Here is a 53857-nt window from a genome sequence, read left to right as displayed (position 1 = left end):
ACCCGCACCGCACGGCGTGCTCGCAGGCTGGGACGCTCCGGGGCGGCACGCCGCGCAGGTGCGACAGTGCGGTCACCCGGACGAGAGAGGCGGCACCATGCCCAAGACGGTGGTCCACGTGTTCCACGACGACGACGACTCCGTGGTCACCGGCACCCGGGTGGCGCAACGGATGCTCGAGGTCGCGGCCGACCGGGGTGTCGAGGTCGAGGTGTTCTGCTTCGGTCCCGCGCAGCGCCGGATCGGCCGGGGTGCCGACGAGGCCGGCGCGACGTTCGACCGCCAGCTGGACGAGCTGATCGCCGCGGGGGTCGTCGTCGGGGCGTGCGTGAACTCGGCGCGGGCGGACGGCACCGAGGCCGACCTGGCCGCCCGCGGGTTCCGGCTGCGGGTGGCCCGCGACGAGCTGCTGCGCTTCGCGTTGGAGGGCGCGACCGTGGTGACGTTCTGAGGCGCCGTCCCTTCCCGGGCCGTCCTGGCGGAGCGCCGATAATGCACGTTATGTCATCTGAGGGCCGATCGGCTCCGACCGCACACCCCCAGTGGGAACCCGGGTCTACTCCAGCGTGACCGCGTACGGACCACCGACCGCGATCCTCGGGGCGGGCGATGTCCCTGGCCCGTCACCGGCCAGGATGACGCTGTAGACGTACATGCTGTACGAGCCGGCTGGAACGGTCTCGTACCTGCCATTGTCCGGGCATGACGCGAACCACTGGTAGACCTCGGCCGAGAACGACTCTCCCGGGCCGACGTCGAAGGTCGCGCCGGAGTCGTAGTCCTGCCGCGTCGGGTCGTACACCTGGCTGACGACGGTCCCGTCGTCGTCGACGAGCACCGCGTGCAGCGACTGCGGCACGGTGCCGACGAGCCTGCCTTCCGGGGTCGCCGCGGTCACCGTCGCGCGAACGCTCACGCCCCCACGGAGATCGTCGAGACCGGCGCTCGACTCGAGGGCGACGTCGAAGTCCGCGGCGGCGCGCCCGGCGATCAGGTCGTCGGGCGCGGCACGTCCGCACGTCGGTACCAGGCTGGGCCACTGGCCGGCCTGCTGACCGGCTCCGAGCTCGAAGCTGACGGGAGCGAGCTGGATGACGTCGCTGCGGCCCGTGCTCCGATCTGTGGCGACGGCGTAGGCGCGGTACGTGCCGTCGAGAGGTGCGCCCGTGCGGCAGTCCGCCGCGTCGTAGAGCCCGTCGAGCGCGGTCGCCCCGCTGCCGTCGGTCGCCTCGAGCTCCAGCTGCTGCGCGGGATCGCTCCGGAACGCGACGGTCCCGCGGGGATCCACCAGGACAGTCGTCACCGCGGAGCGGTCGGGTGAGTCGAGCGGACCGGACGGGCCGTCGGGCTCGACGAACACGTCGACGTACAGCGAGTCCCCGGCCGACGTCCCCTGGAACGACCCGTCGCGCTCGTCGACAACCCCCACCGCGACCGCGCCGTGCACGGTGACGTCCGCGTCGTGCGCCTCGCGCAGCACGAACTCCGCTCCGCACGTCGGGACGCGTGGAGCGGGTGTGCTGGGCGTGGCCGGTCGGCGATCCTCGAGGAGACCGCTCGTGAGCAGTCCGACCCCCGTGCCCACCGCCCCGATCACGGCCACTCCCCCGACGCACTGGAGGGCGACACGGCGTGCGCGGCGCCGGTGTATGCGGGTCTGGATGCGCCCCACGTCCACGGGGTGCGTGAGTCGCTCTGCCTCGGTGGTGACGTCGCGCAGCGCCCTGCCGAAGTCCATGTTCATCGCCCGTCTCCCTCGTTCACCAGGACGGTCCGCGCCGCCGCCGGGGTGGCGAGCGGCCCCAGCAGCGTCTCGAGACGCCCGACCGCGATGCTCAGGTAGCGCTTGACGGTGCCGTCGGCGAGGCCCATCCGATCGGCGATCTCGCCCACGGTGAGGTCGTCGTAGTACCGCAGCACCACGCACGCCCGCTGCTGCGGAGGCAGACGGCCGAGCGCGGTCCGCACGTCCGCACGAGCCTCCACCTCGTCGGCGCGGCTCTCCTGGCGCTCGTCGCGGACCAGCAGGTGACGGACCCGCTCCCACTGCCGGCGCCGACGGTACGAGTAGATCCAGGTGGTGAGGATCGCGGTGCGCACGTAACCCTCGGCCGAGGCGAGTTCGACGTGCCGACCGCGGACGAACGTCTTGACCAGCGCATCCTGGACCAGGTCCTCGGCGTCGCGGAGGTTTCCGGTGAGCAGGGAGGCGTAGGCGTGCAGCGCCGGTCCACGGTCACGTGCCAGGGCCATCAGCACGTCGTCGCTGCGTCGACGGCGGTCGTCCATCGCGGCCCCCTTGCCTGTGGTGCGCATCTTCTACCACCGAGGACGGGGAGCATGCGCGAAACGTTGCACGGGGCGAGCGACCGTCGGTCGTGCACGGTCGACGAGGATCCCGCGCCCGGCCTGCGGCTTCGCCGAACCGCGGGTGTGCGACGCTGGCCGCATGAGTGACATCGCCCTGCGCCCGGTCGGCTACGTCACCAGCACGCGCAGCGAGGTCGAGGACGACGACTGGGACAGCGAGCGGGCCGCGATCGAGCTGGACCCCGCGGCGTTCGACGAGAGCGCCCTGCTGGAGCTCACGACCTTCAGCCACGTCGAGGTGATCTTCGCGTTCGACCGGGTCGCGCCCGATGCCGTCGAGTACGGGGCGAGACGTCCCCGTGGCAACCCCGACTGGCCCGCCGTCGGGATCTTCGCCCAGCGCGGCAAGAACAGGCCCAACCGGCTCGGGCTCACGACGTGCCGGCTCCTGGGCGTGCACGGGTTGCGGATCGACCTCGAGGGGCTGGACGCCGTCGACGGGACGCCCGTCCTGGACATCAAGCCGTACCTGGCGGAGTTCGCCCCGCGCGGGGTCGTGCGGCAGCCGGCCTGGGCGTCCGAGCTGATGCGCGGGTACTGGGAGGCCTGACGCGTCAGCCGCTCTCCCGTCCCGTCGGCCGACCGACCGGCGTCGCGGTCGCGGCGTCGGCAGCGACCTCGTAGACGATCTCCAGGCCGTCCTCGTCGTCCCACTGCTCCCCCACGGCGGTGAACCCGTACTGCAGGGCCAGGTCACGGGACGCGGTGTTCCCGGGAGCGATGGTGACCCGTACCGTCCGCACCGTCGGCTCGTCCCAGGCTCGCCGGAGCAGCGACTCGAGTGCCGCACGCGCGTAGCCACGGCGACGGTGCGCGGGATCGACCGCGTACCCGATCTCCACCATGCCGTCGGCATCCGGTGGTCCGTGGAAGCCGGCGCGGCCGGCGGGCAGGGACTGGTCCTCGTCCCAGATGACGCCGGTGATCCAGCCCGTGCTACCGGGGTCCCGACGAGCCTGCTCGCTGCGCCTCGCCCACGTGCTGCGCCAGTCCGGTCCGGCGAAGTACGCGGTCAACCGGACCGGGCTGCGGGAGTCGGCACGGGCGAGGTCGCCGGCGGCCAGCGCGTCGAACACCGCGCCGGTCAGGTGGACGATGCGGACCCGGGGCCCGGGTCGGCCGCGCGTGGTCCCGGGAGCGGTGTCCTCGGTCGGCACAGGAACGATCCCCAGACGTCGGCGGCAGGACCTGCGGGTACGGGATGCACGATACCGCTCGGCGCCCTGACCTGCGCTTCTGCGCGTCAGACAACGCCAGTGTCGTCGCAACTCCGGCGCGGTCCGAACCAGCACCTGAGAGAGGTGCTCCCGCGCGCGGGACGTCGAGCAGGGCCGGTGCTCCCCCACCACGAAGGACCACGCCGTCCAGCCGTCGACGACCGACTCGCCGGCCGTGATCGCACCGGAGCGGTCCAGCGGACGTCGCCGGGTCGCCGAGAGCCCGCTCTGCCCACTCGACCGCGTCGCGGTCACCGTCGCGCGGCTTGAGCACGAGGTCCCCGCAGCGCCACGCCGTCCCGCGCTCGCCCTCCCGCAGGACCGGCTCGCCGGTGCAGCCGAACGCGGCGCGGGCGCGACCGCCGGGTGACCGCACGCTCATCCCGGCAGGTGACGGACTCCTCGCGTCGGACGGACGCGACACGCGGTGCCGGCCCCGGCGCGGCCGCGCCAGGCACGATGGGGGCATGATGACCGGCGACGTCCACCTGACGATGACCGAGCGCCGAGCGGTCGTCCGGTTCGCCGTCGACTGCGCGCAGGGCGTGCTCCCCGAATTCGAGGCCGTGGCGCCCGAGGACGCGCGGCCGCGCGAGGCGATCGCCGCGGCCCTGGCGTTCGCCGACGGCGCGGACCGGTCGAACCTCCAGCGGACGGCTGCCTTCGCCGCGCACCGTGCGGCCCGCGACGTGGCCACGGAGCCCGCGCAGCTCGCCGCCCTGGCCTGCGGCGACGCATCGGCGGCGGCCTACCTGCACCCGATCGCGCGGGCGACACAGGTCGGGCACATCCTGCGGGCGGCCGCCTGCGCCGCGCGGGTGGCCGAGGTGCGGACGAGCGCCGCGGGCGACGAGGTCGTCCGTGCGCTCGCCGAGCGCGCCGCTCCCCCGGTGCCAGAGGTCCTCGCGCGGTACCCGGCGGCGCCCCGAGGGCGCACCCGGCTCTCCGAGCTCGTGTGCGCGCTCGACGCGGCGATCCGCGACGGGCGGTAGCAACGCCGGGGCGGTCCTCCCCGACGTCCCGCCGGTCGTGTCCCGGCGCCGTGCGCGGCGCGGGGCGCTTCACCACACGACGCCGAGCACGTCCTCGCCGCGCTCCGCGACCTCGTGACCGGCCTCGACGACCTCCCGGGAGAACGCCGGGTCGGTCACCGCACGCGCGGCCGCCCGGTCGAGCGAGGCGACCCGGTGCGCCAGCTCGGCGTCGCCGGACAGTGCCGGGTGCGCGGCCAGCCGACGGGCCGCCGCGGCGAGACCGTCCGCCAGGTCGCGGAGCAGGAGCCCGGAGCGGGGGGCGTCGTCGCCGACGGACGCGTCCCAGCTCACGAACACCGCGAGCCGCCGGCAGTACTCCTGGAGCAGGGCTCGCGGAGCGTCGCGGTCGACGGGGAGGTGCGGCACAGCGACATGGTGGCACCGGCCGCGCCCGTGCCGCGGGGCCGTTCGGCCCACCGGCACGGGTGGTCGGGGGCTCATACCCGGACCTCGACCCCGGCGAGCGCCTCGAGCCGCTCCCACACCCGGCGCGCGACGCCCGCGCCGGGCTCGGCGGTCCGCGCGGGGACGGGGAGGCGCACGGGCTCACCCCGCATCCCCTCCCGCGGCGCGAGGTAGTCGCCCCCGCGCACCCCGGGGTCGGTCACGGCGCGCACGCCCGGCCACGCCGCGGCGTCCTTCCCCTGTGCCCACGGCGTGTACGGGTTGCGCCGGTAGGGCGTCGTCGCGTCGCGGATCCCCGGTCGGTGCGGCGTCCGGGCATCCACCCCGACGCCCGGGTGCGTGACGACCGACGCCACCGGTCGCCCGGCCGCGCGCAGGCGCCGGTCGAGCTCGTACGCGAACACCTCCGTGACGGCCTTCGCCCGGGCGTACGCGACGATCCCGAGCCGCGGCACCCGGGTCACGTCGTCGACGACGGGCCGGAACCGCGCGACGAACCCCGTCGAGGTGTGCACCACGCGGCCCTCGCCCCCGTCTCCCCCGGCGGTGGCGGCGAGGGCGGGCAGGATCCCCGCGAGCAGGCGGACGTGCCCGAGGACGTGGGTGCCGAGCAGGAGCGGGTGCCCGTCGGCCGTGCGGTCCCGGCTGCTCATCGCCATCGCGCCCCCGTTGAGGAAGACCGCGTCGACGCGGGGCAGCGCCGCGAGCTGGGCCGCCGCGTCGTCCACCGCGCGCAGCGAGCCGAGCTCCAGGGCGACGGTCCGGACGTGCGCGTCCGGGGTCCGGGCGAGGATCGACTCCCGGGCGGCCGCGAGCCGGGCCGCGGAGCGCGAGGCGAGCACGACGTCGGCGCCCGCCGCCGCGAGCTGCTCGGCGGCGAAGTACCCGATCCCGGCGGTGGCGCCGGTCACCACGACGGTGCGGCCCTCCTGGCGGGGTGGGTGCGCGGGATCCCAGGTGGTGTGGTCAGGTCGGGCGTCCGTGGTGGTCGTGTGCGGGGACATGGCGGCCTCGTCTCGAGATGGATAGATGATCCGTTAGCCGCACCGTACCGGATGGTCCATCCGATTCGGGTAGCATCGTCGCCATGCCGCCGCTCCGCTCCGACGCCGTGCGCAGTCGGGAGCGCATCCTCGCCGCCGCCGCCGGCCGGGACCGCGGCTCGCTCCGGCTCAACGAGGTGGCGCGTGCGGCGGGGGTCGGGGTCGGGACGGTGTACCGGCACTTCCCGACCGTCGAGGCGCTGGTCGAGGAGCTCACGGCAGGCTCCGTCCGCCGCGCGCTCGGCGCCGCCCGGGCGGCCGCGGACGACGAGGACCCCGGCCGCGCTTTCCAGGGGTTCCTGTCGGCCGTGCTCGACCTGCTGCTCGCCGACGACGGCCTCCAGCAGGTGCTGCTCGCCGCGGACGGCGCGTCGCCCGAGGTGCAGGAGGCCAAGGCCGAGCTGACCCGGACCGCCGCCACGCTGCTCGACCGCGCGCAGCGCGCCGGGGCCGTGCGGCCGGACCTGACGCTCGAGCAGCTGATGCACCTGGTGTGCGGGTTCGAGCACGCCGTCCGGCTCGGCGGCCCGGGCGACCACGGGACCGTCGCCGCCGTGCTCCGGGCCGGCCTGCGGCCGGACTAGGCCGCCCCCGCCCCCGCGCAGGGTGGCGCGGCCGTCACCGGCGGCGTCCCGCGTCGCGCCCCCCGCGCGACGCCGCGTCCCGGTCCGGCTCGTCCTCCGCCGAGCCGCGGCGCACGGTCGACCAGGTCGACACGACGAACGTCACGGTGCCCGCGAACGCCAGCACCGCGCCCACCCAGGTACCGAGCGTCTCGTCGACCGTGGTGCTGAGCAGCGCCTTGGCGGCGAGGCCCGACAGCACCAGGACGGCCGGCCAGTCCCACGCACGCCGGCGCCCTCCGGCCCCGCGGTGTGCCGGACCGGGCCCGCCGCCCCGCGCGCTCACCGGTCCAGCACCGCGGCCACGAGCATGCCGACTCCGATGGCGATCACGGCGGTCCCGACCCACCACGCCGGGACGTCGAACCGGACGCCCCGGGCGTCGGGGAACGCCGCCACCGCGACGACGCCGAACAGCACCAGGAACGACCCGGTGCCGGCGAGCAGCACCCGCCCACCCGTGCGCTCACGCATCGTCTCCCGCGTCCTCCGTCGGTGTCGGCACGTCATCGCGGCTGCCCTGCGCCGCGGACGCCACCCGCCGATCGTGGCAGCGCGCCGGGACGCCCGCGCGGCGGGGATGCACCCGGGCCGCCCTCGGCCAGCGCTGGAGGCGGCGGGGACGGTCAGCCGTCCACGCGCGCGGTGAACGCCAGCACCGCCGCGGCGAGGGCGTCCGGCGCCTCCAGCGCGACGTGGTGCCCGACGCCGCCCAGCACGACCGACTCGACCTCGCCGCGGGCGACCTGGGCCAGGGTCGCGGCGGTGAACTCGCCCCCGGACCCGCCGACCGCGAGCACCGGGACCGTGATCGGCCGGGTCGCCCCGATCCGCCGGTTCTCCTCCCCCTCCGTGAGGATCGAGCGGTAGATCGCCGCGGCGCCCCGCCACCCGCCGGGGCGGGCGTACGTGCGGGCGAGCTCGTCGACGTCCGCCGCGGTGACCGCGCCGGGGACGACGGTCATCGACGGGAACGCCCAGTCGGCGAGCAGCGCGCGCTCCCGCCCCGTGAACAGCAGCTCGGCGATGCCCGGCGCGGCCAGCGTGCCGAGGTGCCAGGATCCGCCGTGCGTCACGTCGGCGAACGCCTCGAGCCCGAAGCCGGCCAGTCCGAGCTCGACCGCCGTCACGCTCGCGAGGTCCTCCGGGTGCGCCGCCGCGAGCCGCAGGAGCGTGCCGCCGGCGACGTCCTGGGCCAGCAGGTGCACGGGCCCGAGCCCGAGGGCGTCGATCAGCCGGTGCAGGTCCTCGGCCGCGACGGCGCTGGTGAACGTGTCGTCGGCGACCGCCGAGTCGCCGAACCCGCGCAGGTCGACGGCGACGACCCGGTGGCGGTCGGCCAGCAGCGGGATGAGGCGGTGGAAGGCCCACCACGACTCGGGGAAGCCGTGGACGAGGAGGACGGGCGTGCCCCCGGTCCCGGCGGTGACGTAGTGCAGGGTCGTGCCGTCGATCTCGGCGACGTGGTGGCGGACGGCGGCGATGGTGGCGCCGGCGGGCTGGACGGGCATGAGGACCTCCGTGGTTGACAACGTGGTTGTCAGACTCGCCAATGCGCAACCAGGTTGTCAAGAGCCCCCCGGTCCCCTAGGTTCGGTGCATGGCCAGGACGAGCGAGGGGGTGCGCCTCGCCCTGCTGCTGCTCGGGGCGTTCGACGCGATGGTGGACGAGGTGGTCGCGGAGCTGGACCGGGGCGGCCACCCGGGCGTGACCGCGAACCTCGAGTTCGCGCTCGGCGCGATCGGCGGAGGCGCGGACAGCGCCGCGGCGCTCGGGCGCAGCCTGGGGATCAGCCGCCAGGCGGCCGCGAAGACCGTCGCCGCGCTCGAGGACCTCGGCTACGTGGCGCGCGTGGACGACCCGGCGGACGCCCGGCGCAAGCGGCTGCGGGTCACCCCGCGCGGCGAGGAGATGACCGCGCTCGGGGCCGCGGTGTTCGACCGCCTCCGGGCGCGGTGGGTCGGCGAGCTGGGGCCGGGCCGGGCCGACGCGGTCGAGGACGCCCTCGTCCTCCTGGCGGGGGTGGACCCAGCGCGGCGCGAGCCGTGACCCCGGGGGTCCGGCGGCGTGGGTGCGCACCCGGCCGGGCTCATCGCAGGACGGCCGCGGCCCCGGCCACCCGCTCCCCCGGTCACCCGAGGCTGCGCACCGGCCACCGCGCCTGGTCCGCCGCGAGCAGCGCCGGGTCGCGCGGCGGCGCGACCTCCGGGAGCACGTCCAGCCGGGTGATCCGCTCGATCCGGAAGCCGCGGATCGCGTCGCGCAGCCGGCACCACCCCACGAGCAGCCAGGCGTCGCCGCCGCGCAGCAGCCCCATGGTCTCCACGTCGCGGGTCGTGCTCGTCGCGGGGTCCGGGTCGCCGTCCGGGCCCTCGCCGAGGTAGGTGAGCCGGACGACCCGCCGGGCGGCGATCACGTCGGCGAGCATCCCGAGCGGCACGCCGCCGTCCGCCGGCGGCGCGGGGTCGATGACCTGCATCCGCCCGAGGAGGTCCTCGACCGGGGCCCGGTGCTCCTCGCCCACCACCGCGGCGATCTTGGCGCGGGCGCGACGCGCCGCCGCCCGGTACGGCGAGGAGTCGAGCAGGGCGAGCCCGGCCAGCACCGCGAGCGACTCCGGGCCGGAGAGGTTCAGCGGCGGCAGCGAGTACTCCCGCAGGATCGCGTAGCCGCCCGCCGCCCCGTGCTCGGCGTAGATCGGGACGCCGGCGAGCTGGAGCGACCGGAGGTCCCGCTCGATGGTCCGCGACGACACGCCGAGCTCGGCGGCGAGCCGGGCGGCGGACCACGGGCGTCGTGCGCCGCGCAGCAGGTCGACGAGGGCGTACTGCCGCTCGGCTCGCTTCATCCGCCCAGCCTGCCAGGCCGCGCCGGCGCCGTCTCAGCCCCGCAGGCTCCGCTGCCCGCCGACGGACCAGACGCGCCGGACCCGGCCGTCCGCGTCGAAGTCGAACACGTCGACACCGCCCACGAGCAGGTCGCCCGCCGCCATGTCCCAGAGCAGGCGGCCGTGCGCGCCGTCGACCGCGTCGGCGACCCGGGTGAAGACGACGCCCGGGTGGGCGCCGTGCCACCAGCCGAGGTAGCGCGCGAACTCGTCGGCGGTGCGGATCTCGTCCGCAGGAGTCGACCCGTCGGCCTCGGTCACGGCGAACCGGATGCGGAAGTCGTCGGCGCAGATCCGCCGCGCGAGGGCGGCGTCGCCGTTCCACATCGTCAGCCACAGGTCCAGCGAGCGGCGGGCGGCGGTGGGGGTGGTCGCGGCAGCGAGAGCGGTCGGGTCGGTGGTGGCGGGGTGCGTGGTCTCGGTCATGCGTCCACCCTCGGGCGTCGGCGCGACAACGGTGTGTCGGTGTTCGGCGCCCGGCCGGCGCGCTCCCCCGGAACCCGGCGCCCCGGCGCGGCACCCGCCGGGTGATCCTCCCTGCACCGCCTGGCCCCGGCGCGCGCCCGCGTCCTAGACTCCGGACAAACCCGGACGAATCACCACGTCCGGGCCCGGAGGAGATCGACGATGATCGCATCCACGGCGGCGCTCGCCCGGCACGGCCGCGAGCACGGGTACGCGGTGCCCGCGGTGAACGTCCTGGACGACCTCAGCCTGCGCGCGGTCGTGGCCGCGGCGGTGAGCGCGCAGGCGCCGCTCATCATCCAGCTCTCGGTGAAGACCGTCCGGTCGACGGGCACCGAGCTGCTGACCACGATGTTCCGGCTCGCGACCCGCGACCTGGCGGTCCCCGTGGCGCTGCACCTGGACCACTGCCCGGACCGCGCCGTGATCGACGAGGTGGTCGCCGCGGGCTGGTCGTCCGTGCTGTTCGACGCCTCGGACCGGGACCTCGCGACGGCGGAGCGGGAGACCGCGGAGGTCGTGGCGCAGGCGCACGCGGCCGGGGTGGACGTCGAGTCGGAGATCGAGAACATCGTCGGCGTCGAGGACGGGGTCGGGTCCGACGTGGCGCTGCACGCCTACTCGGTCGAGCAGCTGGCCGACGTCGCCGCGCGCACCGGCGTGGACCTGATCGCCCCGCAGCTCGGCACCGCGCACGGCGAGTACCGCGCCCGGCCGGTGCTGCTGCCCGAGCGGGTGCGCGAGCTCGCCGCTCTGACGGACCGGTCCATCGTGCTGCACGGCGGCACCGGGCTGTCGGCGGAGGACTTCGCCGCGTTCGTCGCCGCCGGCGTCTCGAAGATCAACATCTCGACCGCGGTGAAGGTCGCCTACATGCGCGCGGCCGCCGCGCACCTCGACGGGGCCCGGGAGCGCGACCGGTGGGACCCGCCGAGCATGTTCCGCGACGTCGCGGCCGCGGTGGAGGCGGCGATCGTCCCGCTCGTCGAGCAGTTCGGCGCCGCCGGGCACGCGCGCGGCGTCGCGAGGGCCGTGCGGTGAGCCCGGGCCTGTTCTTCGACTGCGACGGCGTGCTCGCCGACACCGAGCGGGACGGCCACCTCCCCGCCTTCAACGCCACCTTCGAGGAGTTCGACCTGCCGGTGCGCTGGTCGGAGGAGGAGTACGGCCGGCTGCTCGGGATCGGCGGCGGCAAGGAGCGGCTGCGGACGCTGCTGGAGCCCGACCTCGTCGCGCGCGCCGGGCTGCCGACCGACCCCGACGAGCAGGCCGACCTGGTCGCGCGGTGGCACCGGGCCAAGACCGCGCGCTACACGGCGCTGGTCCGCTCGGGCGCGCTGCCCGGCCGGCCCGGGATCGCCCGGCTCGTCGCCGAGGCCGACGCGGCGGGCTGGCGGCTCGCCGTGGCGTCGACGTCGGCCGAGGAGTCCGTCCGGGCGGTGCTGGAGCACGCGGTCGGGCCCGGCCTCGCCGCGCGGTTCGACGTGTTCGCCGGCGACGTCGTGCCGCGCAAGAAGCCCGCGCCCGACATCTACCTGCTCGCGCTGCGCGAGACCCGGCTCGACCCGCGCGAGGTGGTGGTCGTGGAGGACAGCGCGAACGGGCTGCGGGCGGCGCTCGCCGCCGGCCTCACCACCGTCGTCACCGTCAGCAGCTACACGAAGGACGAGGACTTCACCGGCGCCGCCCTCGTCGTGACCTCGCTCGGCGACCCGCCGGCCGACCCGGCGACCACCCTGGCGGACCCGCGCGGGCTGGAGGTCGACGGCGCCGTCGGGCTCGGGCACCTGCAGCGCCTCCTCGGACCCGAGCAAGGAGCGACACCGTGAGCCAGCAGCGCGTCGAGCAGGTCGTCCGCACCGTCGCCGAGACCTGCGTCGAGAACGAGCAGTACTTCGGCGAGCTCGACTCCGTGGTCGGCGACGGCGACTTCGGGTTCTCCCTCGCGCGCGGGTTCGAGAACGTGCTCGCGGGCTGGGACGACTACGACCGCGCCGATGCCGGGACCTTCCTGCAGAGGGTGGCGGTGACGATGAGCGGGCGGATCGGCGGCACCTCGGGGCCGATCTGGGGCACCGCGTTCCTGCGGGCCGCCGGCGCCGTGAAGGGCAAGCAGGACGTCACCGGCGGCGACGTCGTCGCGATGCTGCGGGCGGCGGTCGAGGGCATCAAGGCCCGCGGCGGCGCCGACCTGGGCGAGAAGACGCTGCTCGACGCGCTCGTGCCGCTGACCGACACCGTCGAGCAGCAGCTCGCGGCCGGCGCCGCGCCGGGCGAGGTCGCGACGGCCGCCGCCGCGACCGCGCGCGCCGCGGCGGAGGCCACGCGGCCGATGCAGGCCCGGCGCGGCCGGGCGTCCTACACCGGCGAGCGCAGCATCGGGTCGCTCGACCCCGGTGCCGTCGCCGTGGCGGTGCTGGCGGAGCGGGTCGCCGCCACCTGGTGAGCGACCGAGGACCGGACGACAGGGAAGGCGACCGCGATGAAGAGGTTCGTCAACGACCCGAAGACCTTCGTGCCCGACATGCTCACCGGCCTGGCGCTGGCGAACCCGGACACGCTGCGCTACGTCCCCGAGTACAACCTCATCATGCGGGCCGACGCCCCGCGGCACGACAAGGTCTCGATCCTGCAAGGCTCCGGGTCGGGCCACGAGCCCGCGCACGTCATGGTCGTCGGCAGGGGGATGCTCGACGGGGCGTGTCCCGGTGACGTGTTCGCCGCCCCGCCGATGGAGTACGTGCTCGAGTCCGCCAAGCTGCTCGCGTCCGACAAGGGCGTCCTGCTCCTGGTCAACAACTACACGGGCGACAAGATGGCGTTCGAGATGGCGTCGGAGCTCGCCGACGCCGAGGGGCTCGCCGTGCGCACGCTGTTCATCGACGACGACGTCGCCGTGCAGGACTCGACGTGGACCGTCGGGCGCCGCGGCGTCGCCGGCAACTTCTTCGTGATGAAGGCGGTCGGCGCCGCCGCCGAGGCCGGGGCCGACCTTGACGAGCTGGTCCGGATCGGCGAGAAGGTCAACTCCGTCACCCGCACCATGGGCATCGCCCTCACCCCGTGCACGCCGCCCGCCAAGGGCTCGCCGCTGTTCGAGCTCGGCGACGACGAGATGGAGGTCGGCGTCGGCATCCACGGCGAGCCGGGCCGCCGCCGCGCGCCGCTGGTGAGCGCGGACGGGATCGTCGACGAGCTGCTCGGCGCCGTGCTGCCGGACCTGCCGTACTCCCCCGGCGACGAGGTCGCGCTGATGATCAACGGGCTGGGCGGCACCCCGGTCAGCGAGCTCTACCTGCTGTACGGGATCGCGCACCAGCGGCTCGCCGCGCAGGGGATCATCGTCGGCCGCTCCTACGTCGGCGAGTACTGCACGTCGCTCGACATGGCCGGCGCGTCCCTCACGCTCGTGCGGCTGGACGACGAGATCCGCGGCCTGCTCGCCGCGCCCGCCGAGGTGGCGGTGCGGGTGTTCTGACGCGGCGCCCCGGGGCGGTGGGCGGGCGGTCCGCCGCCGCCCCGGGTGCGACCGCGGGGTCAGGCGGTGAGGAACCGGGCGTAGAACGCGCGGGGGTCGTCGGCCAGCGACGCCTTCACCATCGCGCTCCAGTCGTCGACGACCACCTCGAGGTCGCCTGCCTCGACCGCGTCGAGCGTCTGCCGGACGACGGCCGCCGGGTCGCCCTTCGGTCCGTCGATCCCGGCGGCCATGTCGGTGTCCGCCAGGCCGAGGTGCACCGAGGTCACCTGCGTGCCCTGCGTCGCCAGCTCCAGCCTCAGCGCGTTGCTCATGTTCCAGTTCGCGGCCTTCGACACGGCGTAGGCGCCGGAGCCCGGGAAGGCGAACCAGGACAGCGCGGACGCGACGTTGACGACCCGCCCGCCGCCGTTGGCCGCCAGCACGGGCGCGAACGCGCGGACCATCGACAGCGTGCCCCAGAAGTTGACGTCCATCTCGGCGCGCACTCCCGCCAGGTCGCCGAGCAGCGTCGCGCCCGTCGAGATGCCGGCGTTGTTGATGAGCAGGTCCACGTCCGTGGCCAGCGCGGCCGCCGCGGCGACGGCGTCGGGGTCGGTGATGTCGAGCGCGACCGGGCGCGCGCCGGGCAGATCGATCGCGGCCGGCTCGCGCGCGGCGGCGTAGACGGTGGCGCCCCGGGCGAGCAGCTCGGCGGCGAAGTAGCGACCGAGGCCACGGCTGGCCCCGGTGATCAGTGCGGTTGTCATGTCTGGCACGCTAGGACCTGACGTTGACGTCAGAGGCAAGTCCGGGTCCGGCAGTCGGGAGAGCACGTGCGCATCGGAGAGGTCGCCGCGCAGGCGGGCGTGAGCGTGCGGGCGCTGCGCTACTACGAGGAGCAGGGGCTGCTCGACGCCGAACGCACGGCGAGCGGCCAGCGCCGGTACCCGCCGGGGGCGGTCGACCGGGTGCGGTTCATCCAGAGCCTCTACGCGGCCGGGCTCGGCAGCAGGGCCGTGCTGCGGATCCTGCCGTGCATGGACCGCGGGGTGCTCACCGACGAGATGCACGACCGGCTGCTCGCCGAGCGCGCGCGGGTGCAGGCCCAGCTCGACCAGCTCACCGCGACGCGCGACAAGCTCGACGACGTCATCCGGGTGGGGCAGGCGCACCGCCCGGGCGGTACGGGCCCCGCGGGGACCGGCGGGTGCGTGGCTGCGTCCGCCGCGTCGTGACGGCGCCGCGGTAGGACCACCTACGCGGGCGCGACCGTCGTCCGCATCACCGTCTTGCTCGTCCCGATGCGCCGCTCGAACACGAACCCGGCCTCCTCGAACATGCTGCGCGTGACGTTGTGCAGGAACGACGACGAGGTCCGCTTCCCCGGCGGCAGCTCGTTCGGGAACGACACCACCTCGCCGCCGCCCGCCTCGGCGATCAGGCCCAGCGCGCCGCGCAGCGCCTCCAGCGCCACGCCCTGGCGGCGGTGGTCCCGGTCGACGAAGAAGCAGGTGATCCGCCACGGCGCCGGTCGGGTCTCCCCCGCGTCGTACTGCTTGCGGTGGTAGATCCGCGGCAGCTCCTCGGGGCTGCCGTACTGGCACCACGCGATCGCCTGCTCGCCGTCGAAGACCAGCGCGGCGTGCGCGACGCCCTCGTCCACCAGGCGGCGCTTGAAGTCGGGTCCCCCGTGGTCCGCCCTGGTGGTCGAGGGCGTGTCGCCGTGGAAGTAGCTGCACCAGCAGCCGCCCCAGACCCCGTTGTGCTTCTCGGCGAGCGCGCGCCAGGCGGGGAACGTCTCCGGCGTGAGCGGCTTGACGACGTGTGCGGCCATGGGGCGATCCTGCTCCCGCGGCGCCCGGGGCGGAAGACGCGCGGGAGGTGCGCGCGGGTGGTGCGCGCGCGTGGCTCGCACGGGTGGTGCGCACGCGTGGCTCGCACGGGTGGTGCGCACGGGTGGTTCGACGGGTGGAGCCGCAGCCGAGCCCGGGCCAGCCGCCGGTCCTGGCGCCTGCCGGCGGTGCCGCGTCACACCCGGGCGACCGCGTCCCTCAGAACGGGGGCGGCTCGTCGTGGGGGTCGGCGGTGGCGTCGTGGTTCTGCCCGGTGCCGGGTCGGGTGAGGTACCGGTGCCCGGTGGGGGTGATCCACTCGAACAGGCCGGGTGCGGTCTGGCGCAGCCGGAACCCGCCGTCGGTCTTCAGGCGGTGGTGCCGGTGGCACAGCGGGCCGAGGTTGTCCGCGTCGGTGCGCCCCAGGGGCGCGTCGGGGTCGGCGCCGGGCTGGGGGTGGAACTCCTCGGTGTGGTCCAGATCGCAGCCGCAGGCCGGGCGGATGCAGCCGGGTGCGACGCAGGTCCCGTCGCGGGTGCGCACGAACTCGTCGAGGGCGGCAGGGGGTCGGTAGCGCTCCCGCCCGACGTCCAGCAGCCGGTGGGTGACCGGGTCGGTGACCAGCCGCCGCCAGACCCCGCCGACCGCCAGCGCGCGGGCTCTGACCGCGTCGATGGGGCCGTGCCCCTCGAGGTCCGCGGGCTGGTCGTCGAGGCCGATCAGGGTCGAGGCGTTGATGGTGACGCGGACCTCGGCACCGGGGCGCCCGGAGCAGCCGGGGCAGCCGCGCCGTGCGGTGGTCGGCGCCGGGGCGAGCGCGGTGGGCGCGAGCGGCGGCTCGGCCGGTGCGGGAGCAGACGTCGGCGAGGCCGCCGGGGTGGCGGCGACGTCCGGTGCGGTGTCCGGTGCGGTGCCCGGGTCGACCTCGCCGAGCGGGACGATGGTGGCGGTCGGGATCGGGTCGACCGGCGGGCGGGGCGTCAGGCTGAACGTGGTCGTGGTCAGGTCTTCCGCCGAGCGGCGCGGCTTCGGCACCATCGGCGCGGGCGGGTCCAGGCGGACCTCGAACGCAGGACCGTCCGAGGCCGGGACGTGCCCGACCACCAGGTCCCGCAAACCGTCCGCCCGCAGCTGATCGAGGGTTCGGCCGTCACCGACCGCCTTCGCCGCGCGCGCCGCGTGATCCAGCACCCCGTCGACCCTCGTGGCGTCCTCGGCGGCCAGCACCAACCACATCGACGCCATCCCGTCGGGCTGCGGGCGCGGGCGGGTGACGCGCCGGGTGCACCGGGCCCGCTCGTGCCGGTCGGCCGCACCGTCGGGGTCGGCGAGCCGGATCTCGCGCTGGACCCGCTGGCGGAGCTCGGCCACGGAGCACTGGTCGGCGTCGGGCAGGACGGCGTCCTCGACCGCGTGCGCGACCTGGAACGACTGGTCGGTCAGCGCCGCGGCCAGCACCTCGGCCTTGGCGGCGTCGACGTGCCCGGCCTCCAGCGCCTCCCGCGTGGCGCCGAGCAGCCCGTCCAGCACGACCGCCCGGCGCACCACCCGGGAGGCGGTCATCCGCGCCCACCCGAGCCGCATCGCCAGCTCGTCCCCGGCCACGCTCGTCTGCGTCGGCGGCGCCCCCGCGAGCGGCGACCAGTCCGGGCGCATCTCCTCCCGGCTGGCGAGCTCGGCGACCGCGGCCAGCTTGCGGGCGTGCAGGTGCGACTCCATCCGGTCGATCGCCGCGACGACCTCCACCAGCACCGTCGGAGACACCACCCGCTGATCCAGCCCCTGCGTCCAGGCGTCCAGCATCGGCCCGGGCGGGCAGGACGCGATCGCTTCGACCTGCCGCTGCTCACTGGTCCGTGGCGCCCGACCGGCCGCCACGACGGGGTCCGGGCCGAAGTCCGTCAGGCACGTCCCGTCGGGCGCGTAGACCGGCAGCACCGGGGCGGCGACCACGTCGCCGTCCGGGTGTTCCTGCAGGTCAGATGCCATGAAGGAACACTATCGACCGGCACCCACACGACCCCGGCCACGGGCCGGCGCCCTGGGGACGGAGCACCACCACCTCTCCTGTGGAGGGCTCGGCGGCCGCACGGCGAGCCACCCCCGCCCCCGCGCGCCGCCGCCCCCACGGGGCCGGCGCGCCCGTCAGTTGATGATCTCGCCCCGCTCGTCGGCCGCCAGCGCCGCGATCCGCTCGCGCCAGGACGCCAGGTCCTCGGGGCTGAGCCGCGGCCAGTCGGCGACCTCGCGCACCACGCGGAGCGGGGCGCTGCTCCGGAACGAGCGCGTGGGGTTGCCGGGGAACTTCTTGTCCGTGACGTTGGGGTCGTCCTCGTACGGGCCGGTCGGCTCGACCTCGTACACCCGGGGTTCGGCGTCCCCGGCGGCGAGCTCGGCGGCCAATCCGGCGCCGCGGACGAGGGCCGTGAAGTACACGTGGTTCATCGTGACCTCGGGCCGGTAGTTCGACCGGAAGCCCGCGGTGAGCAGGTCCCCCGCGCGGAGGTCGGCCTTCGTGCCGTGGAAGAACGGTCCGGAGTCGAGCGCCTGGTTCACCCGACCCAGGCTAGGCCCGTCCCGGACCCTCCGGACCCCCGACGCGTCCCACACCCCGATCAGACCGGCTCCGCCGCCCCCGCCCGTGCCACGGCGGGCTCCAGGCGCCCGTCCGTCATCCGGACCGTGGCGTCGACCGACCCGAGGGTGGCCGGGTCGTGGGACACGAGGACCGCGGCGGCGCCGACCTCCCGCGCGAGGCGCGTGATGAGCTCGACGACGCGGGTGCCCCGCTCCTGGTCGAGGGCCGACGTCGGCTCGTCGACGAGGAGGACGTCGGGGCGCCCGACGAGCGCGCGGGCGATGGCGACGCGCTGCCGCTGGCCACCGGACAGGTGCGCCGGCCGGCGGTGCGCCTGGTCGGCCAGACCCACGGCGTCGAGCAGGGCGAGCGCCTCGTCCCTGATGCTCGCGGGGCGCCGGCGCCGGAGGTGGGCGTGCAGCTCGAGCTGCTCCAGGGCGGTCAGGGAGGCGATCAGCTGCGGCGACTGGAAGACGAGGCCGATCCGGTCGAGCCGCAGCCGGGTCGCCGCGGCGGGGGTGGTGCGCGCGGTCAGGACGGTCTCGTCGCCGAGCGCCACGCGGCCCGACGTCGGGGGTGTCAGGCCCGCGGCGACGGCCAGGAGGCTCGACTTGCCGGCACCGGACGGGCCCAGGACGGCGGTGGTCGTGCCGGCGGGGACGGTGAGGTCGACGTCGTCGACGGCGGTGAGGGTGGCGTCGCCGTCGGGGTAGACGAGGGTGAGGTGCGCCAGGTGCAGGTCCACGAGGGGTCTCCGTTCAGCGGGCGGCGAGGGCCGCGTGCGGGTCGGTGCGGGTGAGCCGGGCGATCGCGGCGGCGGCCCCGGCCAGGCCGAGGGCGACGAGCAGCGCCGCGGGGACGAGGACGGTGGCCGGCGAGACGACCACCGGCAGCACGCCGGCCAGGGCGGCGCCGACCGCAGCCGCGAGCCCCGCCCCGACCGCGACGGCGCCGACGAGCACGACCGCGGCCTGGCCCAGCGCGTCGCGCAGCAGATAGCGGGTGGACGCCCCGAGGGCCTTGAGCACCGCGACGTCGCCCTGGCGGCTGATGGTCCACACCGTGAAGAACGCGCCGACGACGAGGGCCGAGATGGCGACCAGGAACGCCTGCATGGTGGTGAGCGACAGGTTCTCCGCGGTGTAGGAGCTCACGGCGCTGCGGGCGTCGGCGGTGGTGGCGGTCGTCGTGCCGAGGTCCGCGTCGGCGGCAGCCACGTCGACCCGCGCGTCGGTGCTGAGCGCCACGACGGTCGCCACGGGCCCGGAGCCGCTGCCCCCGCGGGCGCCCAGCACCTGCCAGTCGTCGAGCGACACCCAGACCACCGGGGTGTGGGACAGCTGCGCGTCGTCGGGCACGACCCGGCTCACCGCGAGCTCCTCGCCGTCGAGCGTGATCGTGTCCCCGGCCCCGAGTCCGAGCGCTCCGGCGCCGCGCTCGGTCACGACGACCTGGCCGGCCCCGGGGCCGCCGCCCGGGGCGAGGGCGGAGCCGGCGGTGACGCCGAACGCGGTCACGGCGACGGTGGTGGCCGACGAGGTCGCTCGCGTCGTGACGATCCCGAGCGGCTCCGCGGACCGCACCCCGGCGACGCCGGCCCAGCCCCGCCACTGGTCCTGGGTGACGCGGGAAGACGTCAGGTCGGGCGCGTCGTCGGGCGCGGCAAGGCCGAACGCCAGGTGGTCGGCAGGGAGGTCGGTCAGGGCCGACACCGAGGCGCGGGCCAGGCCGGCCGTGAGGGACGACAGGAACGTGACGAGCAGGGCGACGAGCACGACGACCGTGCTGATGAGGGCGAAGCGGCCGCGGGCGTGCCGCAGGTCGCGCAGGGCGACGAACACAGGACCTCCTGAGTCTCGGGTGAGGTGTCCACGCTCCCCCGTGCCCTCCCGGGCGGGATCGCCGGGACGGCCCCGCGTCCGCGGCCGGAGGGTCGAGCTCCGCCTCATCCCTTCGGTCGATGCGCGGCGTCGTCGCGCGGCTAGCGTGGCCGTGTGGGACGACTGGAGGACGCGCCGAGCGCGCTGCTGCGCGGGCTGGACCTGCTGCTCGCGGCCCTGCTCGTCGTCGCCGTCCTCCAGGCGCCCGCCGGGGCGCGGTGGCTGGCCGCGGCCGCCGCGGCCGCGGTGGTGGGGGTGCACGTGCTGGGCCGCCGTCGCGTCCGGGTGCACGAGCGCCCGCCGGACGCCCGGCGTGCCGTCAGCCGGGGGGCGGTCGCGTGGCTCGCCGCCGACGCCGTGCTCTGGTGCGTCCTCCTCGTCGCGTCGCCCGCGGCGCTCTGGCTCGCGTTCCCCCTGGTCCTGCTCCAGATGCACCTGCTGGGTCCGGCACGCGGCATCCCGGTGGCGGTGGGGACGACGGCGGTGGCCGTGGTCGCCGGGCTCGCGCGTCGTGCCCCCGGAGACCCGGCGGTCGGGTACGTGCTCGGGCCGGTGGTGGGCTCCGCCGTGGCGGTCGGCGTCGTGCTCGGGCTGGAGGCCGTCGTCCGGGAGTCGCAGGCGCGCCAGCGCGCGCTCGACGAGCTGACGGCTGCCCGCGAGCACCTGGCGGCGGCCGAGCGGGACCGGGTCGTGGCCGCGGAGCGCGAGCGGCTGGCGCGCGAGGTGCACGACACCCTGGCCCAGGGCCTCACGGCCGTGGAGCTGCTGCTCCGGTCGGCGAGCCAGGCGATCGGGACCGACGACGCGCGGGCGCGCGGGCTGGTCGAGGACGCCCGGGCGACCGCGCGGGACAACCTGGCCGAGGCGCGCCGGTTCGTGCGGGCGCTGGCCCCCGCGGACCTCGCGACGGCGTCGCTCCCGGACGCGCTGCGGCGCGTCGCGGAGCGCGCCGAGGGGCCCGACCTGCGGGTGGTCGCGCGCGTGGAGGGGGCGGCCCGGCCGCTCGCCGTGACCTCCGAGGCCACACTCCTGCGCCTCGCCCAGTCGGCGCTGGCGAACGTCCGCCACCACGCGCACGCGGGCCGCGCGGACGTCACCCTGACCTACCTGGAGGACGGCGTGCTCCTCGACGTCGTCGACGACGGGGTCGGGTTCGACCCCGGGGCGCCGGCGACCGGGGGCGGCTTCGGGCTCACCGCGATGCGGTCCCGCGTCGGCGAGCTGGGCGGCAGCCTGACGCTGGAGACCGCGCCCGGTGACGGCACCGCGGTCGCGGTGCGGCTGCCCCTCGCGGAGCGCGGCGCGGACGAGGAGGCCGGCCGGTGATCGACGTGGTCCTGGCGGACGACCACCCGGTGGTCCGCGCGGGCCTGCGCTCGGTGCTCGACGGAGAGCCCGACCTGCGCGTCGTGGCCGAGACCGGCACCGCCGAGGAGCTCGTGGCCTGGACCGCGGCCCACCGGGCGGACGTCGTCCTGCTCGACCTCCGGTTCGGTCCCGGCCGGATGAGCGGCGCGGAGGCGACGGCCGTCCTGACCCGCCGCGGCGGCCCGGCGGTCCTGGTCGTGACGACGTACGGCTCGGATGCCGACATCCTCGCGGCGGTCGAGGCCGGCGCGACCGGCTACCTGCTCAAGGACGCGCCCACGGACGACCTCGTGCGGGCGGTCCGGGCGGCGGCCGCCGGGCGGGTCACGCTCGGCCCGGCGGTGCAGGAGCGGCTGCTCGGCCGGGTCCGGTCGCCGCAGCTCGCGCTGACCTCGCGCGAGCTGGACGTGCTGCGTCTGGTCGCCGCGGGCAGGTCGAACGACGAGATCGCCCGCGAGCTGTACGTCTCGCGCGCCACCGTCAAGACCCATCTCGCGCACCTATACGACAAGCTCGGCGTCACGTCCCGCACCCGGGCCGTCGCCGTGGCGCGCGAGCGCGGGGTCCTCGCGGTGTGACGCGCGCGACCGCGGACCGGTGACGTGCCCCGCGACCGACCCCTCACCCCGGCCCGTCGCTCGTCGCGGCGAGCAGCGGCACGAGGACGTCGCTGATCGGCGTGGGGATGCCGTGGGCCCGGCCTAGCCGTCGCACGACGCCGTTGCGGACGTCCCACTCGAGCGGGCGGCCCGCCTCGCGGTCGGCGAGGATCGACGTCCCGCGGTCGACGGGCGCCACCCGGAACGCGTCCAGGAGCCGCCGGGGCTCGTCGTCGGGCAGGTGCGCGCCCTCGGCCCGCGCGACCGCCAGGCACTCGGTGAGGTACGCGAGCGCGAGCGCCCCCAGGTCGTCGCGCCGGAACACGCCGGACCGCCGGCCGGTCAGCGCCATGAGCCCGGCCGCCGCGTTCTGCAGCAGCTTGCGCCAGGCCTCCGTCGCGAAGTCCGCGGAGACGTCGACCACGCACCGGGTCCCGCGCAACGCCCCGACGACCTCGGCAGACCCGGGCGCGTCCGGGAGCGTCAGGCGCGGGTCGCCCAGGAGCCGGACGGAGCCGTCGTCCTGGTGGACCGCGGGGAACCACACCACCGCCGGCACGACCGCGGCGCCCGGCACGAGCGGTTCGACGTCCTCCCGCTGCTGGACCCCGTTCTGGAGCACGCAGACGACGGTGCGGGGCCCGCACAGCGCGGCCAGCCACGGCGCGGCCGCCGCGGTCTGGGTGGCCTTCACCGCGAGCAGGACGACGTCCGCCGGCTCGCCGACCGCGCCGGGATCGGTCAGGACCGGCCCGGGGACGTCGACCGGGCCGCGGTCCGACTCCAGCCGGAGCCCGGCGCGCGCCCGGCGGCCGGCGACCAGGGGGGTCCTGCGGGCCTCGTGGAGCAGGGCGGCGACGGTCGTCCCGATCGCGCCCGGTCCGACCACGGCGGTCCGGGGCTGCGGCGTGGGGATCATGGGGTCCTTCCTGACGGGACGACGCCGCTAGCGGTGCGCCAGCAGCCCGAGCGCGAGGACGAGCAGGGAGACCAGCAGCTCGGCCCCGAGGACCGCGAGCCGGCGGCCGCGGGACAGGTCGAGCCGCAGCGCTGCCGCCACGCCGATCGCGGCGAGCGTCACGCTGGTGACGACGACCGCCGCGAGCAGGCCGGTGGCGGCGTCGTACCACCCGAGCGCCGCGAGCCCGAGGCAGGCCACCGAGGGCAGCGCCACCGCGCCCGCGCCCAGGCTGCTCGCGACCACCCGGCCGTGCTCCCCGGCCGAGGGGAGGTGCCCGTGGACCACCATGTGGCTCAGCAGGTCCGCGGCGTACACGGCGCACGTCGTGGCGGCGACGGTCACGGCCAGGGTGCCGAGGGCGGCACCGGCCGCCGGCTCCGCGCCGTGCGCGCGCAGCGTCACGACCACGGCGAGGGTCGTGAACGCGACGTAGATGCGTTCCTTGAGGACGGCCGCGCGGTGCACCCGCGCGGCGACGCCCGCGGCGGGGACGGGGCCGGCGGTGGCGGCGCTCACCCGCGTCCGCCCGGACGCGGGGCGTAGGCGCGCAGGAACACGCGCGCCCCGTCCGTCATGATCCCCCGCACGTGCTCGGCCTGGGCCCGCCGGGCGGCCGGCTCGTTGAGGACGCGCAGCGTCGTGAGCGCCTGGAAGTGCGCGGCGGCGAGCAGCGGGTCGTCGACCTCGAGGAGGCCGGTCCGCGCGATGCCCGCGATTCGTGCGGCGAGGACCTGGGCGTGCGCCTCGTCGAGCGGGTGGTCGTCCAGCTCGGGCAGCAGGGGCTCGTTCTCGCGGATGAGCCTGACGGCCGCGAGATAGTCCGAGGAGAGCAGCAGCGCGGAGCCGAGCTCGGCGGCGAACCCCGCGAACGCCCGGTCGAGCGCGTCCGCGTCGGCGGCGGCGTCCGCCGCGCCCAGGTGCCGGTCGGCGAGGTCGCGGAGCGTGGCCAGCGCGCCCTCCCCCGCGGCCTCCACAACCCCCAGGAGGAGCCCGTGCTTGTCGCCGTAGTAGTCGTAGACGGTGCGCTTCGACACGCCGGCCGCACCCGCGACGGCGTCCATGCTCGTGCGCTCCACGCCCGTCCGGACGAACAGGTCCCGGGCCGCGGCGAGGATCGCGGCGCGCTTGTGCGCCTGGCCCTGCCGGACGGGCGGGCGGGTTGTCGGGGTCACGGTGCCTCCTGGGTCTCGGGCGTCACGCTACACCGTCGGGTGTAGATCTACACGACACGGTGTAGTGTCGCCGCCGTGCAACCGACTCCGATCCTGCAGGCGCACGCGCTCGTCAAGCGCTACGGCCGGCTCACCGCCGTCGACCACCTGTCCTTCGCGGTACGACCGGGCGTCGTGACCGGCTTCCTGGGCCCGAACGGCGCCGGGAAGTCGACGACGCTCCGGATGTTCCTCGGGCTCGACCGGCCCACCGGCGGCGCGGCCACCGTCGGCGGCCTGCCGCTGGCGGAGACGCCGCACCCGATGCGGGTCGTCGGCGCGATGCTCGACGCCCGCGCCGTCCACCCGCGCCGCACCGCGCGGGACCACCTCGCCGCGGTGGCGCGCGCCGGCCGCGTCCGGCGGGACCGGGTGGACGAGGTGCTGGAGCTGGTCGGCCTCGGTCCGGCCGCGCGCCGACGGGCCGGCGACTTCTCCCTCGGGATGAAGCAGCGCCTCGGCATCGCCACCGCCCTGGTCGGTGATCCCGGCATCGTCATCTTCGACGAACCGCTCAACGGCCTGGACCCGGAGGGCATCCGGTGGGCGCGCGGGCTCATGCGCGACCTCGCGGCCGAGGGCCGCACCGTCCTGTTCTCGAGCCACCTGATGGGCGAGATGGAGCTCACCGCCGACCACCTCGTGGTGGTGCACCGCGGCCGGCTGCTCGCGGACCAGCCCCTGACCGACTTCATCGCCGAGCACACCAGCGCGCACGTGCGCGCCCGCACGCCCGACCGGGACGACCTGCTGACCGCGCTCCGCCGGGCCGGCCTGGACGCCGCCCCCGACGCGGCCGGACCCGGGGTCACGGTGACGGGCGGGACGACGGACGACGTCGGCCGTGTCGCGGCCGCCGCCGGCGTCGAGCTCGCGGAGCTCACGGCCGTGCGCGACTCGCTCGAGGACGCGTTCCTCACCATGACCGCGACCCGGAAGGACGCAGCCTGACATGGACCTCCTCGCCTCCGAGTGGATCAAGGCGCGCAGCGTCGGGAGCACGTGGCTCGCGGCGGGTGCCGCCGTCGTCGTCACCGCGCTGGTCGGCCTGCTCGGCATCAGCGGATCGGTCGCGGGCTGGCGCGCCGACGTCCCCGCGGACTTCGACCCGGCCGGCGTCGCCTTCAAGGGCATCCTGGTGGGGCAGATCCTCGTCGCCGTCCTGGGCGCGCAGACGATCACGAGCGAGTACGCCAGCGGGCAGATCGCCACCAGCCTGGCCGTGGCTCCCCGGCGCGCCGCCCTGCTCGCCGCCAAGGCGGGCGTCACGGTGCTCCTCGCGCTCCCGACGGCGGTCCTGGCGGTGGCCGGCAGCCTCGGCGTCAGCCAGGCGGCCCTCGCCGCCGCGGGGCTGCCGACGGCGGATCTCGCCGACCCGGCCACCCGGCGCGCGGTCGCGTGCGCGATCGGCTACCTCGTGCTCGTCGCGGTGCTCGGCCTGGCGTTCGGGATCCTCACCCGCAGCGCGTCGGGGACCCTGGCCGTCGTCGTCACCGTGGCCCTCCTCGTGCCCGCGCTCGCGCCGGGGCTGCCGGGGGCGCTCGGGCAGCTCGCGGGCACGTACTGGCCCACGACGGCCGGGCAGGGCTCCTACACGGCCGCGGGTTCCGGTCCCCTGCCGGGCGCCGCCGGGCTCGGCGTCCTGGCGGTGTTCACGCTGTGGACGACGCTGGCCGCGCACCTGGCCCTGAGGACGCGCGACGCGTGAGGCGCGTCCGGGTCCGCCGACGTCAGCGCGCGCCGACCGGCTCCCGGGGCGCCCGGGCCCGGCCGAGGCGGCGCAACCACCAGGCCGCCGCCGCCACGAGCCCGGCCAGGGCGAACGCCGCGCCGCCGTCCTTGGCGGCCGCGGAGAGCACGCCCTCGACACCCGACCCCGCCGCGCCCATCGCACCCACGGCGGCGCCCGCGACGCCGGCCAGGGCGACGGCGCCGACCGCGGCCGTGCGGCCGCGCCCGAGGACCAGCCGGCCCCCGGCGCGCCGCCACGCCGCGACCCGCCGGCCCGCCCACAGCGCGAGCACCAGCAGCCCCGCCGCCGTGCTGACGTGCTGCAGGACCCGCGCGGCGGGCACCTCCCCGACGAGCGGCTCGCGCAGCCACGCGACGCGCTGCACGAGGGCGCCGTCGCCGTGGGTGACCGCGTCCCACGCGACGTGCGTCAGCACCCCGAGGACCAGGGAGGCCGCCACCCAGGGGACGGAGTGCCCGGGCACGGAACGCCCGGGCCTGGAGCGCCCGGGCACGGAGGGTCCGGCGGGCCGCGGCGCGGCGGTCCCCGGGGTCTCCCCCGCGACCAGCGTCCGCAGCGGCGCGCGGACCAGCCACCACAGCGTCGCCAGGACCGCGGCCGTCGGGACGGCCACGGTGAGGGCACCCGGCCAGGCGTGCGTCGTCGTGGCGTTCACGAGCGGCTCGTACCAGGACCCCGCCGACCGCGGCAGGGGCAGGAAGTACGGCACGTCGGGCGCGAGCGCGCCGGCGACGAGGGCGGCCGGGACGAGCGGCCGCCGCGCGAACGGCAGCACGGCGACGGGGTGGGCGAGCGTGAAGGGCACCGGAGCAGCCTGCCCGCCCCGGCGGAGGCCGTCGTCCACCCGGGGTCGGACCCGCGATCGTGCTGGTCACGCGCCGGTCCGACCCCGGGTGGACGACCGCAGCCCGGCCGCCGTGCCACCGTGTCCAGGGCCCCTTCCACCGATCCGGGCCGCCCCCGAGCAGGAAGAGCAGCGCCCGTGTTCCGCCAGGTCCCCGTCCTCCCCGTCGTCCTCCCGCTGGCGGCCGCCGCGCTCGCGGCGCTGCTCTGGTCGCTGCACCGCCGTGGCCGGCTCACCGGGCCGCGCGCGCTGGTGGCGCTGGCGCTGAGCGTCTACCTCGCCGGCGTCGTGGCGAACACGGTCTTCCCGATCTTCCTGGACAAGCCGGTCAGCAGAGGGGCGTGGCTCAGCCAGGTCGTCCTGGTCCCGTTCGCCGACTACGAGGTCGCCGACGCGATCACGAACGTGGCGGTGTTCGTGCCGCTCGGCGTCCTGCTGGCGCTCGTCCTCGGCCGCTCCGCGTGGTGGCGGCCCGTCGCCGCGGCCGCGGGCGTCAGCCTGGGGATCGAGGTCGTCCAGCTGCTCACGACCCACTTCCTGGCCAGCGGCCACGTCGCCGACGTGAACGACCTGCTCTGGAACGTCGTCGGCGGGTCCGTGGGCGTCGCCCTCCTCGCCGGCACCGCGCGCGTCCCGGCGACCCAGGGCCTGGTCGACCGGTTCCGCTGGGACGCCCGCGCGGCCGGGGTGACGGGCGCCGCGCCGGCCCGCGTGGGTGCCGCCCGCTGATCCCGTCCCGGTCCCGCCGCGCGGTCCTCGAGACGTCGCGGGTCGGCCCGCGCTACCGTCGTCGCAGGTCAGGCCCCACCCACGGGTCCGGCCGCCGCACCGCGACACCAGGAGCGCTCCATGGCCGCCGTCCCGCTCGTCCTCGCCGCCGTCGCCCTGGTGGCCGGCACCTGGGCGGCTCACCGCCTCGCCCCGCGCATCCCCGCCGCCCCCGCGGCCGGCTGGTTCGCCGACCCGTCCGCCAAGGAGGCGCGCCGGCGGTACTGGGACGGGCGCGCCTGGACCGGCGCCGTCGCAGACGGCCACCTGCTCGCGGAGCCGGGCCACCGGTTCCGGGGCCGGTTCTGGGGTCCGTGGGCCGGGTGGCTCGCCGGGGCGGTCGTGGTGGTGGCGGTGGGGACGGCGGTGTACCGGTCGACCGGCGAGGTCCCCGTCATCGTCGCGACCAGCCTGCTCGGCATGGCCGGCGTCTGCGCCGCGTTCTACGGGTTCGTGGACCGCCAGCTCGGGCTGTCCGACGCGATCCGGCCGCTGCAGGTCGTCCTCGTGACCGTCGCGTCGTCGGGCGCGGTGCTCCTGGTCGCGGCGAACGTCAACACCTGGGTGATCGAGACCTGGGGCATCGGGACCGCCACCGCGACGGTGGGGTTCGTCGAGGAGACCACCAAGCTGCTCGTCCCGCTCGCGCTCTTCCTGCTCGGCGCCTACCGCGACCCGCGCGCGGGCATCGGCCTGGGCCTGGCCTCCGGGTTCGGGTTCGCGATCACCGAGACCACGCAGTACGCGGTCCAGCTCCCCCAGGCGTCCGGACCCTCGTTCTGCGCCGGCGTCACCGTGACCACCGACCCCGCCGCGGTCGCGACGGCGCAGGTCCTCCGGATCTTCCTGGTCTCGCCGCTGCACTGGCTGTGGACGGGCATCGCGGTCGCGATCGCCTGGCGGCTGTGGCACCTGTACGGGCGGCGCGGGACCCCCGGAGCCGTCGGCGGCTTCCTGCTGGTCATGGTGGTCCACTCGCTGAACGACAGCAGCGCGACCGCGACCTGCGGCGCCGACCTCACCGCCGCCACCCTGCTCGGCGTCGCGAAGTACGCCCTGCTCGCGGTGACGTACCTCGTGTTCCGCGCGTGGGCCCGCAAGTCGACGCCGCCGACGCTGATCGGCCGGGTCACCCGGGCGTGGGCACCGAAGCACCTGCCGCGCCCCGCGGCCGCGGTCGAGCCCGACGCCGAGGCGCCCGCGACCGCGGCGCGGTGACGAGGCCGCGCGGCGCCCCGCCGGCCGGGAAGCCTAGCCTTCCCAGTGGGCAAGCACTCGGGGCTCCCCCACCGGCCGCGCGTCCGGCAGAGTGAGCACGTGCCCGCCGCCCTGCGCCTGATCACCTCGGTCGAGGTCGCCGACCCCGAGACTCCTGCCACCGCCGCGGACCGGTCGCTGCAGATCGGTGCGTTGCACGAGCTCGAGCTCGCCGACGGGCGCCGCGTCACGCTGCTGGACGACCGCGGCTGGATGGTGTCGGGGCCCGTTCGGATCTGGTCGCACACCTCCCTGGACGACGTCATCGCCTCCGCCCGTGCCGTCGTGGGCCCGGACGAGCCGGTGGACGGCGCCTCGTCCGAGCAGGCCGAGGCCGACCACTGGGCGTACCTGGCCGCGCACGCGCGGGACGGCGGCGTCACGATCGCGCCCGCCGATCTCGCCCGGCTGCCGCACGACGTCGAGGTCGGCCCCGGGATCCGCGACCGCCTCGCCACCGCGTCGCGCCGCTGACGGCGCGAGCCCGCGCCCCCACCAGGTCAGCCGGGCTGCCGCCCAGCGGTGCGGCGGGACGCGCGGGCCGACCGCCCGTCGACCGCGGGAGCGCGCTCGCCTCGCGCTCGGTCCCGCGTTCCGCCACGATCGGCCCGTGAACGGTCCCGCGTGGCTCCTCGTCGGCTGGGTCGCGGCCGTCGTGGCGGCGTACCTGGTCGCGGCCGTCCGCGCGCGGCGGGCTGCCGCGCCGCTCCGGCCCCGGGTGGCGCTCGCCGTCGACGCCGGGGCGACCGCGCTCGGCGCGGCGGCGATCCTGCTGGTGGTGACGACGGCGCGCGCCGACGAGGACCAGCCGCTGCTCGGCGGGGCGGTCGCCCTGGTCTCGGTGCTGCTGCTCAGCGCGACGGCGGAGCGCTGGCGCCGCACCCGTCCGGCCGGCCGGGACGCCTAGGGCGCCGCCGTGCGCGCGGCCGGGCCTACGCTCGGCCCGTGCTGATCTACTCGATGAGCGTGACGCTGGACGGCTACATCACGGACCGCGCCGGCGGGTTCGGGTGGAGCGCGCCGACCGAGGACCAGTTCCGGTTCAGCCTGGCGCAGGTCGGCGAGCTCGGCGCGTACCTGTGCGGCCGGCGGCTCTACGAGACGATGCTGCCCTGGGAGACGGACCCGCTGATGCGCCGCACCGCGCTGGGCGACGCGTTCGCGGACGTCTGGGCCGCGCTGCCGAAGGTCGTGTTCAGCCGCACGCTCGACCGGGTCGAGGGCCACGCCGCGCTCGCGTCCCGCCCGCTGGCGGAGGAGGTCGCCGCGGCGCTCGGGGCGACGGACCGGGACGTGTCGGTGGGCGGGGCCGACCTGGCGGGGCAGGCGCTCGCGCTCGGTCTGCTGGACGAGGTGCGCGCGTTCCGGGACCCGGTCGTCGTCGGGGGCGGGACGCGGTTCCTGCCGCCCGTGGCGGAGCCGCTCGACCTCGACCTGGTGGAGACCCGGACGTTCGGCTCGCGCGTGGTGTACGAGCGCCACCGGCTCGTCTGAGGCCCTGGGCGCGGCGGTCCCGCTACGGTGCGGCGCATGACCGACTCCGCGACCTGGTTCGACGGCGACGCCCCGCGGTCCGCGGCCGAGGCGCGGTTCCTCGCGGGGCTGCGGGCGCACGGAGACGCGTGGCGCGACGCCGGCCTGGAGCCGTCCGCCACGCGCGCCCGGACCGTCCTGCGTCCGCTGCACGTCCAGGTGGACGTCCCGGGTCTGCCGCCGCGGGACGTCAACCTCCAGGTCGGCTTCTGGACGTCGGGGCCGCGCGGGACCGGCGTCGAGGGCGAGTGGGGCGGCGACCACCTCCTCGACGGGGACGCCGCCGGGGGCCTGGCGCTGTTCGGCCTGCCGGCGGGGCCCGAGGAGCTGGCGGAGCTGACCGCCCGGTGGCTGGCGGCGGCGCTGGCCGAGCCGGTCGACCGGGCCGACTGGCTCGACGCCGACGGCGCCGTGGTCGCGAGCGCGTGGCGGCTGGCGGGGTCCGGCGCGGTCGTCGGCGCCCGCGGGGCGCGTCCCCGCCTGCGCCGGCGGCGGCCGGCGGACCGCGTCGAGCGGGTGCGCTGACCGCCCCCGGCCCGGCTCCCGCGCGCGCGGCCCGACCCCGCCGCAGCGGGACCGGGCCGAGCGCGGGCCGTGCCGGGTCAGGCCGGGACCATCGCCCCGCGGACCTGGACCACGAGCTCGGCGGGGATCTCCGCCAGGCCGTGGTCGTGCTGGGCGTGCTGCGCCACCTGCGCGAGGATATCGTCCTCCGTGCCGGTGAACGCGCGGGCGCAGCCCGGGACGACGTCCCCGCAGCGGAATGCCTTCATGGTGTGTCCTCTTCCCGGGTCTCGGGCCCCGGCGGGGTCCCTGGTCTGTCGGCGTGGATCAGGTCCCCGGCGCGTCGCAGAGCGCGAGCAGCAGGGCGTCGAGCGGCACCGTCCCGACGACCTCGCCGTTGGCCGCGGTGCACACCAGCGGGTCCCACCGGCGGGGCTCAGGACGGAGCATCGCCCGCCGCGCCACCTCCGCGAGCGACGCGCTCGGGGCGACGGTCATGGCCGGCACCCACTGCCCGGCGCCGTCGCGGACCCCGGCGACCAGCCCGCTGTCCGCGAGCAGCACGTCGTCGCGGTCGCGGTCGCCGCCGGCGCGGGCCGGCCGGACGACGCTCGCCACGCTGCCCGTGAGCGACACCCGCGAGGCGGTCGCGCGGATGTGCGCGGCGTCCTCGTCCGGCAGCGCCGCGAGCATCTGCGGCTGCGGGCGGCCGAGCGCCCAGCCCTGCCCCAGCGGCACCCCGAGGCCGATCAGGGCCTCCAGCTCGCCGCGGGTCTCGACGCCCTCGGCGAGGATCCAGCCGTCCATGCGGCCGACCAGGTCGCCGAACACCTCGGCCAGCGCGTGCTTGACGGGGTCGGCGTCGATCCCGGTCACCAGGGCGCGGTCGAGCTTGACGATGTCGGGCCGCAGCGCGAGGAGCAGCTCGAGGCCCGCGTACCCCGTGCCGGCGTCGTCCATCGCGACCAGCGCGCCCGCGGACCTGGCCCGGTCGAGCGCGGCCATGGCCCGGCCGGCCTCGTCGACCTGGGTGTGCTCGGTCAGCTCGAGGACGAGGCGGGACAGGTCGCCGTGCCGCAGCAGCGCGTCCGCCACGAGGTCGTCGGCCAGCAGGTGGGGGTCGACGTTGACGGTGAGGAACGTCTGCGGCGGCAGGCCGGCCCGCGCGGCGAGGGCCCGCTCCAGCACCCGCGCCTGGAGCGCCGGGTTCGCGCCCCAGCGCTGCGCGGCCGCGAACCAGACGTCCGGGGTGGCGCGCCACGGGCCGTCGAACCGCGACAGCAGCTCGTAGCCGGCGACGGACCCCGTCGTGAGGTCCACGATCGGCTGGGCGTGCAGCGCGTGCGCGGCGGGCTCCGCGAGGACGAGCCCCAGGGCGTCCCGCCAGCGGGGGTCGTCGACCGGCGGGGCCGTCGGCTGGGCGTCCATGGCGGCTCCCCTCTCGGACCTCGCGCGCGGGCGGGGCGGCGGCGGCCGGCCCGGGGGGTCGACGGTACGGGGCCGACTCCCCCGCCGGGCGCTCCCCGGCGGCGACGACCAGCGGTTTCACCCCCTGGGCGGCGGGGTTCACCCGGCGCGGCCCGACGCGCGGGCCTGGACGGGTGCGGCCGCCCACTGCTTCAATGCATCACGTCAATGACTCATTGGAGGTGCCGTGGCCGCGCTCGTGGTCCTCGTCCCGCTCGTCGTCCTCACCGCCGTCGTGGTGCTCGTCGTGCACGTCGTCGCCGCGCTGCGCGCCGGCCCCGCCCCCGCCGCGCCGGCGGTCGCGCTCGCCGCGCGGCGGCACGAGACGTTCGTCTCGGTCGTCGCCGTGCTGGCGAGCGCGGGCGCCACGGTGGCGTTCCTCATGCTGCCGTCGCTGCCCCTCTCGCCGGCGGGCGGTCCCCGCGGCGCGGGCTACGCGCTGGGCGCCGCCACCGCCCCGTACGTCGGGGCCGTCGTGCTGTGCCTCGTCCGGGCGGTGGGCGAGCGGACCTGGCCCCGCCCGCGCGGCGCCGTCCGGACCGCGCCGCTGACCCGGCGCACGGTGGTGCGCACCGGCGGCTGGCGGCTCGTGGTCCTGGCCGCCACGCTGGGCGCCGGCCTCGTCGCGGTCCTGCTCTACGGCGCGACCGCGACGCCCGACGGGCAGCGGGTCGCGCACACGGTCGTCCAGCACGACGGGCTCGTCACCTGGGGCGCACGCGGCCCCTACCCGGGCTGGTACTACGGCGGCCCGATCACCGCCGGGCTCGCCGCGGTCGCGGTCGCGGCGCTCCTCGCGCTGCGCGTCCTGACGCGGCGCCCGCCGCTCCCGCTCGTCACCGCCGAGCACGACGACGCGGTGCGCCGCGTCGCGGCCGCCCGCCTGCTCGCTGGGGCGCAGCTGTGGGCCGGGGCGGGCGTGGGACTCACCATGCTGTTCGCCGCCCTCGCGCTGGGCGGCACCCCGGTCGCGGCCGCCGGCTCCGGGCTGGCCGGCGCGACCGTCCTGATCGGCTCGATGGTCGTCGCGGGCACCGCGGTGGCCCCCCGGGGCGCCCCGCGGCCGCACCCCCTGCCGCTCGACGGGGTCGCCGCGTGACCGAGCTCCGCGTCGACGTGACGGCCGCCACGCCTGTCTACGAGCAGATCCGCGCCCAGCTCGCGGCGCTGGTGGCCGTCGGCGCGCTCGGCGCCGGCGAACGGCTGCCCGCCTCGCGCGACCTGGCGCGCGACCTCGGCGTCGCGGTCGGGACCGTGCAGCGGGCGTACCGCGAGCTGGAGGCCGCGGGGGTGGTGCACTCGCGCCGGCGGACCGGCACCGTGGTCGCGGACGGCGCCGCGCGACCCGCGGCGGCCGGGGCCGGGGGCACCGGCGCCGCGGGGGGTGGCGACCTGCTCGCCGACGTGCGCGCCCTGGTCGGGCGGGGCCGGGCCGAGGGCCTCGACGACGCGGAGCTCCTGCTGCTGGTGCGCGGCGTGCAGGCGGAGACCCGGGTCGGCGGCTGACCCGGGCGGCGGCTGACCCGGGCGACGGCCGGGCCCGCGGCCGGGCCGGCGCCCCGGCCCGCCGTCAGGCCGGCTGCCAGAGCTCGACGCGGTTCCCCTCCGGGTCCGTGACCCAGCCGAACCGCCCGACGCCGTCCATGTCCTGCGTCTCGGGCGCGACGTCGGCGCCCCGGTCGCGCAGCTGCCGGAGCATCGCGTCGAGGTCCCGGACCCGGAAGTTCAGCATCGTCTGCTGCTGCGGCGACCCGAAGTAGTCGGTGCCCGGGTCGAAGGCCGCGAACACCGTCGGCCCGGCCTCCTGGTGCCAGAGGCCGTGCGCGTCGTCCTCGATGCCGAGCAGGTCGCGGTACCAGACGGTCAGCGCCTCGGGGTCCCGCGCGCGGAGGAAGTAGCCGCCGATGCCCAGGACGCGCTCCGGCCCGGTCACCGGCCGGCCACCACGAGCACGACCACCGCGGCGAGCAGCAGGAACGGGACCGCCTCGGCCAGCAGCGCGCGGGTCGACCGGGGAGTGCGGGCCGGCCCGGCGCGGAAGCTCGGGCCGAGCGGGGTGTCGTTCGTGCCGGGGCGCTCGCCGAGCGTTCGCGTGTCGGTCCGGTCGTCGTCGGGCATCGCTCCCCCGTCCGGGTCGGGTGGTCTCCCGCCCGAGCGTGCCAGCGCGCCGTGGCCGTGTACAGGGCGGTCGTCCGGCCGGGGGCGACGGACCGGGTCAGCCGCCGCCGGCCAGCGCCGCGATCTTGTCCTGCAGCACCCGCCGCTCCCGCGGGTTCGGGCAGAGCGCCGCCGCGCGCGCGAGCTCGTCGCGCGCGTCGGCGTCCCGGCCGAGCCGCCGCAGCAGCTCGCCGCGGACCGACGGCAGCAGGTGCGACCCGGCCAGCGCGCCGGCGGCGGCGAGCGCGTCGACCGCCGCGAGCCCCGCGGCGGGCCCGTGCGCCATCGCGACGGCCACCGCCCGGTTCAGGTCGACGACCGGCGAGGGCGCGAGCCGCGCGAGCGCGTCGTACAGCAGCAGGACGCGCTCCCAGTCGGTGGCCGGCACCGACGGCGCGACCGCGTGGCACTCGGCGATCGCGGCCTGCAGCCCGTACGCCCCCAGCCCGTTGCCGGCGCGGCCTGCGGCCGCCAGCGCGGCGCGCCCCCGGCGGATGCCGGCCCGGTCCCAGCGGCGGCGGTCCTGGTCCGCCAGCAGCACCGCCGACCCGTCCGCCGCCACCCGTGCCGGGAACCGGGCCGCGGTGAGCTCGAGCAGCGCGAGCAGGCCCAGCGCCTCGGGCTCGTCCGGCACGAGGTGCGCCAGGACCCGGGCCAGGCGGGACGCCTCGCCCGCGAGGTCGGGGCGCAGCAGGTCGTCCCCGGACGTGGCCGTCGACCCCTCGGTGAACACCGAGTACACGACGGCCAGCACCGACGCGAGGCGCTCCCGCCGCTCACCCGCCGCCGGGACCGCGAACGGCACCCGGGCGGCGCTGAGCGTCTTCTTGGCCCGGGTGATGCGCGCCTGCACGGTCGGGGTCGGGACGAGGAACGCGCGGGCGATCTCGTCGCTGGTCAGCCCGCCGACGACCCGCAGGGTCAGCGCCACCTGCGCCTCCCGCGACAGCACCGGGTGGCAGGCGACGAACATCAGCGCGAGGACGTCGTCGCCGACCGCGTCCGGGTCGTGCAGCAGGTCGGCGTCCTCCCCCGGGACGCCGGCCCGCGCCGCCTCGCGCGCGAGCGCCGCGTACCGGTCGTCCAGGGCCGCCCGCCGCCGGAACGCGTCCACCGCGCGCCGCCGCCCCGCCGTCACCAGCCAGCCGGCCGGGTTGGCCGGCACGCCGTCCCGCGGCCAGGCGACCAGCGCCTCGGCGAGCGCCTCCTGCGCGACGTCCTCCGCGAGGCCGACGTCGCCGGTGGACCGCGCCAGGGTCGCCACGATCCGGGCGGCGTGCGCCCGCCAGACCGCCTCGACCGCGGCGCGGCCCTCCCCCGGCGCAGCCGGGCTCAGAGCTGGCCCGTCGCCTCGCGCCACGCCCGCTCCCGCTGGATCCACGGGTTCTCCTGGGGGAACTCGTCGATGCTCGCGATGCGCCGGACCTCGACCTTGACCCCCGGGAACGTGAGCGGCGCGCGCTTCGCCCACTCGACCGCCTCCGCCTGGGACGCGACGTCGAGGATCCAGTAGCCGCCGAACAGCTCCTTCGCCTCGCCGTACGGCCCGTCGGTGGCGACCGGCGGGGTCTGCGCGTAGTCGACCACGACGCTCTCCGTCGGGTCGTCGGACAGCCCCTCCATCGCGACGAGCACGCCGGCGGCGACCAGCTCCTCGTTGTACCGGCTCATCGTCTCGATCGAGTCCTCGTACGAAGCTCCGCCGCCGTCGGGCGCCGGCTCCCCGCTCGAGCGCATGATCAGCATGTACTTCACGGTCGTGCCTCCCTGGTCCCGGGTCCCCGATCGGACCCTCTCACCCAGGAGTCGAACGGGGAACCCGCGGATCGACACCGGGCGGCACCCGATCACGCCCCACGCGCGGTGTACCACCTACGTCGCCGGAGGTACACTGGGTCCATGCCGACCGCGCGCCCCCGGACCCAGATCACCCACACGGCCTCGGTGCAGCACGCGCTCGACGTGGCCCGCCGGCGGTGGCCCGACCAGCGCCCGGGCGCGCTCCTCGCGCACCTCATCGAGGAGGGGGCCAGGGCGATCGAGGACGACGAGCGGTCGACCGGTGACGAGCGACGCCGGCGGGTGCACGCGGTGGCGCAGAAGTACGCGGGCACGTACGGGCCGGGCTACCTCGACGACCTTCGCCAGGACTGGGACGCGTGATCGTCCTCGACGCGGGTGTGCTCATCGGGTTCCTCGAGCCGGCCGACGCGCACCATGAGCGCGCGGTCGCCCTGCTCGCGGACGCTCGCGCGCCGTTGCTCGTCCACCCGGTCACGCTGGCCGAGGTCCTGGTCGGTCCCGCGCGTGCGCACCGCGAGGTCGAGCTGAGCGGGGATCTGCGGGACCTGGGCGTGCGCACGGCAACGATCGGCGAGGACGAGCCCGTCCTCCTCGCGCGCCTCCGCGCGGACACCCGTCTCAAGATGCCCGACGTCTGCGTCCTGGCCACCGCGGTCGCGCTGGACGCGCCGCTCGCGACATACGACATCCGGCTCGCCGCAGCGGCCCGCGCCCACGGCGTGCTCCACGAGTCCTACCGCTGACGTCCGGCTCCGCTCCGACGCCCGCTCAGCCCGCCGGGCGCCGCGCCAGCACCACGTGCTCGAGCCCCGGCCGGTCCGGCGCGTCCCGCACGTCGACGACGTCGAGGCCCGCCGCGGCCAGCGAGGCGCGGACCTCCGCCAGCGACCGGAACCGCAGGGTCGACGCCGAGGCGACCTCGGTGCCGTCCGGGAACCGGAACACCGACCGGAACGAGACCAGCGGCAGCGCGACCTCGGTGACCGCGAACTCCTCCACGACGCGCCCGACCCCGGGGACGTCCCGCGCGCCCGCGCCCGCGTCCGCGGCCCACGCCTCCCAGGCACGGGCCCCGGGGCGGCGGGTCTCGAGCACCAGGTGGCCGCCCGGGGCGAGCGCGCCGCGGATGCCGCGCAGGGTCGCGGACCAGTCGTCGTCCGACAGGAACACCTGGGCGACGTTGCCCGTCATGGTGGCGAGGTCGACGGCGAGCGGCGGCAGCGTGGTCGCGTCGCCGTGCCACCAGGTCACCCGGTCGGCGCCGGGCTTCGCGCGGGCGACGTCGAGGGACGCCCCGGCCGGGTCGACGCCGGTGACCTCCAGGCCGTCGCCGGCGAGCAGCAGGGCGAGCGTGCCGGTGCCGCAGCCGACGTCGAGCACCCGGCGCGCCCCGACTTCGCGCGCGACGGCGCGGTACAGGTCGAGGTCGGAGCGGTCGTCGTCGAACACGTCGTAGAGCGGCGCGAGGCGCGGGTCGGCGAAGATCGGGTCGGGCACGCCCGCCACGCTACGGACCCGCGGCCGGGGGCGCGACGGCATTCCGCCGCCCCGGCCGGGGCGCGTCAGCCGTGCGAGGGCTCCCCCGTCCCGGTGACGGTGGTGAGCAGGATCGCGGCGTCGCTCAGCGCCTCGACGCCGTGCCGGTCGTGCGTCAGCGTGGCGAGGAACCCGGTCGGCAGGGTGTCGACCCGCTCGGCGCTGGACACGGCGACGGTGCCGCGCAGCACGAGGATGCTGCCCGCGGGCGGCGAGTTGTGCTCGGCGAGCCGGGTGCCCGTGCGCAGCGCGATGACGGTCTGCCGGAGCGGGCCGTCGTGCACCACGATCTGGGCGCTCCGGCCGTGCGGGTCCTGGTGGGCGAGGTCGATCTGCTCCTGCGCGAGCTGCTGCACGTCCATGCGGGGTTCCTCCCGGCGTCGTCGTCGGTGACGCGTCCTACTCAACACGGCCGCGCGCCGCTCCGCTATTCCCTGGCCCGGCACGTCGCGGCGGTGGCAGCCTCGTCGGCGTGACGGACGAGGACATCTGGACCGAGCGGGTCGCCGCGCGCTACGACGAGTCGAGCGCGGCGATGTTCGCCCCGGAGGTGCTGGGCCCGGCGGTCGACTTCCTGGCGGCCCGGGCCGAGGGCGGGCGCGCGCTGGAGCTGGCGGTCGGCACCGGGCGCGTGGCCCTCCCGCTCGCGGCCCGCGGTGTGCCGGTCGCGGGGATCGAGCGGTCCGCGCCGATGGCGGCCCGGCTCGCGGCGAAGCCCGGCGCGGACCGGGTGCCGGTGACGATCGGCGACATGACGACGGCGACGGCGCCCGGCCCCGGCCCGTTCCGGCTGGTGTACCTCGTGTTCAACGGCATCACGAACCTGCTGACCCAGGACGCCCAGGTCGCGTGCTTCGAGAACGCCGCCCGGCACCTCGGGCCCGGCGGGGCGTTCGTGTGCGAGGTGTTCGTGCCGCAGCTCCGCCGGCTGCCGCCCGGCGAGGTCGCGCTGCCGTTCGACGTGAGCGAGGCGCACCTCGGCTTCGACCGGTACGACGTGGCGGAGCAGCGGCTCGTGTCGCACCACTACACGGTCGAGCCGGACGGGTCGGTGAGCACCGGGCGCTCGCCGCACCGGTACGTCTGGCCGGCGGAGCTGGACCTGATGGCCCGGATCGCCGGGATGCGGCCGGCCGAGCGCTGGGCGGACTTCGCCGGGGCGCCGTTCACCGCGGAGAGCACCTCGCACGTCTCCGTCTGGCGCACCCCCGCCTGAGCCGGGGCGGCGGGCGCGGCGTGCGACGCACCCGTCAGCGGCCCTCGACGACCTCGCGGCGCTTCTGCTGCGCCGGGCGCGCCGGCTCGTGCGGGCCGTTCCACACCTGGATCGCGCCCCAGATGGACGCGGCGATCGGCACGGCCAGCACGGCACCGGTGATGCCCGCGAGCACGGTGCCGATGGTCAGGGCGACCAGGATGACCAGCGGGTGCAGCGCCAGCGACCGGGCCATGACGACCGGCTGCAGGAAGTTCCCCTCGAGCTGGTTCACCAGGACCACGATGCCGACGACGACCAGCGCCTCGACCGGCCCCAGCGCCACGAGCGTGACCAGGGCCGCCAGCGCGCCGGCGAGCGTCGCGCCGACGAGCGGGATGAAGGCGAGCAGGAACACCAGCACGGAGAGCGGGATCGCCAGCGGCACGCCCATGATGACCAGGCCGATGCCGATGCCGATCGCGTCCACCGCGGCGACGATCGCCGTGCCGCGCACGTAGCCGCCCATCGTCGACACCACGCGCCCGCCGACGCGCTTGCCGCGGGCGTAGTGCGCGCCCTCGAACGGCCGCAGCAGGAACTCCCAGATGGCCGGGCCGTCCTTGAGGAAGAAGAACAGCACGACGACCATGAGCACGAACCCGGTGAGGAAGTTCGCCGTGGCCGAGACGCCCGCGATCGCGCCCGCGCCGAAGCTGCTGGACGTCAGGAAGTCGGTCACCGCGGTCCGCGCGTCGGCGATCTGGTCGTCGGTGATCTGGATCGGCAGCCCGGTCAGCGAGTCCTGCAGCTCCCCGAACCCGGCGACCGCCTGGTCCGCGAGGTCGTCCCACTGGTGGATGACCGAGTACACGACTGCGGTGACCACGCCGCCGAGCACGCCGACGATCAGCACGAGCGCGATCCAGGTGGCGGCGATCGACGGCAGCCGGTGCCGGCGCAGCCAGGACACCAGCGGGTGGATCGCCGATGCGAGCACGAGCGCGATGAGCACCGGCACCACGACCAGCGTGAGCCGGGTGACCGCCAGGACCGCGACGGTCAGCAGGGCGAGCAGCGCGAGGACCTGCACGGAGCGCGTGCCGACCCGGCCGAAGCCGTCCGCCCACAGCGCCCCGGCGCCCGGCCCGCGGCCGGCGTCGTCCCGGGCGACCTCGGCCGCCCGCACGGCGTCCCCGCCGCTCGGCGCGGTCGTCCTCCGTCGTCGGAACCACATGTGCCCGCCCCACCCCTTCCCGCCAGTCCGTTGCCGGGGACGGTACGGGGCGCCGACCAGGGCCGCGACCGGGCGCGCCGACCGCGGTGGAACCGGGGCCCGGGTCCACCGGACGGCGTACGCGCACCTCCACCCCGGGGCCGATGCCCCGGGCCGGCACCCCCGCGGCAGAGTGGGGGCATGGCCCAGGACCGACCGCACCGCCTCGACGACGTCCGCGCCCGGCAGCGCGCGGCGCTCCTCGCGCGGCGGAGCCGGGCCCGCACCCGACTCCCGCTCGACGTCGCGCTGCGGCTCGCGATGGACCCGGCGGTGCAGGTGGCGGGCGCCGCCGACCGGCGCCGCTGACGCCTCGCGCGCCGCTACGATCCCCCGCATGGGGCAGCGAGTGACCATCACCGACGTGGCGCGGGACGCGGGCGTGTCCGTCGCGACGGTGTCGAAGGTCATCAACGGGCGGTACGGGGTCGCGCAGGCGACGTCGACCCGCGTCATGGAGGTCATCGACCGGCTCGGCTACGAGTCGAGCCTGGTCGCGCGGAGCCTCCGCTCGCACCGCACGCACGTGCTCGGCATCCTCGTCGCGGAGTTCGAGCCGTTCTCCGCGGAGATCCTCAAGGGCGCGGCGGCGGCGCTCGCCGAGTCCGACTCCGGGTACGAGCTGCTCGCCTACACCGGCGGCCTGCACGGCCGCGGCGCGGGCTGGGAGCGGCGCTACCTGTCCCGGCTGAGCGGCACCCTCATCGACGGCGCCGTGCTGGTGACCCCGACGGTGGTCGAGGCCGACGCGGGGGTGCCCGTCGTCGCGATCGACCCGCACACCGGCCCGACCGGCCTGCCCACCGTCGACTCGGACAACCTCGCCGGTGCGGTGCTCGGCACGGAGCACCTGCTCGCCCTGGGGCACCGGCGGATCGCGTTCGTCGGCGGCCGCCCCGACCTGGAGTCGTCCCGCCTGCGCGAGCAGGGGTTCCGCCGCGCGATGGCGGCGGCCGGGGTGCCCGTCGACGAGGTGCTGGTCCGCGAGGGCGACTACCGCAAGGAGCCGACCCGCGAGCCGGCGCGGGAGCTGCTGAGCCTGCCGGACCGCCCGACCGCCGTGTTCGCGGCCAACGACCTGTCGGCGATCGCGACCATCGAGGTCGCGCGCGAGCTCGGGCTCTCCGTGCCCGGCGACCTGTCGGTCATCGGGTTCGACGACATCCCGGAGTCCGCGCAGACGGAGCCGCCGCTGACGACCGTGCACCAGCCGATCCAGCGGATGGGGGCGGCCGCGATCGGCCTGCTGACGGCGCTGCTCGACGGCGGCGACGCGCCGGACCCGCACGTGCGGCTGCCGACGTCGCTGGTGCGCCGCGGCTCGACCGCCCCGCCCGCCTGACCGACCGGCCGGCACCACCCCGCACCACCCCCCGCACCACCCAGCACCACCCCCCGCACGAAGGAGCGCCGCCCATGCCGGACGTCCGCGTCCCCCGGCCCGCCCACCTCGAGCACCGCGGGGCCCGCGCCGTCGTCACGGTGCTCGACCCCGCCGGCCGGCCGGTGCCGGACGCCGCCGTCGAGGTCGCCCAGGCCCGGCACGCGTTCGGGTTCGGCTGCACGGCGTTCGAGGTGATCGCCCCGGCGAACGGCGAGCCGCCCGGCCCGGACGACCCCGCCGCCGACGTGCTGCCCGCGGTGCTCGACCGCTGGCTCGACCTGTTCGACACGGCGACCCTGCCGTTCTACTGGTCGCGGTTCGAGCCGGAGCGCGGGCGGCCGGACACCGACCGGCTGCTCGCCGCGGCGCGCTGGCTGACCGGGCGCGGGGTGCGGGTCAAGGGCCACCCGCTGGCCTGGCACACCCTTGCGCCCGCCTGGCTGCGCGACCTCCCGGTGGACGAGGTGGCCGCGGCGGTGCGGGACCGGATCACCCGGGACGTGACGGCGTTCCGCGGGGTCGTCGACACCTGGGACGCGATCAACGAGGTCGTCATCATGCCCGTGTTCGCCAAGGAGCCGAACGGGCTGACCCGGCTGTGCGCCCGCGACGGCCGGGTGGCGACGGCCCGGCTCGCGTTCGACGCGGCGCGCGCGGCCAACCCGGGCGCGACGCTGCTGCTCAACGACTTCGACCTGTCGGCCGACTACGAGCGGCTGGTCGAGGACTGCCTGGCGGCCGGGGTCGGCGTCGACGCGATCGGGCTGCAGACCCACATGCACCAGGGCTACCGCGGCGAGGAGTGGACGCGGCGCGTGCTCGACCGCTTCGCGCGGTTCGGGCTGCCGCTGCACCTCACCGAGACGACCCTGCTCTCGGGCGACCTCATGCCGCCGGAGATCGAGGACCTCAACGACTGGCAGGTGCCGTCCTGGCCGTCGACCCCGGAGGGCGAGGCGCGGCAGGCCGACGAGGTCGCGCGGCACTACCGCACCCTGTTCGGGCACCCGGCGGTGCAGGCGGCGACGTACTGGGGGCTCTGCGACGCGGGCGCGTGGCTCGGCGCACCGGTCGGCCTGCTGCGGGCCGACGGCACGCCGAAGCCGGCCTACGACGCGCTCCGGTCGCTGGTCCGGGGCGCGTGGTGGCTGGACCCGACCCCGACCCGCACGGACGCCGACGGCCGGTTCGTCCTCGACGCGTACCTCGGGGACTACCGGGTCACCGCCGGCGGACGCACGGCGGCGGTCACCCTGGCGCCCGACGCCCCCGCGGTGGCGGCCCGCCTCGCCTAGCGGGCCCGCGGGGTCCAGGCGTACGGCGCGCCCGGGGCGATGCGCACGTACTCCCCCGCGCCGCCCATGCCGCCCACGAGGCGGTCGGACAGCGCCCGGCCCGGGTCGGACAGGATCGCGTCGTGGATCGGCGCCGCCACCCGCGGTTGCACGGCCCGCACGTAGTCGATCGCCTCGGCGAGCTTCAGCCACGGCCCGGCGACGGGCACCAGCAGCAGGTCGACCTCGACCCCGGCCGGCGGCGGCGTGAAGGAGTCGCCGGGGTGCAGCAGCGCGCCGTCCACCAGGTACGCGACGTTGTGCGCGCGCGGCACGTCGGGGTGGATGACCGCGTGCCACTCGCCGACGGCGCGGACGGCGAACCCGGCGGCGTCGAACGCGTCGCCGTCGGCCGCGGCGTGCACCCGGTCGGCCGGCGCGCCGGCCTCCGTGAGCTGCGCGGCCACGCCCGCGGGCGCCCACGCCGCCAGGTCCGGGCGCGCCCCGAGGGCCGCGGCGAGGCGCGCGACGTCCACGTGGTCGACGTGCTCGTGGGTGACCAGCACGGCGTCCGCGTCGTCGAGCACGGACAGGTCGCTGAACGAGCCCGGGTCGAGGACCAGCCGCCGCCCGCCGCGCTCCAGGCGGACGCAGGCGTGGCCCCAGTGGGTGATCTCGGTGGCGCCGCCGGGGGCGGCCTCGTGGCTGCTGTCGGTCATGCCGCCAGCATCGCCCCAGGTCGGCGCCGCGTCGAGCCGGGACGCCCGGCGGGGCGATCGCGATTCCGCGAACCCCGGGCGGCCCGTTACCGTGTGCCCCGTGCTGGTGCTGGGAGTGTGCTCGCTCAAGGGCGGCGTGGGGAAGACATCGGTGACGCTGGGACTGGCGTCGGCCGCGCTGGAGCGCGGGCTGCGCACCCTCGTGGTCGACCTCGACCCGCAGGGCGACAGCACGCTCGCGCTGGCGACCGCCGGCGCGGGCGCGGACGTCGCCGCCGTGCTGGACTCCCCCACCGCCGAGACCATCGCCGCCGCCACCGCGCCGAGCGCCTGGGCCGAGGCCGGCCTCGACGTGCTGGTCGGCTCGGCGGCGTCCTCGCGGCACGACGCCTACGACGGCGCGGACTCCGACGTCGACCGGCTGCGGTTCGCGCTGGCGTGGGTGCACGACTACGACCTGGTGCTGGTCGACTGCCCGCCGTCGCTGGGCGGCCTGACCCGCACCGGCCTGACGGCGTGCGACCGCGCGGTGGTCGTGACCGAGCCCGGGCTGTTCTCGGTGACCGCGGTCGGCCGCGCGATGAGGACGATCGACGACCTGCGCCGCGGCCCCGCCGGGCAGCTGCAGCCGCTGGGCGTCGTGGTGAACCGGGTCAAGGCCCGGTCGGTGGAGCAGGCGTTCCGGCTCGACGAGCTCCGCGGGCTGTACGGCCCGCTGGTGCTGACCCCGTTCGTGCCCGAGCGCGCCGCGCTGCAGCAGGCGCAGGGCGCGGCGCAGCCGGTGCACGCGTGGCCGGGCGCGGGCGCGCGCGAGGTCGCGGGCGCGTTCGAGGAGCTGCTGGACCGCGCGCTGCGGGCCCCGCGCACCTGACGGTCAGCCCGCCGCGGGCTCCCCGCCCGCGCAGCCGCAGCTCGCGCGCGGGATCAGCCGGGTCGGCAGCGTCCGGAACTGCGACGCCGCGGCGGGGTCGGCCACCCGCTCCTGGAGCAGCCGGACCGCGGTGCGCCCCATGTGCTCGAACGGCTGCCGGACGGTCGTGAGCGCCGGGGTCGACAGCCGCCCCGCGAGGATGCCGTCGAAGCCGGTGACCCGGACCCGCCCCGGCACGTCGACGCCGTGCTCCGCGAGCACGTCGAGCACCACGAGCGCGGCCTGGTCGCTCTGGCAGACCAGCGCCTCCGGCAGCCGGTCGGCGGCGGCCAGGTCGGTCAGCGCCGCGAGCCACTCGGTGGACGCCAGGCCCTCGTGCGCGGCGCCGGGCGCGGGGCGGTCCGGCAGCAGCGCCGCCACCGCGTCCCGGAACCCGCCGAGCCGCTCGGCGAAGTCGTACATGGACCCCTCGCCGACGAACGCCAGGTCCCGCACGCCGTGCACCCCGACCAGGTGCTCGACCAGGCCGGTCATCGCCGCGCGGTTGTCGACGGACACGTGGCTGAACGACGCGTCCGTGCCCGGCGTGTTGAACGCGACCAGCGGCACCGACTGCGCGATGGCGTGCACCGCGTCCAGGCTGTGCGTGCCCGGGAAGATCGCCAGCCCGTCGACCCGGCCGGCGATGTCGTACATGGCGGCCCCGCTCGGCGCGCCCGAGGCCAGCAGCAGCGCGCGGCCGGTCTCCCGGCACTCCAGGGCGAAGCCGCGCTCGACCTCGTCGACGTAGAGCGGGAACACCCGCGGGTCGCCCTCGGGGACGGCCGCTGCCTCGAGCGGCACCGGCGGGGCGGCGCCGTCGGCGTCCGCCAGCATCATGTCGAACGAGTACAGGCCGAACGCCCCGGTGGCCCCGCGGGCGAGGCCGCGGGCGCTGGCGGACGGCACGTAGCCGAGCTCGCGCGCGGCGTCCATGACCGCCTGGCGGGTGCCGGCGGCGACGCGCCCGGGCTGCCGGAACGCGAACGAGACCGTGGTGATCGACACCCCGGCGCGCTCGGCGACGTCGTACACGGTGGGTCGGCGGGCCACGCGGGAACTCCTCGACAGCGAGTGGCGGCGAGCGGCGGGCCGCGCCCCAGGACCGGGTTGACAGCGCCAGTCTACACGCTTAGATTCCGGTTCTTGTAATGCGCATTACACCGCATTGCAGCCAGCGTTGGCGCGAGCCGACCCGCGCGCCGTGGCGCGGGCGCGGACGCCCGTTCAAGGAGGAACACATGACCCGACGTACCGTGCGGCGCGCCCTCGTCGCCGCCACCGTCACCACCCTGGCCCTCGCGCCGGTCGCCGCCTGCGGCCGGTCCGACGACGCCGGCGGCGGCGGCTCCGCCGAGGCGGGCACCGTCGCCGAGGAGGCGACCGGCGAGATCGAGATCTGGGCCGCGGCCGGCAACGGCGACGCGCTGCGCACCCTCGGCGAGCAGTTCACCGAGGACAACCCCGAGGCCTCCATCAAGGTCACCGAGGTGCCCTGGGGCGAGATCATCACGATGAACCAGACCGCCGTCGCCTCGGGCACCGGCCCGGACATCGTGATGACGGGCGCCGACCAGACCGCCTCGGTCATCGCGATGGGCGGCCTCGCGCCCGTCCCCGACGGGGTGTTCGACGAGGACGACTTCTACCCCGCCGCGGTCGCCTCGGTGACCGGCGAGGACGCGCAGTACTCGGTGCCCTGGTACGTCGAGACCCGGTTCCTGTTCTACCGCGCGGACCTGGCGGCCGAGCTCGGCTACGACGCCCCGACCACCTGGGACGAGCTCGAGGAGCTCAGCGGCGCGCTGGCCGCCCGCCCCGGCGGCGAGTACGGCCTGAGCCTGCCCCGCCCGATCGAGAACCCGGCGCAGGTCATCGTGCCGTTCGTGTCGCAGGCCGGCGGCGAGGTGAGCGACGGCGACTCCTGGACCTTCGACACCCCGGAGTTCGTCGAGGCGCTCGACTTCTACAAGGGCTTCTTCGACCGCGGCGAGGCGCCGCTGTCCGAGACCGAGGCGACGTTCGAGAACGGCGGCTCCCCGCTGCTGATCTCGGGCCCGTGGATGGTCGGCACGTACCAGGACCTGATCGAGACCGGCGCCGCGCCCGAGGGCTTCACCGAGGACTCGATCGGGTACGTCCCGCTGCCGGCGGGCTCCGCGAACAACGACTCCTACATCGGCGGCGGCAACCTCGGCGTGTTCGCGTCCTCGGACAACCAGGACTCGTCCTGGCTGTTCCTGCAGTGGCTGCTCGAGGACGAGCAGCAGAAGACGCTGTTCGACCTCGCGGGCTCGTTCCCGTCCCGCGTCGAGTCGGCCGAGTACGCGCCGATCGACGAGAGCCCGGTGATGTCGGTGCTCAAGGAGCAGATGCCGAACACCGTCGAGACGCCGAGCTACCCGTCCTGGTCGCAGATCGCCGAGCAGATCGGCATCTACGCCGAGCGGGTCGCGCACGGCGAGGTCACCTCGGAGGAGGCCGCGAAGGCCATCCAGGAGCAGGCCGACCAGATCGGCTTCGGCTGGTGACCAGCACCAGCAGTGCCGACACCGCGCCCCGCGCGGTGACCGCGACGTCGCGGCGGCCGGGGAAGAGCGTCTCCCTGGCCGCCCGGCGCCGCCGGACCGCCGTCGTCGCCTGGCTGTTCGCCGCGCCGTTCGTCCTGTCGTTCGGCGTGTTCGGGCTCGTCCCGCTGCTGAGCTCGTTCGGGATGGCCTTCACGGACCTGCGGGTCAACGACATCCGCACCCCGTTCGCCGTCGACTTCGTCGGGCTCGGCAACTTCGCCGAGGTGCTGTCCGACACGACGTTCCTGCGGGCCCTGCGGAACACCCTCGGCTTCGTGGTCGTCGGCGTCCCGCTGTCGCTGTTCTCGGCGCTGGTGCTCGCGGTCATGCTCAACGCGCTCGGCCGCCGCGCCGCGACGTTCTTCCGGGTCGGCTACTACACGCCCGTGGTGACGACGATCGTCGCCGTCGCGGTGGTGTGGCGGATCATGTACCAGCCGAACGGCCTGATCAACTCGCTGCTCGCGGACATCGGGATCGACGGGCCGAACTGGCTCGGCGACACCCGCACCGCCCTGCCGGCCCTGACGCTCATGGCCGTGTGGCGCAGCATCGGGTCGAGCATGGTGATCTTCCTCGCCGGCCTGCAGGCGATCCCCTCCGAGGTCAAGGAGGCGGCGATGGTCGACGGCGCGTCGACGGTCCAGCGGTTCTTCCGTATCACCATCCCGATGATGATGCCGACGATCCTGCTCAACGCGATCCTCACGACCACCGGCTTCATGCAGTTCTTCGACGAGCCGTTCGTCATGACCAACGGCGGTCCGCTGCAGTCGACGACCTCCATCGCGCTCTACGTGTTCAACCAGTTCCAGTGGGGCAACTACTCGGTGGGCGCGGCCGGCGCGTACGTGCTGTTCGCGATCATCAGCATCTTCGCCATCATCCAGTTCCGGTTCTTCCGGCAGAGGACATGACCATGAGCACCTCGACCCCCCTCGCGCCGGCCACGACCGCCGTGCCGATCGCGCCCGTCGTCCGGCGCCGCCGCCGCCGGCTCACGCCCGGCCGGATCGCCCTGCTCGCCGTCCTGTCGGTCGGCCTCGCCGGGACGCTGCTGCCGTTCGTCTGGATGATCCTCGGCGCGTTCAAGACCAACGCCGAGATCATGCGCCGCCCCATCACCTGGTGGCCGCAGGCGCCGACGCTCGACAACTTCCGCGCGTGGTTCTTCGAGTTCGACATGACGCGGTACTTCCTCAACTCGGTGTTCCTGGCCGTCGTCTCGGTCGCCACCACGCTGCTGTTCTGCTCGATGGTCGGCTGGGCGCTCGCCAAGCTGGAGTTCCCGGGCAAGAAGGTGCTCATCACCGTGGTGCTCGGGACCATGTTCGTGCCGGGGATCGTGACGCTGATCCCGCAGTTCGTGCTGGTCGCCAACCTCAACATGGTCGGCACCTACTGGGGCATGATCCTGCCCGGCGTGGTCGGCGCGTTCGGCGTCTTCCTCATGCGGCAGTTCATGCTCGAGATCCCGGACTCCCTGCTCGACGCGGCGCGCATCGACGGCGCCGGCGAGTTCCGGATCTTCGCGCGGATCGTCATGCCGCTGTGCCGCGCGCCGCTCGCGACCCTCGCGATCTTCACCTTCATGGGCTCGTGGAACGGCTTCCTGTGGCCGCTCATCGTGTCCCAGCGCGACTCGCTGTACACCCTGCCCGTGGCGCTGGCGCTGTACACCAGCCCGACCGGCGACAAGGGCGCCGAGTTCGGCCTCCAGATGGCCGGCTCGGTCCTCATCATCGTGCCCGTCCTCGCGGTGTTCATCGCCATGCAGAAGCACTTCGTGCAGGGCATCGCCATGACCGGCATCAAGTAGGAGCACCGTGGACTACCTGGACCCCGCCCTGCCCGTCGCCGACCGCGTCGCCGACCTGCTCGCGCGCATGACGCTCGCGGAGAAGGTCGGGCAGATGATGCAGCTGTCGGCCCCGGACGGCCTGAAGGAGCAGGTGCTCGAGAAGCACGTGGGCTCGATCCTGCACCCGACGCCGGAGCTGGTGGCCGAGGCGCACGACCTCACCGAGCAGACCCGGCTGCGGATCCCGCTGCTGGTCGGCGAGGACGCGATCCACGGCCACTCGTTCTGCGACGGCGCGACCATCTTCCCGACCCAGCTCGGCATGGCAGCCACCTGGTCGCCGGGCCTGGTCGAGCGGATGGCGCGCGCCACCGCGGTCGAGGCCGCGGCGACCGGCCTGCATTGGACCTTCTCCCCCGTGCTGTGCGTCGCCCGCGACCTGCGCTGGGGCCGCGTGAACGAGACGTTCGGCGAGGACCCATTCCTCATCGGCGAGCTCGGCAGCGCGGCCGTGCGCGGCTACCAGGGGAACGGCCTCGCCGACCCGACGGCGGTGCTCGCGACCGCGAAGCACTTCGCCGGGTACTCCGAGACCCAGGGCGGCCGGGACGCCTCCGAGGCGGACCTGTCGCCCCGGAAGCTCCGGTCCTGGTTCCTGCCGCCGTTCGAGCGGGTCGCCCGGGAGGGCTGCGGCACGTTCATGCTCGGCTACCAGACGATCGACGGGGTCCCGATCACCGTCAACGACTGGCTGCTCACCGACGTGCTGCGCGGCGAGTGGGGCTACACCGGCATGCTCGTCACGGACTGGGACAACGTCGGCCGGATGGTCTGGGAGCAGCAGGTGCAGCCCGACCACGTGCACGCGTCCGCCGCGGCGGTGCGGGCCGGCAACGACATGATCATGACGACGGCCAAGTTCTTCGAGGGCGCCCAGGAGGCGGTGGCCCGCGGGCTGATCGCGGAGGCCGACCTCGACGCGGCGGTGTCCCGGATCCTCACGCTCAAGTTCGAGCTCGGGCTGTTCGAGGACCCGCGCCGGCCCGACCCGGCCACGATGGCCGCGGCGGTCGGGTCGCACCAGGACCTGAACCTGGAGCTGACCCGGCGGTCGCTGGTGCTGCTGCGGAACTCGGGCGTGCTGCCGCTGGCGGGCGGGGTGGGCGCGGGGCCGACGGACGCGGCGCCGGCGGGCGACCGCCCGCTGCGGGTCGCCGTCGTCGGCCCGCTCGCGGACGACCCGCAGACCCAGCTCGGCGACTGGGCCGGCTCCTCCGGCCAGGTCGCGTGGATGGCGCACGGGCAGCCGCGCGACATGATCACGACCGTGCTGGACGGGCTCCGCGCCGGCGCGCCGGACGGCTGGACGGTCACGTACTCCCCCGGCGCCGACATCCTCACGCACGAGGACGACCCCGAGGGCCCGTACTTCCCCGACGGCCAGCCCCGGCCCCAGGTCGTGGCGTCCGCGCCGGTCGACCCGGAGCAGCTGGCGGCGGCCGTGGCGGCGGCGCGGGACGCCGACGTGGTCGTGGCCGTGGTCGGCGACCGGATCGAGCTGGTCGGCGAGGGCACCTCGACCGCGACGCTCGAGCTGCTCGGCGGGCAGGTGGCGCTGCTCGAGGCCGTGGCCGCGACGGGCACGCCGCTCGTCGTCGTGCTGCAGGCGTCCAAGCCGATGGTGCTGCCGCCCGCGGCCCTCGCGGCCGACGCGCTGCTCTGGGCGGCGCACCCCGGCATGACCGGCGGGCGCGCGCTGGCGGACCTGCTGCTCGGGCGGATCGAGCCCAGCGGGCGGCTGCCGATCTCGTTCGCCCGGCACGTCGGGCAGCAGCCGATCTACTACAACCAGGTGCGCGGGCAGCACGGAGTCCGGTACGCCGACCTCACGCAGGACCCGGCGTTCGCGTTCGGCGAGGGCCTGTCGTACACCACCGTGGCGTACGCCGACCTGGTCGTCGACACCCCCGAGGTGACGGCGGCGGACGAAGTGCGCGCGCGCGTGACCGTGACCAACACCGGGGCGCGGCCCGCGCTGGAGACCGTGCAGGTGTACGTCCGGGACCTCGTGACGTCCGCGTCCTGGGCGGACCGGGAGCTGAAGGCGTTCACGCAGGTGCAGCTGGCGCCGGGCGAGTCCGTCACGGTGCCGCTGGCGCTCCCGGCCGCGGACTGCACGATCGTGGACGCCGCCGGGCGACGCGTGGTCGAGCCGGGAGAGTTCGAGCTGCTCGTCGGCCCGAGCAGCCGGCCGCGGGACCTGCTGCGCGCGGGGTTCCGGGTCGTGTCCGGGGCGGGCGCGTGACCGCCGCGGCGGCCGGGTCCGTCGCCCGGACCGCGGGCGCCGGCTGGGCCGACGACCCCGCCCGGCCCGTCGACCCGACCACCTTCCCCGTCGCGCCCCGCGACCGCGACGACGCCCACCCGGGCCGCCGTCGGGGCGACGAGGTCGGCGACGGCCCGTTCGGGCGCGCCGTGGCCGGGTTCGCCTGGGGCGCGGGGCTGTCGGCGCTGCTCGCCGCGGCGAACCTGCCGCTGGTCGCGCTCGCGCTGCTGCTGCGCCCCGACCCGTCGCTCGCGTGGCTCGTCGCGCTCGCGGCGGTCCCGGCGGGCCCCGCGCTGTCGGCCGGCCTGTACGCGGTCCGCGAGCACTACGTCGACCCGCGCGTCCCGCTCGCGCGGGCGTTCGGGCGGGGCTACCGGCTCGGCTGGCGCGAGGCGCTGGCCGTCTCGGCGCCCGTGTGCGTGCTCGCCGGGCTGGTCGCCCTCGTCGGCGCGGGCGCCCGGTCCTCCGGCGTCCCCGCACTGGTCGCGGGGCTGGCCCCCGGGGCGGGGGTGCTGCTGCTCCTCGTGGCGCTGCACGCCCTCGCGCTGCGCACCTTCTTCCGCCTCCCGCCCACCGCCGCCTGGCAGGCGGGCGCCTACTACCTCGTCGCGCGGTGGCGCGCCTCGCTGGGGACGCTCGCGCTCCTGGCCGGGGCGGTCGCCGTCGCGGCCGCGGCCTCCGACCTGCTCCTCGTCCTGCTCGGGGGCGTGTGGGTGTGGCTCTGGTACCGCACCACCGCGGGGATGCTGCGCGACGCGGTCGCGCGGTTCCTGCGCCCGACGACGACCACCTGACCGCCCGACCCCCGGGGACTGACACCATGCCTGACACCCTGACCCGCCCGCACCGGCACCGCACCGACCGCACCCGCACCGTCGACGCCGGCGGCGGCCTCGCCGTCCGGGTGACCCCCGCCGGCGACGTCGCCGGGATCGCCGCGCCGGGCGAGCGCCTCGTCAACCAGTACCGGATCGGCGCGCACGACGCCGGCATCGCGGGCCTGTTCCTGCGCCGGACGGCCCCGGACGGCGCCGTCGCGCACGTGCCGCTGACCGGGAGCCGGTCGGGCGCGTCCTGGCGGGCCGGCGACGGCGCGGTGCGGTGGTCCGGCGCGGGCCTCGGCGTCGCGTGGACCGTCGACCTGGTGCTCGACCCCGCCCGGACGGCGCTGGTGTGGCGGGTGGCGCTGTCGCGGGCCGGCGGCGGGGCCGCGGAGGACGGGACGACCTGGGACGTCGCCGCGCTGCAGGACCTGTCCCTCGCGCCCGAGCAGGCCGCGTCGTCCTCCGAGCCGTACGTCTCGCAGTACGTCGCGCACCGGCTCGCGGCGTCGGACGACCTGGGCACCGTCGTGCTGTCCCGGCAGACGATGACCTCCGCGCCCGCGCTGCCGCTGTTCGCGCTCGCGATCGCCGAGGGCTCGGTCGCCGCCGGGACCGACGGGTTCGACCTGTACGGCCCGCCGGCGCGCGCCGGGCACACCCCCGCGTTCCTGTCCGGCGCGGCGTGGCCCGGCCGGGTGCGGCAGCACGAGATGGCGATGGCCGGCCTGCTGTCGCGGTCGACCGCGCTCGCCGACCCGCTGGTGCTGCACGTGGTCGGCCGGTACTGGGACGACCGGCGCGGGGCGGTGCTCGACGCGCTGCCGGACGTCGAGGCGGAGGTGCCCGGTCTCGTGGCGCTGGCGGACGCGGCGGCCGCGGCCGCCCCCGCGGACGACCCGGTCGACTCCGTCGCCGCGCGCTCCCTGCTCGCCACGGCGCCGCTGCTCGGCGGCGCGCCGCTCGCGGACGCGGACCTGCTGGCGCTGGGCGCTGCGCCGGGCACGAGCGGTGCGCCGGGCGCGGACGGGACCGGCACCGGCGGCGACGCCCGGCACGTCGAGCGCGACGCCGCCGGTCGCCTGCTGTCGTACTTCACCCCCGGCGGCGTCCACGTCGTCCGCGGCGAGAAGGACCTCGACCTGCTGCGCCCGCACGGCCACGTGCTGCTCGCCGGCGACGCGCTGGGCCCGGACCGGCCCACGCTGTCGACGACCGTCTTCGCGCACGGCGTGTTCGGCTCGCACACGGTGCTGGGCAACACGAGCTTCGACACCCTCACGACCGTGCACCGCAACCACCTCAACCTGCTGCGGGCGAACGGCGTCCGGGTGCTCGTCGCCGTCGACGGCGCGTGGCGGATGCTCGGCGCCCCGTCGGCGTTCGTGCTGGACGTCGGCGAGGCCCGCTGGGTCTACGACCTGCCCGGCGGCCGGCTCGAGGTCCGCACGGTGGCCGACGCGGCGCGGGACGCGCTGCTGCTCGAGGTCGCGAGCGCGGCGCCGGTGGACGTGCTCGTCACGACCGAGGTCGAGCTCGGCTGCGGCGCGTGGCAGGCCCGCGCCGAGGACGGCGCCGTCGTGCTCGTCGCCGACGAGGGCACGGCCACCCGCGAGCACCACCCGGGCCTCGCCTACGTGCTCGCCGCCACGCCGGGCGCGGAGGTCGCCGGCGACGACCCGCTGTACGCGGACGGCGCGCCGCGCGGCACCTCGGTGGTGACGGTGCGCGGCACCGCCGGCCCGGGCACCGCGCTGCGGGTCGCCACGACGGCCGACCGCGACGGCGGGGGCGCCGCGGCGGACGTGGCCCGGACGTCGTGGCCCGCGGGCTGGACGCCGCGCGCGAGGCGGCCGGCCACCGCGCCACCCTCGCCCGGCTGACCCGCGGGCTGGCCGTGGCGGACGGTTCCCGGCTCGCCGAGCTCGAGACGCTGCTGCCCTGGTGGGCGAACGACGCGCGGGTGCACTACCTCGTGCCGCACGGCCTGGAGCAGTACCAGGGGGCGGCGTGGGGAACCCGCGA

Annotated in this window: 67 protein-coding genes; 36 read left to right on the top strand and 31 right to left on the bottom strand. The window is 76.5% G+C overall.

Going from position 1 to position 53857, the window contains the following annotated elements:
* The first annotated feature begins 97 nt into the window (after positions 1-97).
* A complete protein-coding gene (locus VER05_RS01975) occupies positions 98-451 on the top strand; it encodes a hypothetical protein (protein ID WP_324843725.1) in 354 nt (117 codons plus the stop codon).
* A gap of 105 nt (positions 452-556) precedes the next feature.
* Here VER05_RS01975 and VER05_RS01970 read toward each other — a convergent pair whose 3' ends face one another.
* Complete coding sequence (locus tag VER05_RS01970; RefSeq protein ID WP_324843724.1) at positions 557-1480, bottom strand: hypothetical protein; 924 nt, start codon at positions 1478-1480, stop codon at positions 557-559.
* Between the two features lie 260 nt (positions 1481-1740).
* On the bottom strand, positions 1741-2289 hold the full coding sequence (locus VER05_RS01965; RefSeq protein WP_324843723.1) for a sigma-70 family RNA polymerase sigma factor: 549 nt from the start codon (positions 2287-2289) through the stop codon (positions 1741-1743).
* Positions 2290-2449: 160 nt separating this feature from the next.
* Here VER05_RS01965 and VER05_RS01960 point away from each other — a divergent pair, with 160 nt between their 5' ends.
* A complete protein-coding gene (locus tag VER05_RS01960) occupies positions 2450-2920 on the top strand; it encodes an SAM-dependent methyltransferase (protein WP_324843722.1) in 471 nt (156 codons plus the stop codon).
* Between the two features lie 4 nt (positions 2921-2924).
* Here the strand turns inward: VER05_RS01960 and VER05_RS01955 are convergent, their stop codons facing one another.
* A complete protein-coding gene (locus tag VER05_RS01955; protein ID WP_324843721.1) occupies positions 2925-3527 on the bottom strand; it encodes a GNAT family N-acetyltransferase in 603 nt (200 codons plus the stop codon).
* Between the two features lie 527 nt (positions 3528-4054).
* Between VER05_RS01955 and VER05_RS01950 the strand changes: the two genes are divergently transcribed.
* A complete protein-coding gene (locus VER05_RS01950; protein ID WP_324843720.1) occupies positions 4055-4579 on the top strand; it encodes a putative immunity protein in 525 nt (174 codons plus the stop codon).
* Positions 4580-4648: 69 nt separating this feature from the next.
* Here VER05_RS01950 and VER05_RS01945 read toward each other — a convergent pair whose 3' ends face one another.
* Together VER05_RS01945 and VER05_RS01940 are read right to left on the bottom strand one after the other, a co-directional pair.
* On the bottom strand, positions 4649-4987 hold the full coding sequence (locus VER05_RS01945) for a hypothetical protein (protein WP_324843719.1): 339 nt from the start codon (positions 4985-4987) through the stop codon (positions 4649-4651).
* A 71-nt stretch (positions 4988-5058) separates the two neighbouring features.
* A complete protein-coding gene (locus tag VER05_RS01940; protein WP_324843718.1) occupies positions 5059-6030 on the bottom strand; it encodes an SDR family NAD(P)-dependent oxidoreductase in 972 nt (323 codons plus the stop codon).
* 83 nt (positions 6031-6113) lie between these two features.
* On the opposite strand from VER05_RS01940, the gene VER05_RS01935 reads away from it, so the two are divergent.
* Entirely contained in the window at positions 6114-6653 is a 540-nt protein-coding gene (locus VER05_RS01935) for a TetR/AcrR family transcriptional regulator (protein ID WP_324843717.1), read from the top strand.
* 34 nt (positions 6654-6687) lie between these two features.
* On the opposite strand, the gene VER05_RS01930 is transcribed toward VER05_RS01935, so the two are convergent.
* The 3 genes from VER05_RS01930 to VER05_RS01920 all read right to left on the bottom strand — a co-directional run bounded on the left by VER05_RS01930 (position 6688) and on the right by VER05_RS01920 (position 8203).
* Positions 6688-6894 (bottom strand): hypothetical protein, encoded by a 207-nt coding sequence (locus tag VER05_RS01930; protein WP_324843716.1) that lies wholly within the window; start codon positions 6892-6894, stop codon positions 6688-6690.
* 80 nt (positions 6895-6974) lie between these two features.
* The gene (locus VER05_RS01925; RefSeq protein ID WP_324843715.1) at positions 6975-7166 is read right to left on the bottom strand and encodes a hypothetical protein; all 192 of its coding nucleotides are present in this window, start codon (positions 7164-7166) and stop codon (positions 6975-6977) included.
* 152 nt (positions 7167-7318) lie between these two features.
* Positions 7319-8203 (bottom strand): alpha/beta hydrolase, encoded by an 885-nt coding sequence (locus VER05_RS01920; RefSeq protein WP_324843714.1) that lies wholly within the window; start codon positions 8201-8203, stop codon positions 7319-7321.
* An 89-nt stretch (positions 8204-8292) separates the two neighbouring features.
* Between VER05_RS01920 and VER05_RS01915 the strand changes: the two genes are divergently transcribed.
* Complete coding sequence (locus VER05_RS01915) at positions 8293-8742, top strand: MarR family winged helix-turn-helix transcriptional regulator (RefSeq protein ID WP_324843713.1); 450 nt, start codon at positions 8293-8295, stop codon at positions 8740-8742.
* An 82-nt stretch (positions 8743-8824) separates the two neighbouring features.
* Here VER05_RS01915 and VER05_RS01910 read toward each other — a convergent pair whose 3' ends face one another.
* Together VER05_RS01910 and VER05_RS01905 are read right to left on the bottom strand one after the other, a co-directional pair.
* Entirely contained in the window at positions 8825-9541 is a 717-nt protein-coding gene (locus VER05_RS01910; protein ID WP_324843712.1) for a helix-turn-helix transcriptional regulator, read from the bottom strand.
* A 33-nt stretch (positions 9542-9574) separates the two neighbouring features.
* Positions 9575-10006, bottom strand: a complete 432-nt coding sequence (locus VER05_RS01905) for a nuclear transport factor 2 family protein (protein ID WP_324843711.1) — start codon at positions 10004-10006, stop codon at positions 9575-9577.
* A 201-nt stretch (positions 10007-10207) separates the two neighbouring features.
* Between VER05_RS01905 and VER05_RS01900 the strand changes: the two genes are divergently transcribed.
* The 4 genes from VER05_RS01900 to dhaK are packed head-to-tail and all read left to right on the top strand — an operon-like array spanning position 10208 to position 13523.
* The gene (locus VER05_RS01900; RefSeq protein WP_324843710.1) at positions 10208-11086 is read left to right on the top strand and encodes a class II fructose-bisphosphate aldolase; all 879 of its coding nucleotides are present in this window, start codon (positions 10208-10210) and stop codon (positions 11084-11086) included.
* Positions 11083-11874 (top strand): HAD-IA family hydrolase, encoded by a 792-nt coding sequence (locus VER05_RS01895; RefSeq protein ID WP_324843709.1) that lies wholly within the window; start codon positions 11083-11085, stop codon positions 11872-11874. The genes VER05_RS01900 and VER05_RS01895 overlap by 4 nt, the downstream gene beginning before the upstream one ends.
* On the top strand, positions 11871-12491 hold the full coding sequence (gene dhaL, locus VER05_RS01890; RefSeq protein ID WP_324843708.1) for a dihydroxyacetone kinase subunit DhaL: 621 nt from the start codon (positions 11871-11873) through the stop codon (positions 12489-12491). Before VER05_RS01895 ends, dhaL begins: the two co-directional genes overlap by 4 nt.
* 36 nt (positions 12492-12527) lie before the next feature.
* Complete coding sequence (gene dhaK / locus VER05_RS01885; protein WP_324843707.1) at positions 12528-13523, top strand: dihydroxyacetone kinase subunit DhaK; 996 nt, start codon at positions 12528-12530, stop codon at positions 13521-13523.
* A 59-nt stretch (positions 13524-13582) separates the two neighbouring features.
* On the opposite strand, the gene VER05_RS01880 is transcribed toward dhaK, so the two are convergent.
* Complete coding sequence (locus VER05_RS01880) at positions 13583-14272, bottom strand: SDR family oxidoreductase (protein ID WP_324843706.1); 690 nt, start codon at positions 14270-14272, stop codon at positions 13583-13585.
* 66 nt (positions 14273-14338) lie between these two features.
* Here VER05_RS01880 and VER05_RS01875 point away from each other — a divergent pair, with 66 nt between their 5' ends.
* Positions 14339-14740, top strand: a complete 402-nt coding sequence (locus tag VER05_RS01875; protein WP_324843705.1) for a MerR family transcriptional regulator — start codon at positions 14339-14341, stop codon at positions 14738-14740.
* A gap of 20 nt (positions 14741-14760) precedes the next feature.
* Here VER05_RS01875 and VER05_RS01870 read toward each other — a convergent pair whose 3' ends face one another.
* The 5 genes from VER05_RS01870 to VER05_RS01850 form a co-directional block, all read right to left on the bottom strand.
* Complete coding sequence (locus VER05_RS01870; RefSeq protein ID WP_324843704.1) at positions 14761-15339, bottom strand: GNAT family N-acetyltransferase; 579 nt, start codon at positions 15337-15339, stop codon at positions 14761-14763.
* Positions 15340-15556: 217 nt separating this feature from the next.
* Complete coding sequence (locus VER05_RS01865) at positions 15557-17326, bottom strand: DUF222 domain-containing protein (RefSeq protein ID WP_324843703.1); 1770 nt, start codon at positions 17324-17326, stop codon at positions 15557-15559.
* Between the two features lie 156 nt (positions 17327-17482).
* Complete coding sequence (arr, locus tag VER05_RS01860) at positions 17483-17893, bottom strand: NAD(+)--rifampin ADP-ribosyltransferase (RefSeq protein ID WP_324843702.1); 411 nt, start codon at positions 17891-17893, stop codon at positions 17483-17485.
* Between the two features lie 59 nt (positions 17894-17952).
* Positions 17953-18660 carry an ABC transporter ATP-binding protein gene (locus VER05_RS01855; RefSeq protein ID WP_324843701.1) on the bottom strand — a complete coding sequence of 236 codons (708 nt, stop codon included), beginning with the start codon at positions 18658-18660 and terminating at the stop codon, positions 17953-17955.
* Positions 18661-18673: 13 nt separating this feature from the next.
* On the bottom strand, positions 18674-19756 hold the full coding sequence (locus tag VER05_RS01850; RefSeq protein ID WP_324843700.1) for an FtsX-like permease family protein: 1083 nt from the start codon (positions 19754-19756) through the stop codon (positions 18674-18676).
* A 153-nt stretch (positions 19757-19909) separates the two neighbouring features.
* Between VER05_RS01850 and VER05_RS01845 the strand changes: the two genes are divergently transcribed.
* The gene (locus tag VER05_RS01845) at positions 19910-21121 is read left to right on the top strand and encodes a sensor histidine kinase (protein WP_324843699.1); all 1212 of its coding nucleotides are present in this window, start codon (positions 19910-19912) and stop codon (positions 21119-21121) included.
* Complete coding sequence (locus VER05_RS01840) at positions 21118-21741, top strand: response regulator transcription factor (protein WP_324843698.1); 624 nt, start codon at positions 21118-21120, stop codon at positions 21739-21741. Before VER05_RS01845 ends, VER05_RS01840 begins: the two co-directional genes overlap by 4 nt.
* A gap of 43 nt (positions 21742-21784) precedes the next feature.
* On the opposite strand, the gene VER05_RS01835 is transcribed toward VER05_RS01840, so the two are convergent.
* Genes VER05_RS01835 through VER05_RS01825 form a run of 3 tightly spaced genes read right to left on the bottom strand, consistent with a single transcriptional unit; the run spans position 21785 to position 23895 of the window.
* Entirely contained in the window at positions 21785-22681 is an 897-nt protein-coding gene (locus VER05_RS01835; protein ID WP_324843697.1) for an oxidoreductase, read from the bottom strand.
* A 27-nt stretch (positions 22682-22708) separates the two neighbouring features.
* Complete coding sequence (locus tag VER05_RS01830) at positions 22709-23239, bottom strand: hypothetical protein (protein ID WP_324843696.1); 531 nt, start codon at positions 23237-23239, stop codon at positions 22709-22711.
* Positions 23236-23895, bottom strand: a complete 660-nt coding sequence (locus tag VER05_RS01825; protein ID WP_324843695.1) for a TetR/AcrR family transcriptional regulator — start codon at positions 23893-23895, stop codon at positions 23236-23238. Before VER05_RS01825 ends, VER05_RS01830 begins: the two co-directional genes overlap by 4 nt.
* A gap of 75 nt (positions 23896-23970) precedes the next feature.
* On the opposite strand from VER05_RS01825, the gene VER05_RS01820 reads away from it, so the two are divergent.
* Both VER05_RS01820 and VER05_RS01815 read left to right on the top strand, forming a co-directional pair.
* Entirely contained in the window at positions 23971-24885 is a 915-nt protein-coding gene (locus VER05_RS01820) for an ABC transporter ATP-binding protein (protein WP_324843694.1), read from the top strand.
* Position 24886: 1 nt separating this feature from the next.
* On the top strand, positions 24887-25642 hold the full coding sequence (locus tag VER05_RS01815; protein WP_324843693.1) for a hypothetical protein: 756 nt from the start codon (positions 24887-24889) through the stop codon (positions 25640-25642).
* Positions 25643-25664: 22 nt separating this feature from the next.
* Here the strand turns inward: VER05_RS01815 and VER05_RS01810 are convergent, their stop codons facing one another.
* Positions 25665-26492 (bottom strand): DUF4184 family protein, encoded by an 828-nt coding sequence (locus tag VER05_RS01810; RefSeq protein WP_324843692.1) that lies wholly within the window; start codon positions 26490-26492, stop codon positions 25665-25667.
* A 177-nt stretch (positions 26493-26669) separates the two neighbouring features.
* Here VER05_RS01810 and VER05_RS01805 point away from each other — a divergent pair, with 177 nt between their 5' ends.
* The 6 genes from VER05_RS01805 to VER05_RS01780 all read left to right on the top strand — a co-directional run bounded on the left by VER05_RS01805 (position 26670) and on the right by VER05_RS01780 (position 30614).
* Positions 26670-27260: a VanZ family protein gene (locus VER05_RS01805; RefSeq protein WP_324843691.1), complete on the top strand. Its 591-nt coding sequence runs from the start codon at positions 26670-26672 to the stop codon at positions 27258-27260.
* Positions 27261-27380: 120 nt separating this feature from the next.
* The gene (locus tag VER05_RS01800) at positions 27381-28517 is read left to right on the top strand and encodes a PrsW family glutamic-type intramembrane protease (protein ID WP_324843690.1); all 1137 of its coding nucleotides are present in this window, start codon (positions 27381-27383) and stop codon (positions 28515-28517) included.
* A gap of 99 nt (positions 28518-28616) precedes the next feature.
* Complete coding sequence (locus tag VER05_RS01795; protein ID WP_324843689.1) at positions 28617-29030, top strand: hypothetical protein; 414 nt, start codon at positions 28617-28619, stop codon at positions 29028-29030.
* Positions 29031-29166: 136 nt separating this feature from the next.
* Positions 29167-29463 carry a hypothetical protein gene (locus VER05_RS01790; protein ID WP_324843688.1) on the top strand — a complete coding sequence of 99 codons (297 nt, stop codon included), beginning with the start codon at positions 29167-29169 and terminating at the stop codon, positions 29461-29463.
* Between the two features lie 38 nt (positions 29464-29501).
* Entirely contained in the window at positions 29502-30050 is a 549-nt protein-coding gene (locus tag VER05_RS01785) for a dihydrofolate reductase family protein (RefSeq protein ID WP_324843687.1), read from the top strand.
* A gap of 36 nt (positions 30051-30086) precedes the next feature.
* Positions 30087-30614: a hypothetical protein gene (locus tag VER05_RS01780; protein WP_324843686.1), complete on the top strand. Its 528-nt coding sequence runs from the start codon at positions 30087-30089 to the stop codon at positions 30612-30614.
* Positions 30615-30691: 77 nt separating this feature from the next.
* Here the strand turns inward: VER05_RS01780 and VER05_RS01775 are convergent, their stop codons facing one another.
* Positions 30692-30862: a DUF1059 domain-containing protein gene (locus VER05_RS01775; protein WP_324843685.1), complete on the bottom strand. Its 171-nt coding sequence runs from the start codon at positions 30860-30862 to the stop codon at positions 30692-30694.
* 58 nt (positions 30863-30920) lie between these two features.
* Positions 30921-32021 (bottom strand): EAL domain-containing protein, encoded by a 1101-nt coding sequence (locus tag VER05_RS01770; protein ID WP_324843684.1) that lies wholly within the window; start codon positions 32019-32021, stop codon positions 30921-30923.
* 226 nt (positions 32022-32247) lie between these two features.
* Here VER05_RS01770 and VER05_RS01765 point away from each other — a divergent pair, with 226 nt between their 5' ends.
* On the top strand, positions 32248-33159 hold the full coding sequence (locus tag VER05_RS01765; protein ID WP_324843683.1) for a hypothetical protein: 912 nt from the start codon (positions 32248-32250) through the stop codon (positions 33157-33159).
* The gene (locus VER05_RS01760; protein WP_324843682.1) at positions 33156-33566 is read left to right on the top strand and encodes a GntR family transcriptional regulator; all 411 of its coding nucleotides are present in this window, start codon (positions 33156-33158) and stop codon (positions 33564-33566) included. Before VER05_RS01765 ends, VER05_RS01760 begins: the two co-directional genes overlap by 4 nt.
* A 64-nt stretch (positions 33567-33630) precedes the next feature.
* On the opposite strand, the gene VER05_RS01755 is transcribed toward VER05_RS01760, so the two are convergent.
* From VER05_RS01755 to VER05_RS01740, 4 genes are all read right to left on the bottom strand, one after another.
* The gene (locus VER05_RS01755) at positions 33631-33993 is read right to left on the bottom strand and encodes a VOC family protein (protein ID WP_324843681.1); all 363 of its coding nucleotides are present in this window, start codon (positions 33991-33993) and stop codon (positions 33631-33633) included.
* Complete coding sequence (locus tag VER05_RS01750) at positions 33990-34178, bottom strand: hypothetical protein (protein ID WP_324843680.1); 189 nt, start codon at positions 34176-34178, stop codon at positions 33990-33992. Before VER05_RS01750 ends, VER05_RS01755 begins: the two co-directional genes overlap by 4 nt.
* 97 nt (positions 34179-34275) lie before the next feature.
* Positions 34276-35577: an RNA polymerase sigma factor gene (locus tag VER05_RS01745; RefSeq protein WP_324843679.1), complete on the bottom strand. Its 1302-nt coding sequence runs from the start codon at positions 35575-35577 to the stop codon at positions 34276-34278.
* Positions 35550-35972, bottom strand: coding sequence for a YciI family protein (locus tag VER05_RS01740; RefSeq protein ID WP_414647534.1), 423 nt, complete (start codon positions 35970-35972; stop codon positions 35550-35552). Before VER05_RS01740 ends, VER05_RS01745 begins: the two co-directional genes overlap by 28 nt.
* A gap of 144 nt (positions 35973-36116) precedes the next feature.
* Between VER05_RS01740 and VER05_RS01735 the strand changes: the two genes are divergently transcribed.
* The gene (locus tag VER05_RS01735; RefSeq protein ID WP_324843678.1) at positions 36117-36380 is read left to right on the top strand and encodes a hypothetical protein; all 264 of its coding nucleotides are present in this window, start codon (positions 36117-36119) and stop codon (positions 36378-36380) included.
* Complete coding sequence (locus VER05_RS01730) at positions 36377-36763, top strand: PIN domain-containing protein (protein WP_324843677.1); 387 nt, start codon at positions 36377-36379, stop codon at positions 36761-36763. Before VER05_RS01735 ends, VER05_RS01730 begins: the two co-directional genes overlap by 4 nt.
* Positions 36764-36788: 25 nt before the next feature.
* On the opposite strand, the gene VER05_RS01725 is transcribed toward VER05_RS01730, so the two are convergent.
* Positions 36789-37517 (bottom strand): class I SAM-dependent methyltransferase, encoded by a 729-nt coding sequence (locus VER05_RS01725; RefSeq protein WP_324843676.1) that lies wholly within the window; start codon positions 37515-37517, stop codon positions 36789-36791.
* A 65-nt stretch (positions 37518-37582) separates the two neighbouring features.
* Positions 37583-37918 carry a cupin gene (locus VER05_RS01720; RefSeq protein WP_324843675.1) on the bottom strand — a complete coding sequence of 112 codons (336 nt, stop codon included), beginning with the start codon at positions 37916-37918 and terminating at the stop codon, positions 37583-37585.
* 110 nt (positions 37919-38028) lie between these two features.
* Between VER05_RS01720 and VER05_RS01715 the strand changes: the two genes are divergently transcribed.
* Complete coding sequence (locus VER05_RS01715) at positions 38029-38772, top strand: class I SAM-dependent methyltransferase (protein ID WP_324843674.1); 744 nt, start codon at positions 38029-38031, stop codon at positions 38770-38772.
* 34 nt (positions 38773-38806) lie between these two features.
* On the opposite strand, the gene VER05_RS01710 is transcribed toward VER05_RS01715, so the two are convergent.
* Complete coding sequence (locus VER05_RS01710; RefSeq protein WP_324843673.1) at positions 38807-39988, bottom strand: AI-2E family transporter; 1182 nt, start codon at positions 39986-39988, stop codon at positions 38807-38809.
* 180 nt (positions 39989-40168) lie between these two features.
* Between VER05_RS01710 and VER05_RS01705 the strand changes: the two genes are divergently transcribed.
* The 3 genes from VER05_RS01705 to VER05_RS01695 all read left to right on the top strand — a co-directional run bounded on the left by VER05_RS01705 (position 40169) and on the right by VER05_RS01695 (position 42706).
* Positions 40169-40336 carry a hypothetical protein gene (locus VER05_RS01705; protein WP_324843672.1) on the top strand — a complete coding sequence of 56 codons (168 nt, stop codon included), beginning with the start codon at positions 40169-40171 and terminating at the stop codon, positions 40334-40336.
* A 28-nt stretch (positions 40337-40364) separates the two neighbouring features.
* A complete protein-coding gene (locus VER05_RS01700; protein WP_324843671.1) occupies positions 40365-41369 on the top strand; it encodes a LacI family DNA-binding transcriptional regulator in 1005 nt (334 codons plus the stop codon).
* Positions 41370-41443: 74 nt separating this feature from the next.
* Complete coding sequence (locus tag VER05_RS01695; RefSeq protein WP_324843670.1) at positions 41444-42706, top strand: endo-1,4-beta-xylanase; 1263 nt, start codon at positions 41444-41446, stop codon at positions 42704-42706.
* Here the strand turns inward: VER05_RS01695 and VER05_RS01690 are convergent.
* Positions 42703-43404, bottom strand: coding sequence for an MBL fold metallo-hydrolase (locus VER05_RS01690; RefSeq protein WP_324843669.1), 702 nt, complete (start codon positions 43402-43404; stop codon positions 42703-42705). The genes VER05_RS01695 and VER05_RS01690 overlap by 4 nt on opposite strands.
* Before the next feature lie 100 nt (positions 43405-43504).
* Here VER05_RS01690 and VER05_RS01685 point away from each other — a divergent pair, with 100 nt between their 5' ends.
* Positions 43505-44275, top strand: coding sequence for a ParA family protein (locus VER05_RS01685; RefSeq protein ID WP_324843668.1), 771 nt, complete (start codon positions 43505-43507; stop codon positions 44273-44275).
* A 3-nt stretch (positions 44276-44278) separates the two neighbouring features.
* Here VER05_RS01685 and VER05_RS01680 read toward each other — a convergent pair whose 3' ends face one another.
* Positions 44279-45367 (bottom strand): LacI family DNA-binding transcriptional regulator, encoded by a 1089-nt coding sequence (locus tag VER05_RS01680; RefSeq protein ID WP_324843667.1) that lies wholly within the window; start codon positions 45365-45367, stop codon positions 44279-44281.
* Positions 45368-45555: 188 nt separating this feature from the next.
* Between VER05_RS01680 and VER05_RS01675 the strand changes: the two genes are divergently transcribed.
* From VER05_RS01675 to VER05_RS01645, 7 genes are all read left to right on the top strand, one after another.
* Entirely contained in the window at positions 45556-46845 is a 1290-nt protein-coding gene (locus VER05_RS01675; RefSeq protein ID WP_324843666.1) for an extracellular solute-binding protein, read from the top strand.
* Positions 46842-47801: a sugar ABC transporter permease gene (locus tag VER05_RS01670; RefSeq protein WP_324843665.1), complete on the top strand. Its 960-nt coding sequence runs from the start codon at positions 46842-46844 to the stop codon at positions 47799-47801. The genes VER05_RS01675 and VER05_RS01670 overlap by 4 nt, the downstream gene beginning before the upstream one ends.
* 2 nt (positions 47802-47803) lie before the next feature.
* Positions 47804-48703 carry a carbohydrate ABC transporter permease gene (locus tag VER05_RS01665; RefSeq protein WP_324843664.1) on the top strand — a complete coding sequence of 300 codons (900 nt, stop codon included), beginning with the start codon at positions 47804-47806 and terminating at the stop codon, positions 48701-48703.
* A 67-nt stretch (positions 48704-48770) separates the two neighbouring features.
* Entirely contained in the window at positions 48771-50990 is a 2220-nt protein-coding gene (locus tag VER05_RS01660) for a glycoside hydrolase family 3 N-terminal domain-containing protein (RefSeq protein ID WP_324843727.1), read from the top strand.
* On the top strand, positions 50987-51805 hold the full coding sequence (locus VER05_RS01655; RefSeq protein WP_324843663.1) for a hypothetical protein: 819 nt from the start codon (positions 50987-50989) through the stop codon (positions 51803-51805). The genes VER05_RS01660 and VER05_RS01655 overlap by 4 nt, the downstream gene beginning before the upstream one ends.
* A 26-nt stretch (positions 51806-51831) precedes the next feature.
* Complete coding sequence (locus VER05_RS01650) at positions 51832-53715, top strand: hypothetical protein (protein ID WP_324843662.1); 1884 nt, start codon at positions 51832-51834, stop codon at positions 53713-53715.
* Positions 53652-53857, top strand: a 206-nt coding sequence (locus VER05_RS01645) for a hypothetical protein (RefSeq protein ID WP_324843661.1), incomplete at its 3' end; no start/stop codon positions are given. The genes VER05_RS01650 and VER05_RS01645, both read left to right, overlap by 64 nt.

The organism is Cellulomonas sp., assembly GCF_035634735.1.
Taxonomy (GTDB): domain Bacteria; phylum Actinomycetota; class Actinomycetes; order Actinomycetales; family Cellulomonadaceae; genus Cellulomonas.
The sequence above is the reverse complement of the archived record's forward strand: the minus strand, read 5'-3'. Positions and strand labels throughout refer to the sequence as shown.

Bases quoted from the DNA above. Each gene is read 5' to 3' on its own strand.
- VER05_RS01935 (WP_324843717.1), top strand. From the start codon at position 6,114: ATGCCGCCGCTCCGCTCCGACGCCGTGCGCAGTCGGGAGCGCATCCTC.
- VER05_RS01700 (WP_324843671.1), top strand. From the start codon at position 40,365: ATGGGGCAGCGAGTGACCATCACCGACGTGGCGCGGGACGCGGGCGTG.
- VER05_RS01705 (WP_324843672.1), top strand. From the start codon at position 40,169: ATGGCCCAGGACCGACCGCACCGCCTCGACGACGTCCGCGCCCGGCAG.
- VER05_RS01865 (WP_324843703.1), bottom strand. From the start codon at position 17,326: ATGGCATCTGACCTGCAGGAACACCCGGACGGCGACGTGGTCGCCGCC.
- VER05_RS01650 (WP_324843662.1), top strand. From the start codon at position 51,832: ATGCCTGACACCCTGACCCGCCCGCACCGGCACCGCACCGACCGCACC.
- dhaK (WP_324843707.1), top strand. From the start codon at position 12,528: ATGAAGAGGTTCGTCAACGACCCGAAGACCTTCGTGCCCGACATGCTC.
- VER05_RS01925 (WP_324843715.1), bottom strand. From the start codon at position 7,166: ATGCGTGAGCGCACGGGTGGGCGGGTGCTGCTCGCCGGCACCGGGTCG.
- VER05_RS01695 (WP_324843670.1), top strand. From the start codon at position 41,444: ATGCCGGACGTCCGCGTCCCCCGGCCCGCCCACCTCGAGCACCGCGGG.
- VER05_RS01800 (WP_324843690.1), top strand. From the start codon at position 27,381: ATGGCCGCCGTCCCGCTCGTCCTCGCCGCCGTCGCCCTGGTGGCCGGC.
- VER05_RS01750 (WP_324843680.1), bottom strand. From the start codon at position 34,178: ATGCCCGACGACGACCGGACCGACACGCGAACGCTCGGCGAGCGCCCC.
- VER05_RS01920 (WP_324843714.1), bottom strand. From the start codon at position 8,203: ATGCCCGTCCAGCCCGCCGGCGCCACCATCGCCGCCGTCCGCCACCAC.
- VER05_RS01735 (WP_324843678.1), top strand. From the start codon at position 36,117: ATGCCGACCGCGCGCCCCCGGACCCAGATCACCCACACGGCCTCGGTG.
- VER05_RS01965 (WP_324843723.1), bottom strand. From the start codon at position 2,289: ATGGACGACCGCCGTCGACGCAGCGACGACGTGCTGATGGCCCTGGCA.
- VER05_RS01775 (WP_324843685.1), bottom strand. From the start codon at position 30,862: ATGAAGGCATTCCGCTGCGGGGACGTCGTCCCGGGCTGCGCCCGCGCG.
- VER05_RS01710 (WP_324843673.1), bottom strand. From the start codon at position 39,988: ATGTGGTTCCGACGACGGAGGACGACCGCGCCGAGCGGCGGGGACGCC.
- VER05_RS01660 (WP_324843727.1), top strand. From the start codon at position 48,771: ATGACGCTCGCGGAGAAGGTCGGGCAGATGATGCAGCTGTCGGCCCCG.
- VER05_RS01690 (WP_324843669.1), bottom strand. From the start codon at position 43,404: ATGACCGACAGCAGCCACGAGGCCGCCCCCGGCGGCGCCACCGAGATC.
- VER05_RS01780 (WP_324843686.1), top strand. From the start codon at position 30,087: ATGACCGACTCCGCGACCTGGTTCGACGGCGACGCCCCGCGGTCCGCG.
- VER05_RS01815 (WP_324843693.1), top strand. From the start codon at position 24,887: ATGGACCTCCTCGCCTCCGAGTGGATCAAGGCGCGCAGCGTCGGGAGC.
- VER05_RS01870 (WP_324843704.1), bottom strand. From the start codon at position 15,339: ATGGCCGCACACGTCGTCAAGCCGCTCACGCCGGAGACGTTCCCCGCC.
- VER05_RS01880 (WP_324843706.1), bottom strand. From the start codon at position 14,272: ATGACAACCGCACTGATCACCGGGGCCAGCCGTGGCCTCGGTCGCTAC.
- VER05_RS01940 (WP_324843718.1), bottom strand. From the start codon at position 6,030: ATGTCCCCGCACACGACCACCACGGACGCCCGACCTGACCACACCACC.
- VER05_RS01950 (WP_324843720.1), top strand. From the start codon at position 4,055: ATGATGACCGGCGACGTCCACCTGACGATGACCGAGCGCCGAGCGGTC.
- VER05_RS01960 (WP_324843722.1), top strand. From the start codon at position 2,450: ATGAGTGACATCGCCCTGCGCCCGGTCGGCTACGTCACCAGCACGCGC.
- VER05_RS01910 (WP_324843712.1), bottom strand. From the start codon at position 9,541: ATGAAGCGAGCCGAGCGGCAGTACGCCCTCGTCGACCTGCTGCGCGGC.
- VER05_RS01900 (WP_324843710.1), top strand. From the start codon at position 10,208: ATGATCGCATCCACGGCGGCGCTCGCCCGGCACGGCCGCGAGCACGGG.
- VER05_RS01835 (WP_324843697.1), bottom strand. From the start codon at position 22,681: ATGATCCCCACGCCGCAGCCCCGGACCGCCGTGGTCGGACCGGGCGCG.
- VER05_RS01915 (WP_324843713.1), top strand. From the start codon at position 8,293: ATGGCCAGGACGAGCGAGGGGGTGCGCCTCGCCCTGCTGCTGCTCGGG.
- VER05_RS01905 (WP_324843711.1), bottom strand. From the start codon at position 10,006: ATGACCGAGACCACGCACCCCGCCACCACCGACCCGACCGCTCTCGCT.
- VER05_RS01675 (WP_324843666.1), top strand. From the start codon at position 45,556: ATGACCCGACGTACCGTGCGGCGCGCCCTCGTCGCCGCCACCGTCACC.
- VER05_RS01720 (WP_324843675.1), bottom strand. From the start codon at position 37,918: ATGGACGTGCAGCAGCTCGCGCAGGAGCAGATCGACCTCGCCCACCAG.
- VER05_RS01770 (WP_324843684.1), bottom strand. From the start codon at position 32,021: ATGGACGCCCAGCCGACGGCCCCGCCGGTCGACGACCCCCGCTGGCGG.
- VER05_RS01665 (WP_324843664.1), top strand. From the start codon at position 47,804: ATGAGCACCTCGACCCCCCTCGCGCCGGCCACGACCGCCGTGCCGATC.
- VER05_RS01975 (WP_324843725.1), top strand. From the start codon at position 98: ATGCCCAAGACGGTGGTCCACGTGTTCCACGACGACGACGACTCCGTG.